General features: G+C 36.4%; 63 protein-coding genes and 2 pseudogenes (2 of these 65 cut by a window edge). 56 read left to right on the top strand and 9 right to left on the bottom strand.

The features are described from left to right. Positions 1-147 carry the final stretch of a stalk domain-containing protein gene (locus tag MKY13_RS10270; RefSeq protein WP_191701879.1) on the top strand. Its footprint begins 756 nt before the window's first position, so only the last 147 of its 903 coding nucleotides appear in the window; its start codon lies off the left edge, out of view; its stop codon occupies positions 145-147. 98 nt (positions 148-245) lie between these two features. Here MKY13_RS10270 and MKY13_RS10265 read toward each other — a convergent pair whose 3' ends face one another. Next, complete coding sequence (locus tag MKY13_RS10265; RefSeq protein ID WP_191701878.1) at positions 246-479, bottom strand: hypothetical protein; 234 nt, start codon at positions 477-479, stop codon at positions 246-248. An 89-nt stretch (positions 480-568) separates the two neighbouring features. Here MKY13_RS10265 and MKY13_RS10260 point away from each other — a divergent pair, with 89 nt between their 5' ends. Next, positions 569-1,018: an immunoglobulin-like domain-containing protein gene (locus tag MKY13_RS10260; protein WP_191701877.1), complete on the top strand. Its 450-nt coding sequence runs from the start codon at positions 569-571 to the stop codon at positions 1,016-1,018. A gap of 44 nt (positions 1,019-1,062) precedes the next feature. On the opposite strand, the gene MKY13_RS10255 is transcribed toward MKY13_RS10260, so the two are convergent. Continuing rightward, the gene (locus MKY13_RS10255; RefSeq protein ID WP_339212415.1) at positions 1,063-1,650 is read right to left on the bottom strand and encodes a DUF3885 domain-containing protein; all 588 of its coding nucleotides are present in this window, start codon (positions 1,648-1,650) and stop codon (positions 1,063-1,065) included. 329 nt (positions 1,651-1,979) lie between these two features. Here MKY13_RS10255 and MKY13_RS10250 point away from each other — a divergent pair, with 329 nt between their 5' ends. The 24 genes from MKY13_RS10250 (at position 1,980) to MKY13_RS10135 (ending at position 24,824) form a co-directional block, all read left to right on the top strand. Continuing rightward, positions 1,980-3,860 carry an N-acetylmuramoyl-L-alanine amidase gene (locus MKY13_RS10250; protein WP_191701875.1) on the top strand — a complete coding sequence of 627 codons (1,881 nt, stop codon included), beginning with the start codon at positions 1,980-1,982 and terminating at the stop codon, positions 3,858-3,860. 211 nt (positions 3,861-4,071) lie between these two features. After that, entirely contained in the window at positions 4,072-4,740 is a 669-nt protein-coding gene (locus tag MKY13_RS10245; protein ID WP_191701874.1) for a DNA-binding response regulator, read from the top strand. A gap of 860 nt (positions 4,741-5,600) precedes the next feature. Further along, positions 5,601-5,915 (top strand): PadR family transcriptional regulator, encoded by a 315-nt coding sequence (locus MKY13_RS10240; protein ID WP_339212411.1) that lies wholly within the window; start codon positions 5,601-5,603, stop codon positions 5,913-5,915. Beyond that, on the top strand, positions 5,915-6,451 hold the full coding sequence (locus MKY13_RS10235; RefSeq protein ID WP_339212408.1) for a DUF2812 domain-containing protein: 537 nt from the start codon (positions 5,915-5,917) through the stop codon (positions 6,449-6,451). The genes MKY13_RS10240 and MKY13_RS10235 overlap by 1 nt, the downstream gene beginning before the upstream one ends. A gap of 143 nt (positions 6,452-6,594) precedes the next feature. Then, on the top strand, positions 6,595-7,131 hold the full coding sequence (locus tag MKY13_RS10230) for a DUF2812 domain-containing protein (protein WP_339212407.1): 537 nt from the start codon (positions 6,595-6,597) through the stop codon (positions 7,129-7,131). A gap of 14 nt (positions 7,132-7,145) precedes the next feature. Next, positions 7,146-8,048, top strand: coding sequence for an ABC transporter ATP-binding protein (locus MKY13_RS10225; RefSeq protein WP_339212404.1), 903 nt, complete (start codon positions 7,146-7,148; stop codon positions 8,046-8,048). Then, positions 8,041-9,273, top strand: a complete 1,233-nt coding sequence (locus MKY13_RS10220; protein WP_339212401.1) for an ABC transporter permease — start codon at positions 8,041-8,043, stop codon at positions 9,271-9,273. The genes MKY13_RS10225 and MKY13_RS10220 overlap by 8 nt, the downstream gene beginning before the upstream one ends. Before the next feature lie 111 nt (positions 9,274-9,384). Continuing rightward, positions 9,385-10,581 carry a class I SAM-dependent rRNA methyltransferase gene (locus tag MKY13_RS10215; RefSeq protein WP_191701868.1) on the top strand — a complete coding sequence of 399 codons (1,197 nt, stop codon included), beginning with the start codon at positions 9,385-9,387 and terminating at the stop codon, positions 10,579-10,581. Positions 10,582-10,596: 15 nt separating this feature from the next. Then, complete coding sequence (locus MKY13_RS10210; protein ID WP_191701867.1) at positions 10,597-10,785, top strand: hypothetical protein; 189 nt, start codon at positions 10,597-10,599, stop codon at positions 10,783-10,785. A gap of 431 nt (positions 10,786-11,216) precedes the next feature. Next, a complete protein-coding gene (locus MKY13_RS10205; RefSeq protein ID WP_191698755.1) occupies positions 11,217-11,951 on the top strand; it encodes a glucose 1-dehydrogenase in 735 nt (244 codons plus the stop codon). A 258-nt stretch (positions 11,952-12,209) separates the two neighbouring features. Beyond that, positions 12,210-12,431, top strand: coding sequence for a hypothetical protein (locus MKY13_RS10200; RefSeq protein ID WP_339212397.1), 222 nt, complete (start codon positions 12,210-12,212; stop codon positions 12,429-12,431). A gap of 73 nt (positions 12,432-12,504) precedes the next feature. Continuing rightward, positions 12,505-12,939 carry a hypothetical protein gene (locus MKY13_RS10195; RefSeq protein ID WP_339212393.1) on the top strand — a complete coding sequence of 145 codons (435 nt, stop codon included), beginning with the start codon at positions 12,505-12,507 and terminating at the stop codon, positions 12,937-12,939. A 290-nt stretch (positions 12,940-13,229) separates the two neighbouring features. Next, on the top strand, positions 13,230-14,015 hold the full coding sequence (locus MKY13_RS10190) for a transporter substrate-binding domain-containing protein (protein WP_191699404.1): 786 nt from the start codon (positions 13,230-13,232) through the stop codon (positions 14,013-14,015). 34 nt (positions 14,016-14,049) lie between these two features. Next, positions 14,050-14,715, top strand: a complete 666-nt coding sequence (locus MKY13_RS10185; RefSeq protein WP_339212391.1) for an amino acid ABC transporter permease — start codon at positions 14,050-14,052, stop codon at positions 14,713-14,715. A 12-nt stretch (positions 14,716-14,727) separates the two neighbouring features. Next, positions 14,728-15,471 carry an amino acid ABC transporter ATP-binding protein gene (locus MKY13_RS10180; protein WP_339212389.1) on the top strand — a complete coding sequence of 248 codons (744 nt, stop codon included), beginning with the start codon at positions 14,728-14,730 and terminating at the stop codon, positions 15,469-15,471. A 238-nt stretch (positions 15,472-15,709) separates the two neighbouring features. Continuing rightward, positions 15,710-16,876 (top strand): ABC transporter ATP-binding protein, encoded by a 1,167-nt coding sequence (locus tag MKY13_RS10175; RefSeq protein ID WP_191698759.1) that lies wholly within the window; start codon positions 15,710-15,712, stop codon positions 16,874-16,876. Then, positions 16,873-17,508 (top strand): ABC transporter permease, encoded by a 636-nt coding sequence (locus tag MKY13_RS10170; RefSeq protein ID WP_191698760.1) that lies wholly within the window; start codon positions 16,873-16,875, stop codon positions 17,506-17,508. The genes MKY13_RS10175 and MKY13_RS10170 overlap by 4 nt, the downstream gene beginning before the upstream one ends. Further along, complete coding sequence (locus MKY13_RS10165; protein ID WP_339212386.1) at positions 17,505-18,449, top strand: osmoprotectant ABC transporter substrate-binding protein; 945 nt, start codon at positions 17,505-17,507, stop codon at positions 18,447-18,449. The genes MKY13_RS10170 and MKY13_RS10165 overlap by 4 nt, the downstream gene beginning before the upstream one ends. Next, entirely contained in the window at positions 18,449-19,156 is a 708-nt protein-coding gene (locus tag MKY13_RS10160) for an ABC transporter permease (protein ID WP_191698762.1), read from the top strand. Before MKY13_RS10165 ends, MKY13_RS10160 begins: the two co-directional genes overlap by 1 nt. A gap of 323 nt (positions 19,157-19,479) precedes the next feature. Beyond that, positions 19,480-20,931, top strand: coding sequence for an aldehyde dehydrogenase family protein (locus MKY13_RS10155; RefSeq protein WP_191698763.1), 1,452 nt, complete (start codon positions 19,480-19,482; stop codon positions 20,929-20,931). A gap of 500 nt (positions 20,932-21,431) precedes the next feature. Beyond that, positions 21,432-21,656: a hypothetical protein gene (locus tag MKY13_RS10150; protein ID WP_339212382.1), complete on the top strand. Its 225-nt coding sequence runs from the start codon at positions 21,432-21,434 to the stop codon at positions 21,654-21,656. Between the two features lie 23 nt (positions 21,657-21,679). Beyond that, on the top strand, positions 21,680-22,627 hold the full coding sequence (locus tag MKY13_RS10145) for an HD-GYP domain-containing protein (protein ID WP_339212380.1): 948 nt from the start codon (positions 21,680-21,682) through the stop codon (positions 22,625-22,627). A 114-nt stretch (positions 22,628-22,741) separates the two neighbouring features. After that, on the top strand, positions 22,742-23,917 hold the full coding sequence (locus MKY13_RS10140) for a PqqD family protein (protein WP_191698765.1): 1,176 nt from the start codon (positions 22,742-22,744) through the stop codon (positions 23,915-23,917). 127 nt (positions 23,918-24,044) lie between these two features. Continuing rightward, positions 24,045-24,824: a helix-turn-helix domain-containing protein gene (locus tag MKY13_RS10135; protein ID WP_191698766.1), complete on the top strand. Its 780-nt coding sequence runs from the start codon at positions 24,045-24,047 to the stop codon at positions 24,822-24,824. Between the two features lie 382 nt (positions 24,825-25,206). Here MKY13_RS10135 and MKY13_RS10130 read toward each other — a convergent pair whose 3' ends face one another. Both MKY13_RS10130 and MKY13_RS10125 read right to left on the bottom strand, forming a co-directional pair. Next, the gene (locus tag MKY13_RS10130) at positions 25,207-26,448 is read right to left on the bottom strand and encodes an erythromycin esterase family protein (protein ID WP_339212376.1); all 1,242 of its coding nucleotides are present in this window, start codon (positions 26,446-26,448) and stop codon (positions 25,207-25,209) included. A 137-nt stretch (positions 26,449-26,585) separates the two neighbouring features. Then, a complete protein-coding gene (locus MKY13_RS10125; RefSeq protein WP_339212373.1) occupies positions 26,586-27,155 on the bottom strand; it encodes a copper resistance protein CopC in 570 nt (189 codons plus the stop codon). Positions 27,156-27,649: 494 nt separating this feature from the next. On the opposite strand from MKY13_RS10125, the gene MKY13_RS10120 reads away from it, so the two are divergent. The 4 genes from MKY13_RS10120 to rarD all read left to right on the top strand — a co-directional run bounded on the left by MKY13_RS10120 (position 27,650) and on the right by rarD (position 34,324). Beyond that, the gene (locus MKY13_RS10120) at positions 27,650-29,332 is read left to right on the top strand and encodes a HAMP domain-containing methyl-accepting chemotaxis protein (protein ID WP_339212370.1); all 1,683 of its coding nucleotides are present in this window, start codon (positions 27,650-27,652) and stop codon (positions 29,330-29,332) included. Positions 29,333-29,513: 181 nt separating this feature from the next. Further along, a complete protein-coding gene (locus MKY13_RS10115; protein ID WP_191698769.1) occupies positions 29,514-31,277 on the top strand; it encodes an ABC transporter transmembrane domain-containing protein in 1,764 nt (587 codons plus the stop codon). Beyond that, positions 31,267-33,039, top strand: coding sequence for an ABC transporter ATP-binding protein (locus MKY13_RS10110; RefSeq protein WP_339212367.1), 1,773 nt, complete (start codon positions 31,267-31,269; stop codon positions 33,037-33,039). The genes MKY13_RS10115 and MKY13_RS10110 overlap by 11 nt, the downstream gene beginning before the upstream one ends. A 370-nt stretch (positions 33,040-33,409) precedes the next feature. Continuing rightward, positions 33,410-34,324, top strand: coding sequence for an EamA family transporter RarD (rarD, locus tag MKY13_RS10105; RefSeq protein WP_339212364.1), 915 nt, complete (start codon positions 33,410-33,412; stop codon positions 34,322-34,324). Positions 34,325-34,532: 208 nt separating this feature from the next. Here the strand turns inward: rarD and MKY13_RS10100 are convergent, their stop codons facing one another. Beyond that, complete coding sequence (locus MKY13_RS10100) at positions 34,533-35,327, bottom strand: M15 family metallopeptidase (RefSeq protein ID WP_339212361.1); 795 nt, start codon at positions 35,325-35,327, stop codon at positions 34,533-34,535. A 230-nt stretch (positions 35,328-35,557) separates the two neighbouring features. Here MKY13_RS10100 and arsR point away from each other — a divergent pair, with 230 nt between their 5' ends. From arsR to MKY13_RS10070, 6 genes are all read left to right on the top strand, one after another. Continuing rightward, a complete protein-coding gene (arsR, locus tag MKY13_RS10095) occupies positions 35,558-35,863 on the top strand; it encodes an arsenical resistance operon transcriptional regulator ArsR (protein WP_191698773.1) in 306 nt (101 codons plus the stop codon). A gap of 56 nt (positions 35,864-35,919) precedes the next feature. Next, positions 35,920-36,351 (top strand): ArsI/CadI family heavy metal resistance metalloenzyme, encoded by a 432-nt coding sequence (locus MKY13_RS10090; protein ID WP_191698774.1) that lies wholly within the window; start codon positions 35,920-35,922, stop codon positions 36,349-36,351. Between the two features lie 42 nt (positions 36,352-36,393). Next, positions 36,394-37,689 (top strand): arsenic transporter, encoded by a 1,296-nt coding sequence (locus MKY13_RS10085; RefSeq protein WP_339212354.1) that lies wholly within the window; start codon positions 36,394-36,396, stop codon positions 37,687-37,689. A 17-nt stretch (positions 37,690-37,706) separates the two neighbouring features. Continuing rightward, complete coding sequence (gene arsC, locus MKY13_RS10080) at positions 37,707-38,105, top strand: arsenate reductase (thioredoxin) (RefSeq protein ID WP_339212352.1); 399 nt, start codon at positions 37,707-37,709, stop codon at positions 38,103-38,105. 83 nt (positions 38,106-38,188) lie between these two features. Continuing rightward, positions 38,189-38,641 (top strand): GNAT family N-acetyltransferase, encoded by a 453-nt coding sequence (locus tag MKY13_RS10075; protein ID WP_339212349.1) that lies wholly within the window; start codon positions 38,189-38,191, stop codon positions 38,639-38,641. A gap of 66 nt (positions 38,642-38,707) precedes the next feature. After that, positions 38,708-38,935 carry a phosphoglycerate mutase gene (locus MKY13_RS10070; protein ID WP_191698778.1) on the top strand — a complete coding sequence of 76 codons (228 nt, stop codon included), beginning with the start codon at positions 38,708-38,710 and terminating at the stop codon, positions 38,933-38,935. 191 nt (positions 38,936-39,126) lie between these two features. Here MKY13_RS10070 and MKY13_RS10065 read toward each other — a convergent pair whose 3' ends face one another. Beyond that, positions 39,127-39,570: a hypothetical protein gene (locus MKY13_RS10065; RefSeq protein ID WP_339212346.1), complete on the bottom strand. Its 444-nt coding sequence runs from the start codon at positions 39,568-39,570 to the stop codon at positions 39,127-39,129. 245 nt (positions 39,571-39,815) lie between these two features. Between MKY13_RS10065 and MKY13_RS10060 the strand changes: the two genes are divergently transcribed. From MKY13_RS10060 to MKY13_RS09970, 19 genes and pseudogenes are all read left to right on the top strand, one after another. Beyond that, positions 39,816-40,343 carry a sigma-70 family RNA polymerase sigma factor gene (locus MKY13_RS10060; protein ID WP_339212344.1) on the top strand — a complete coding sequence of 176 codons (528 nt, stop codon included), beginning with the start codon at positions 39,816-39,818 and terminating at the stop codon, positions 40,341-40,343. Continuing rightward, positions 40,333-41,364 carry an LCP family protein gene (locus MKY13_RS10055; protein WP_339212342.1) on the top strand — a complete coding sequence of 344 codons (1,032 nt, stop codon included), beginning with the start codon at positions 40,333-40,335 and terminating at the stop codon, positions 41,362-41,364. The genes MKY13_RS10060 and MKY13_RS10055 overlap by 11 nt, the downstream gene beginning before the upstream one ends. A 159-nt stretch (positions 41,365-41,523) precedes the next feature. Continuing rightward, positions 41,524-42,366: a hypothetical protein gene (locus tag MKY13_RS10050; protein WP_339212339.1), complete on the top strand. Its 843-nt coding sequence runs from the start codon at positions 41,524-41,526 to the stop codon at positions 42,364-42,366. A gap of 206 nt (positions 42,367-42,572) precedes the next feature. Then, complete coding sequence (locus tag MKY13_RS10045) at positions 42,573-43,271, top strand: YoaK family protein (protein ID WP_339212337.1); 699 nt, start codon at positions 42,573-42,575, stop codon at positions 43,269-43,271. Positions 43,272-43,389: 118 nt separating this feature from the next. Continuing rightward, positions 43,390-43,584: a hypothetical protein gene (locus tag MKY13_RS10040; protein WP_339212335.1), complete on the top strand. Its 195-nt coding sequence runs from the start codon at positions 43,390-43,392 to the stop codon at positions 43,582-43,584. Positions 43,585-44,140: 556 nt separating this feature from the next. Then, the gene (locus MKY13_RS10035; protein WP_339216902.1) at positions 44,141-44,710 is read left to right on the top strand and encodes a GNAT family protein; all 570 of its coding nucleotides are present in this window, start codon (positions 44,141-44,143) and stop codon (positions 44,708-44,710) included. Between the two features lie 57 nt (positions 44,711-44,767). After that, positions 44,768-44,998 carry an ATP-dependent Lon protease gene (locus MKY13_RS10030; RefSeq protein ID WP_339212332.1) on the top strand — a complete coding sequence of 77 codons (231 nt, stop codon included), beginning with the start codon at positions 44,768-44,770 and terminating at the stop codon, positions 44,996-44,998. Between the two features lie 49 nt (positions 44,999-45,047). Beyond that, on the top strand, positions 45,048-45,608 hold the full coding sequence (locus MKY13_RS10025) for an AAA family ATPase (RefSeq protein WP_339212329.1): 561 nt from the start codon (positions 45,048-45,050) through the stop codon (positions 45,606-45,608). Between the two features lie 280 nt (positions 45,609-45,888). Next, positions 45,889-46,443, top strand: coding sequence for a sigma-70 family RNA polymerase sigma factor (locus MKY13_RS10020; RefSeq protein ID WP_339212328.1), 555 nt, complete (start codon positions 45,889-45,891; stop codon positions 46,441-46,443). Continuing rightward, positions 46,440-47,543, top strand: a complete 1,104-nt coding sequence (locus tag MKY13_RS10015) for a DUF4179 domain-containing protein (protein WP_339212326.1) — start codon at positions 46,440-46,442, stop codon at positions 47,541-47,543. Before MKY13_RS10020 ends, MKY13_RS10015 begins: the two co-directional genes overlap by 4 nt. A gap of 637 nt (positions 47,544-48,180) precedes the next feature. Beyond that, positions 48,181-48,420, top strand: a complete 240-nt coding sequence (locus MKY13_RS10010; RefSeq protein WP_191698793.1) for a hypothetical protein — start codon at positions 48,181-48,183, stop codon at positions 48,418-48,420. Between the two features lie 361 nt (positions 48,421-48,781). Then, the gene (locus tag MKY13_RS10005) at positions 48,782-49,066 is read left to right on the top strand and encodes a hypothetical protein (protein ID WP_225231149.1); all 285 of its coding nucleotides are present in this window, start codon (positions 48,782-48,784) and stop codon (positions 49,064-49,066) included. Positions 49,067-49,092: 26 nt separating this feature from the next. Beyond that, entirely contained in the window at positions 49,093-49,482 is a 390-nt protein-coding gene (locus MKY13_RS10000) for a hypothetical protein (RefSeq protein WP_339212320.1), read from the top strand. A gap of 237 nt (positions 49,483-49,719) precedes the next feature. Beyond that, the gene (locus MKY13_RS09995) at positions 49,720-50,298 is read left to right on the top strand and encodes a GNAT family N-acetyltransferase (RefSeq protein WP_339212318.1); all 579 of its coding nucleotides are present in this window, start codon (positions 49,720-49,722) and stop codon (positions 50,296-50,298) included. An 84-nt stretch (positions 50,299-50,382) separates the two neighbouring features. Continuing rightward, positions 50,383-50,546, top strand: a pseudogene (locus tag MKY13_RS09990) (cytidine deaminase); the annotation flags it as partial. Positions 50,547-50,596: 50 nt separating this feature from the next. Further along, positions 50,597-51,052, top strand: a pseudogene (locus MKY13_RS09985) (GNAT family N-acetyltransferase). A gap of 81 nt (positions 51,053-51,133) precedes the next feature. Next, a complete protein-coding gene (locus MKY13_RS09980) occupies positions 51,134-52,189 on the top strand; it encodes an ankyrin repeat domain-containing protein (RefSeq protein ID WP_339212317.1) in 1,056 nt (351 codons plus the stop codon). A 341-nt stretch (positions 52,190-52,530) separates the two neighbouring features. Further along, entirely contained in the window at positions 52,531-52,995 is a 465-nt protein-coding gene (locus MKY13_RS09975) for a GNAT family N-acetyltransferase (RefSeq protein WP_339212316.1), read from the top strand. 72 nt (positions 52,996-53,067) lie between these two features. Further along, positions 53,068-53,844 carry a class I SAM-dependent methyltransferase gene (locus MKY13_RS09970; RefSeq protein WP_339212314.1) on the top strand — a complete coding sequence of 259 codons (777 nt, stop codon included), beginning with the start codon at positions 53,068-53,070 and terminating at the stop codon, positions 53,842-53,844. 268 nt (positions 53,845-54,112) lie between these two features. Here the strand turns inward: MKY13_RS09970 and nadR are convergent, their stop codons facing one another. Then, positions 54,113-55,198 carry a multifunctional transcriptional regulator/nicotinamide-nucleotide adenylyltransferase/ribosylnicotinamide kinase NadR gene (gene nadR, locus MKY13_RS09965; RefSeq protein WP_339212313.1) on the bottom strand — a complete coding sequence of 362 codons (1,086 nt, stop codon included), beginning with the start codon at positions 55,196-55,198 and terminating at the stop codon, positions 54,113-54,115. Between the two features lie 2 nt (positions 55,199-55,200). Further along, positions 55,201-55,890, bottom strand: coding sequence for a nicotinamide riboside transporter PnuC (gene pnuC, locus MKY13_RS09960; RefSeq protein WP_339212311.1), 690 nt, complete (start codon positions 55,888-55,890; stop codon positions 55,201-55,203). Positions 55,891-56,212: 322 nt separating this feature from the next. On the opposite strand from pnuC, the gene MKY13_RS09955 reads away from it, so the two are divergent. Further along, positions 56,213-56,488: a YqhV family protein gene (locus MKY13_RS09955; protein WP_191703540.1), complete on the top strand. Its 276-nt coding sequence runs from the start codon at positions 56,213-56,215 to the stop codon at positions 56,486-56,488. Positions 56,489-56,534: 46 nt separating this feature from the next. Here the strand turns inward: MKY13_RS09955 and MKY13_RS09950 are convergent, their stop codons facing one another. Further along, positions 56,535-57,671, bottom strand: partial view of an MFS transporter gene (locus tag MKY13_RS09950; protein ID WP_339212308.1) — the 3' portion only. Its footprint extends 96 nt past the window's final position; only the last 1,137 of its 1,233 coding nucleotides appear in the window; its start codon lies beyond the right edge, outside the window — the gene reads right to left on this strand; it ends in the stop codon at positions 56,535-56,537.

Below are 57,671 nucleotides of genomic sequence, written 5' to 3'. Positions count from 1 at the left end.
AAAGGCGCACTTTCATACACAATAACGCGCGGTGAAAAAGCATATGGTCACAATCGTGCACTGCATTATTTTGAAGTCGCACCTGAGTTATTGGAAGAAAATAAAACTTATGTTGAACTTAGCTTTGCAGATGAATTGCTTCAATAGTTTATGTCAGGCTGAAATTCACTAATAAAGTGAATTTCAGCCTTTTTATTAGTAAAGCACATAAAAAAGTCCTCTACGAAAAGAGGAATTTGTAGCTTTTAGTTTAGGTTCTTTCTTTTAAATACCAAGAAGTTTGGAACTAACAATAGGGCAATACCAATTATCAAATACCATCCCTTGCCGTCGTAGGAAATCATCAATATCAATTCCCAAGCGTTTGATGGACCGGAATGAGGACCATTGCTGAAGGGATAAGAAAAAATGAAAGGTAATACACCTATAAACGTAAAAATGATTCCGAATAGCAGTGAGATAGTAGCAAAGATTTTCATTGAACAGCCTCCTTAATATCAATAATATTCTGATAACTGTTTTGATTCAATAAAAAGTTCTTACTATATATATGAGGAGGGCGAGGTATGTGAAAAAAATAGTTATAGGATTAACTATCGTGATTTGTCTACTAACAGCTTGCTCGCGAAATATAGAGAGTGAGCCTACACCTTTTGGGACTGTTAATAGTCCGGATAGTTTAACGATGAATACAAAACCTGGAACTGTTACACCTACTGGATTAACCGTAATAATTGAGAATCGTTCAAATGAGCGATTTGTGTATGGGCAATATTTTACTGTTGAAAAGAAAAGCGAAGGCAATTGGTATGAGGTTCCAATACTTGAGGAAGCTTACAGTTTTATTGATTTAGGACACAATGTAGCACCGTTACAATCAGTAGAATGGGTAGTGGACTGGGAAGGATATTACGGTGTTCTAGATAACGGTGAATATCGGATTTTAAAGGAATTTCGTAATTCGGAAGAGACGGATGATGAAATCTATCATTTGGCAGCTGAGTTTATCGTTCAATAAGGTAAAGCTGAAAGATTGGATGTGCCCATACTTTCAGCTTCTATCTATCCTTCAAGCATACGAGTGATGGCTTCTCTATCGTAATCTAAAATCCAATCATTATACTGCTCATATAATGGTCTAAGCTTTTCAACATTACTACCTAAAATATCACAACCCCGGTCATCATATACATGAAAAATGGTCTGTGTGCGTTTATTCAGTATGTATACACGATGAGGAATATTTGGTTTCATGCCTAAATCTGAATGAACAACCGCCCGCAATATTTTTGAAGCCGCAATCTCTTTAGCTCTGCAAGCTATTTCAAAGCGATAGATTACGATTTCCTCCATTTCATATGTGTTCATTGAGATACGAAAGTGTTGGCTTCGATCCAAAAACGGTGATAGATTTTTCCGTTTTAAATCTACTTCCAATATATCCATAACGATAATGCATTCGTCTTCGGGCATATGCAAATCGTTATATAACGCCGCGGCACGTTCATTACTTCCTGCTATGTATTTGTTGTTATCTGGTTCATTTGGATCTCCTAGCTCAAAGCGAATTGCAGGTTCCCATGAATAAAATAAGCCTGGCATTAGCTCCAAGTTTGAAAAATAACGCTCTAAAAATAACGAATGCTCCATTTGAATCAACCTTTCTTTTAACGAATGTTAGAAAATTGTTTCCATCTATACTATCACATAGATTTTATTACGAGATTTTGCTGGACTATTCAAAAAGTTGGGTTGACTTTCCAGAAGGGCTTAAAAACGGCGGAAATACCTAATTTTAGAGGACGTGAAATATACTATTTACCCGATTAATTTCCTCTATAAACAAAAATTTTATCGGATGTAATCATTTTGTAACTATAATGTAACAAGATTTTGATATTAAATATGGATTTACCTCTATTTATTTCCTTATTTCTACTATACAATGATGGAGACAGCTTATGAAAGGATAGGGAACAATGAATCAAAAATTGATTACATTGGTTGTTGCAATCTTCCTCGTTTGTACACTAGCTGTTACACCGACATCAGCTAAAGTAGTATTTGCAGATGTTGCGACAACCGATGCCACTTACGAAGAGATCCAATACTTAATTAGCTTAGGCGCAATTAAAGGATATCAGGAAAAGGGCAAAACATACTACAAACCAAACATGAGTGTGACTCGTGCACAAGCTGCGAAAATGGCAGTAATTGCTGCAGGTAAGAGTCCACTGAAAGTAAGTAAATCTTCTTACTCAGATGTTAAAGTCGGTACAGAACAATCCACTTATATTGAACGAGCTAAACAGCTTGGATTGTTTTCAGCAAAGTCTGGAAAATTTTCTCCTAATGCACCCCTGTCACGTGAAGAAATGAGCCATGTATTAGCAGTGGCTTTCAATTTAAATGTCAATGACTACAAGGACTTAGCGATTGTTTTCCCAGATGTAACGACATCGAATACATATGCTTCGTATATAAAAGCAATTTATTATAACGGGATTACAAAAGGAAATGATGGCAGATTTATGCCGAAAAGCTCGGTAACTCGAGCACAGTTTGCATCATTTATAGCGCGTGCTAAAAGTGATGAGTACCGTCTAGCATTACCAGAACAGCTTGATGCAGTCGATGTAACGCAAGTAATCGGTCTAGTTTCGGTAACGACTGATGGCTTAAATGTTCGCACAGGTCCGAATACGTCTAGCACAGTTATTGGAAGAGTTAATACTGGCGGTAAATTATCTGTCTATGCAGTAGAAGGGAACTGGTTAAAAGTATCTTATCAAGGTTATTACGGTTATATCAGTAAGTCATATGCCAAATTCCTTGAACAAGATGGTAATGCAATAGGTCCATCGATTAAGGCTGTCACAGCAAATGCAACATTGAACCTATATTACAAACCAACTTCTTCTTCAAAAAAAATAACGCAAATTTCAGCTGGAGCAGCATTGTCTGTTTATAAAGAAATGGGCGGCTATTATTTAACGACTGTTGATGGAGTACCTGGCTACATTGTAAAAGCGAGTACGACAGTTGTAGGCGGTTCTGTTGTGGAACCTCCAAAAGTAGATGACGAAAAACCTGTCGCAACGACAAATACAATTGGTAAAGTAACGGTTGCGAGCTTAAATATGCGTCAATCAGCATCAGGCTCATCTAAAACAATCAAAACATTATCAAAAGGCTCAGTTATTGCAGTTCATTCGATTAACGGCTTTTGGGCAAAAGTTACAGCAGGTAAAGATACAGGCTATGTTCATAAATCATATATTAAATTGATGAATGAAAAAGGCAGTGCTGTAAAAGACCGTATTATTATTCTAGACCCAGGACACGGTGGTAAAGATCCAGGTGCCGTTAACTCAGGTCATACGGAAAAAGCGATTGTATTAAAAGTTTCCAACCTTGTAAAACAAAAGCTTGAAGCTGATGGTGCGAAAGTGCAGATGACTCGTTCTGGCGATACGTATCCTTCATTACAGGAGCGTGTGAAATTTACGCAGGACAAGTTCGGCGAAATTTATGTGAGTATTCATGTAAACGCTGCAACATCTACAAGTGCTCAAGGAACAGAAACGTACTATAGTATCAGTTCAGGTGATCAGTTTGAAGAGGATAAAAAACTTGCCACTTATATTAATACGGAGATTGTTAATAATGCGAAAATGAAAAATCGCGGCGTTAAAGAAGCGCAATACTATGTAACGCGCAATATGATCATCCCTTCTGTATTAGTCGAGCTAGGATTTATTTCGAATGCTGAAGACCGTAAAAAGTTAGTTGACGATAAGTATGTAGAAATTTATGCACAATCTATTTATAACGGGATTGTGGATTACTATAAAAAATAGGTTTTATATGGCCGATTCCTTTATGGAGTCGGTTTTTTTGTGTACTTATTGACAAATTTTAGGGATTTATTAAACTAGAAATAGTTCTATCCTCGAATGCTTCTGCACACACCGCTAAATAGACGGAGGAATTCCGCTTATTCCCTTATCATTTTTCCCTATTCACCTATTATTTTTAATCCACATTTAAAATTATACAGGAGGGCCTTTTATGAGTTTTGAAGAAGAATATCATGTTTTTTTGAATTTGCACGTACAAGCAAGAACTGGGGAAAAGTTACGCCGATTAAAAGAAGGTCACAATACGGCGGAAATGCTGTTTTTGAAGCAAGTATGGTGGCCACTATTTTCCCATTTTGATTACCTTCATCCAGAATATGAAGTCGATGATTTTAAGGATGGTAAAAGGTATTTGGATTTTGCCTATATTCGTCCAGGTATCCGGATTTGCTTTGAAATTGACGGGTATGGTCCTCACCTGAAGAATATAAGCAGATGGCAGTTTGCTGATAATCTCGAACGGCAAAATCAGCTGGTGATTGACGGATGGACTGTAATCAGATTTTCTTATGACCAAGTGAAAGAAAGGCCCCGGCGCTGTCAGCAAATAGTTCAGCAAGTTTTCGGGCAACGGTTAGGGGATAAACTGGATTATACATCTTTAACCTATTATGAAAAAGAAGTTCTTCGACTGGCAGTTCGGAAAGGGGGAGCCATTTTCCCAAAAGATGTAGAGACATATTTGAAAGTAAGTGACAAAACCGCAAGAAAACTGTTAGCTCAACTAGTCGAGAAGAAAATGCTTATGCCCGCGTCTGGCACGAAGAGAGTCCGCTCGTATCAGCTAGGTAATCACATCAAACTTCCAATCGAAAAATAACGGAAGGAATTTCCGTTATTCACTAAATAAATTAAAAATGTTCTGAAATAAGGGAAGAAATTTCCGTTATTCGTTCAAAACCGGTTAAAAAGGACCCGTTTTACGCAAATAAAGGAAAATGGTTCCGTTATTTTCTACATAAAATGATTCAAGTCGTGAAATAGCGGAAAACGCTTCCCTTATTTAACTTTTATTCAGGAACTATTGTATTCTTACACGAAGAGAGTCCGTCGTATCGGTTGAATAGACTTCTCATCGAAAAATAAAGGAAGAGATTTCCCTTATTCACCAAATAAGTTAAAAATCTTCTAAAATAAGGGAACAAATTTCCGTTATTCGTTCAAAAACTTCAAAAAAGGACTCGCTTAACGCAAATAAAGGAAAATACTTCCCTTATTTTCACATAAAACGATTCGAATCTTGAAATAGCGGAAAACGCTTCCCTTATTTTACTTTTCCCTCATGCAATCTGGTACGAAAAGAATCCACTTGTACCGGTTGTGGAAATCACACTACATTTAAGAAAACTAAAATTTCCCCGGCTTAAATAACTAGTAACTACCTAAATAATGGTAAAATAACTATGAAGATCTTTCAAGGAATTATAATAGTCCCCATTAAATATTATGCTAAAAAGCGTTCAATTCTGAGCGCTTTTAATTGTTTTTATATGGCTATCTCACTGTTGCAATATATGCTATTTAACCTGTTATTTGCACTATTCTCCTCATCAACTTAATTTATTAACCATATTCCGTAGCCTTTTTTTATTTCCAAAATTTTGTTGACACAATATATCAGCCTCCGATATATTATATATCAAGAGCCGATATATCAGACGTCGATAGAACGGAGGGGTTTTGTTGCAGCAACCTTTAACAGAGGGGGTTTATTATATTTTGTTGGCACTATATGAACCGCGCCATGGATATGGAATTATGCAGATCGTCGAGGAATGGAGCGATGGGCGTGTAAAGTTAGGCGCGGGAACTACGTACGGTGCACTGAAAAATTTGCAGGAAAAAAAATTTATTGAAACTTTAGCGGGAGAAGGACGAAAAAAAGAGTATGTCATTACAGCGCTTGGCAAACAGATTGTTGAAGCTGAAGTTACCCGCATTAAAGAGCTCTATAACAACGGTAAAAAAATTATACAAGCGGAAGGGGATGTGTGATGCGTAAATTTAAAATTTTCCTGGATGATGCGAAAGAAGAAAAGTGGATTAACGATATGGCGTCTGAAGGTTGGTACTTCCAAAGCTTTCACTTTCCATTCTACACTTTTGCAAAAGGTGAACCAGGTGAATATGAATACCGTTCAGAAATGCTTGAAGGATTCGGTTACGGGAAAGCGGCAAATGAGTATTTGGATTTTGTTCAAAGTACAGGTGTAGAGGTCGTGCAAAAGCGTTTTAACTGGGTATATTTCCGTCAGCATAAAAGTAAGGGGAATTTTGAGCTATACAGTGATCCGGTTTCAAAGCTCTCTTATATAAACCGAATTTCTACCCTTTATGGTACCGCAGCCGTATTAAATTTAGTATTTGCCCTATTTAATGGGGTGATGTCAGTGTTTGAGAATAGTTTACATTTTAACAGCTTTATTACTGGACTGAACACCGGCGTTTTCATTGCACTTCTCTATCCACTGGCAAAAACAGTTTACCGTAAACAGAATTTGAAAAAAGAAATAGCGTTGTATGAAAATTAATGGTGAATTGAAAATTTTTACAATATATTGAAACTTTAACGAGGGAAGCACGTAAAAAAGAGTATGTCATCACATCTTGGCGAATTAGAAACTTCCCATATTAAAGTGCCTAATAAATCTTTACAAGCAAAAGGGGATATGTGATGCGTATATTTAAGCTTTTTAGTGATGATGCGAAAGAAGAGCAATGGATTAATGACATGGCAAATCAAGGCTGGCATCTTAAAAAAATACGATTTTCATTTTATTACTTTGAGCAGGGAGAGGAAGGTGAATACGAGTACCGTCTAGAAGTACTTGATCACTTTCTAAAAGGAAAAGAAGTGAAGGAATACTTGGACTTTACAGAAAGTGCTGGGATCGAGCTTATACAAAAACGTTTAAACTGGTTATATTTCCGCCAGCACAAAAGCAAAGGTCCGTTTGAATTATATAGTGATGCTTCTTCGAAATTAAAGTATTTCAATCGAATGCTGTCGATCTATTATCCATTACTATTTATTAATTTCCTGGCGGCCTGTACAAATGGTGCGTTTGCGTTAGGGGAACTTACGTATGATTGGAATTTCTTCATCAGTGTAATGAATCTGGTCGCTGTAATCTTACTAATCGTTCCGACAATCAATGTTATAAAGCGAAAACGTATTTTAAAAAAAGAAATGGCTATGTTTGAAAATTAAGGAGGGAAATGAGAATGGTGTTACAACTAAAAGATGTTACAAAGAGATACAGAGATTTCGTGGCAGTTGACCGGCTTAATTTTACAATTGAAAAAGGTGAAATTTTCGGGTTAATCGGTCAAAACGGAGCAGGAAAAACGACGACATTCCGCATGATTTTGGATTTGCAGGATACGACAGAAGGCTTAATTACGTGGGACGGGCAACCGATTAAATCAGTCGATCGTGATATTTTAGGCTATTTACCGGAAGAGCGCGGTATTTTCCCACAAATGAAAGTTGAAGAGCAGTTGTACTTCTTCGGTGAGCTTCACGGTATGGATAAGGTGGAAATTAAAAAGGATATCGATTTTTGGATTCAACGCTTTGATCTGGAAGAAAAGCGCAATGTAAAAGCAGAAACACTTTCAAAAGGTAATAAACAAAAGGTACAGCTTATTGCAAGCTTTATCCATAAGCCGAAGTTTTTAATTTTAGATGAGCCGTTTAGCGGACTGGATCCGGTCAATATGGAGCTGCTGAAAGATGCGATTCTTTATTTACGTGATCAAGGAATGACGATTTTATTTTCAAGTCACCAAATGGATAATGTCGAGGAGCTGTGTGACCATCTATGTTTATTAAAACGTGGTGAATCATTGTTCTCTGGCTCATTACTCGATTTGAAAAAGCAATACGGCAAAACGAAATTGACAGTACGAACAGATAAATCGTTTGAAGAGTTAAGCAAGTTCCCTGGTGTAGTTCAAGTGAAAATGGAGCGTGACTCACAGGCAGTACTGACTTTGGAAGACGAATCTTATGCACCAGCTATATTCGATTTGCTTTCCAATGGGGGCTATATAGAAAAGTTCAGTTTAGATTATTTATCATTGCATGAGATCTTCAAAGAGAAAGTAGGTGCTAGCCTTGTCTAAATTTATGGTGCTCGTCAAACAACTGTATAAACAAAAAGTAACAGCTAAGTCATTTATATTAACTACATTACTTTATTTAGTCGTCCTTGCGGGAATTATGTACTGGTCGGAAATTAGAGACCTAATTTTCTCAGGTGATGCTGACACGATTGCTGTTGTAAATGAAACAAATTTTGACGTAACGGAAGTACTGCAAAATACAGATGATTACGAATACGAATATGTAACAGCAGGTGAAGTCGCAGAAAAATTAAAAGACGGGGACTATTATGCGGCCTTTACATTAACGGATGCAGACGGAAAACTGGCAGCAAAAATTGAATCCTATGATCCATTACCGTTAAATGACCAATCAAACTTTCAAGGGATGATAAGTCAGGCAGGTCAACTTTATGCGATGAGCCAAATGGATCTGTCACCGGAGCAACAGCAACTTTTATTATCATCTGAACCGATTATTACATTAAATTCGATTAATGAAGCAGCAACAGATGGTAAGTCCGCTGATGAAAAAATGGCTGGTGTATTTATTTCGTATGCTATCGGAATTATTATTTATATTTTTGTCGCAACCTATTTATCAATTATTACGACAGACGTGGCTTCAGAAAAAGGGTCACGCGCACTGGAAATGTTACTTGTAAGTGTAAAGCCTGAAATCCACTTCCGTTCGAAAATCGTTGGTGTATTTTTAGTCGCACTTACACAGTTTGTCATCCTATTCGGTGGTTTACTGTTACTGCTCCGCTTCTCAGACGGAGGCAACAAATGGTCCATCGTAACGGATTTACTTGATTCGATGTCAATTGGCTATTTCCTGTATGTTATAGGATTCTTGTTCTTAACAGTCTTTATGTATTTAATCATCGGGGCACTATTCGGTTCACTTGTTTCAAAGGTAGAGGAAGCAGGTCAAGTGATGATGCCAGCTATGATGCTGACACTTGTAGGTTTTTATGTCATGCTTACAGGTATGGGTAACCCGGATACAATGCTAATTAAAGTATTCTCTTACATTCCATTTACTTCAGGAATGGTAATGCCGATGCGATTGGGTGCAACGGATATAAGTGCAATCGAACCAATTATTAGCTTCGCTGTATTATTAGGTACTGTATTAGTTTTATATTTCTTAAGCTTATCATTCTACAAACGAAGTGTTCTAACGTATTCTTCGGGTGGTATTATTGAAAAAATGAAAACAGTATTTAAAGTGACGACTTAATGGTGTTAGTAGCTATTGTCCGTCATTCGTAGTAAACTAAAGAAGTACGGAGAGATTTGTATACACAAATCTCTCTTTTTTTGAACGAAAAACAGTAGTAAGGATGAAAACATGAGAAAAAAAGTAGAATTACAAGTAGATGCAAAAGCGATTAAAGATTTAACGAATGGCTATCCGCTTATTTTAAAAGACGCGATTGTAACTAATGAAGTATCAATCGAAGAAGGCAGCCTACTGCATTTAGTCGATAAAAACGGTGGTTATATTGCAACTGGCTATTACGGTGCACAAAATAAAGGAATTGGTTGGGTTCTTTCTCGTAAAGAAAAAGAGCTGATTGATGTAAAGTTTTTTGCGAAAAAAATTCGTGAAGCTGCTGAAAAGCGTGCAGACTTTTTTGCATCCGAGCAAACGAGTGCATTTCGTATATTTAACGGGGAAGGCGATGGCATTGGCGGTTTGACAATTGATTTCTTTAACGGCTTTTACATGGTGAGCTGGTATAGTGAAGGCATTTATTCATTCCGCAAAGAAATCTATGAAGCATTAAAGGAAGCCGTCAATACACGCGGTGTGTATGAAAAACTGCGCTTCAATACGAACGGTCAATATATCGATCAGGATGATTATGTATCAGGTGAAAAAGGTGAGTTCCCGTTAATCGTGCAAGAAAATGGCATGAATTTTGCGGTTGATCTAAATGATGGGGCAATGACAGGTATTTTCCTTGATCAACGAAATGTACGTAAAGCTTTAAGAGACAGCTATTCTCTAGAGAAAACGGTACTGAATACATTTTCTTACACAGGGGCATTTTCTGTAGCAGCAGCACTTGGTGGCGCGGCAGGCACAACGAGCGTAGATTTGGCTAAACGAAGCTTACCAAAGACGATTGAGCAATTTAGTGTGAATGGGATTGACTTTGAATCACAAGATATTAAAGTAATGAATGTTTTTGACTACTTTAGTTATGCGGCTCGTAAAGGCTTGAAGTTTGATGTTGTAGTCCTTGATCCACCAAGCTTTGCCCGTACGAAAAAGATGACATTCAGCACGGCAAAGGATTATCCAAAGCTGTTGAAGGATGCATTAGCTATTACAAATGACAATGGGGTTATCATTGCTTCAACTAATAACGCTAGCTTTAATATGAAAAAGTTCAAAACGTTTATCGACAAAGCGTTTAAAGATGCCGGTACTCGCTATAAAATTCTAGAAGAGCACCAATTACCGGAAGACTTTACGGTGCCACACAACTTCCCTGAATTCAATTATTTAAAAGTTGTCATCATACAAGTGATCAACTAAATGGAGTGAATTTACATGAAATATAATAAAACAATTATGCTAAAACTTATAAATGAACATCGCGAGCTACATGATGAATTAAAGAAATTAAAATCAGAAATGGGTCTTGAGAAAAACTTTGCTGTTAAAGCATTGTATCATTCTGCAGTGGCAGAAGATGGCCCGTACATGAAAGATTATCAGGATTTAGAAAGACTGCGTTAATAACGAGCGAGGCTGGGACATAAGTAGAAATTTCTTTTTTTAAGGGAAATACTCTAATTAAGAAATTGATATTATATGAATTGATTGGAGTGAAGGGGCGACTCCTGGGGGAACAGCACGACGCCTGAGACTACAGGCTCAGGCCGTGCCCCCGGAAAGCGTCCCCGTAACGGAAATCAATTCTGGCAGAAGCAGAAAAACATCTATTTTTTCTTTGGAAAAATAGATGTTTTTCTTTTTGTCCTAGGCTCGTTTTTATATCCTTAAAATAAAATGCTAAAAAGCAAATTTATGGGGCATAATTTTGTATATAAGTGAACAAATTTAGGAGAAATGTTCATTAAAAGTTTGTTTGTTTTGCAGGAAAAATATAGGTATTGTATAGATGAGAAGTGGTAGTAACTATCGCTTATTCTAAGGAGGAAATTCATATGTCTCGTTTATCAGGTAAAGTAGCAATTATTACAGGGGCAGCACAAGGTATGGGTGCAGCACATGCAAAAGCATTTATCGAACAAGGTGCTAAAGTAGTTTTAACAGACTTAAATGAAGAAAAAGGTAAAGCATTTGCTGCTGAATTAGGCGAAAACGCTTTATTCATTAAGCAAAATGTTGTTTCTGAAGAAGAGTGGGCAACAGTTGTTGCGAAAGCAGAAGAAGCTTTCGGTCCAGTAAATGTATTAGTAAACAACGCAGGGATTTCATTAAATAAATTTATGCTCGAGTTATCTTTGGACGAGTACATGAAAATCGTAAACATTAACCAAGTATCTGTATTTTTAGGTATGAAGGCTGTTGCAGGTTCAATGGCGAAAGCTGGAGGCGGTTCAATCGTGAACATCTCATCTATCAACGGTTTAGTTGGTGGAGCAGTTGGTTACACAGATACAAAATTCGCAGTGCGCGGTATGACAAAAGCAGCAGCACTTAACTTAGCGCATATGGGTATTCGCGTGAACTCGGTACACCCTGGTGTAATTGCTACTCCAATGATCATGCAAGAAGATGCTAAAGAAGCTATCGAAGAGTTTGCAAAACATATTCCACTAAAACGCGTATCTCAACCAGAAGAAGTATCGCAATTAGTAGTATTCTTAGCTTCTGATGAGTCTAGCTACTCTACAGGCGCTGAATTCGTTGTAGATGGCGGGATTACAGCTCAATAAAAAATTCAAAAGTACTGCATGAGGTTGGGACAAATCCCATCTCAAAATCAAAAGCTGTTCAAACTTTACGCATCGTAAAAGTTTGAACAGCTTTATTTTATGTCTGCTTCGTTAAGAGGACTACTCACTTCTCTTATTCTGAATGGAGGTAACATATAAAATAGCATCTCTATGAAATGTTACCGATTTAGAAATATTTGGATATTGGCTTATGTTATAATTTATAAAATATTCTTAAAGGAAGGGGGAGGTTTAAATTTGATGGAAACATTAGTTCCTTTATCATTAATAGGTATTCCACTTTTTTCGATAGTGCTTTGTGTCAATATTATCAGCTTGCTAAAAATTATAATTCATCATCCAGAACAATCTGTAAAAAAACAAACTTTTATAATTAGTGTCAGCGTTGCTTACATACTATTTTCATTTGCTTGTCTATTCATTGCTATTGCCGACTCAATTTTATGGGCATCTAACTAAGTTTTGGAATTTTATAAAGGGTTAACAATATCATGTAGAGAAATATAATACTAAATGTTATTGGGGGTATATGATGAAATATGATAGAACTACGTCACGTAAACTTATTCTATCATTAGCGTTTCTAGGTCTTGCTGTAAGTATTCCGAGTTGGCATATTCCATCTGTAAAATGGATATGGTTAACGGTATTTGTCTTCAGTGTATGCAATGCTTTTATAACATATCATGTAGTAATAAACAAACATACAATTAGTTATACGATTAAACTGTTTGGCTTAAAGATTTATAACAAGAAAATAATTCATACCGATGTTATAAAAATTACGTTCAAAAGAATAGGTTGGAACGCAAAATTAGCTGTCATTAAAGTTAGAAAAGGTCTTTCGATTCGTGTTGGTGAATTTAAACCAAATGATGTCTATAAAGATTTAATCGTATTTTGCGAAGAAAATGAAATTCCCTATAAGAAAACCAAAGATTATAAGATAATTGAGAACATGGGATAATTACAGATCCGTCCAGTCATCATTGATTCAGATTTCCTCATAGACTGCTTTAAATTATAAAAAAATTATTTTATTTTATATAAATTGTTATGGATAGATTTTCTACCTATAGCAATAATATCTGCGAAACAAACCGTATTACATTGAATAATTATGCAAAAAGTGTCAGGTGCCATAAGAGGTGCCTGGCACTTTTTGTTTGAGTGGACAGCTAAAGGGGTATTCAATTTTATTAATAAGATACTTAGCAAAAAGATCTTAGAAATATATGAAAGGAATTGATAGGTAATATGGAGTTTAATAAAAGATTCATATTCATTTTCAGTTTAATCGCGGTTTGCTTCTTATCTGCTTGTGCCGAGAAAGAGAAGCTTGCCGACGGATCTGAACTGATACATAAAGATCAGTTTGTTTTTGCTGCTTCTGGCGAGTTTAAGCCATTTAGTTATGTAAATAATGAAGATCTTAGCATGTCCGGCTTTGATATTGAAGTAGGCGAAGCGATCGCAAAGGAACTCGGTCTTGAGCCGGTTCAAAAGCGGATTAAGTTTAAAGGAATTGTTGAAGGTGTCAAAACGGGCCGTGCCGATGTAGCTGTTGCCAGCCACACGATTAATCCACAGAGAAGCAAACATGTTTCCTTCAGTACCCCCTATTATTATTCTGGACCGCAAATTTTCACGAGACCAGACAGTGACATTGAAACTGTCGACGATTTAGCGGGAAAGGAAGTTGCTGTAGCAAAAGGTTCAACCTATTCTGATACAGCCTCCCAGTATACAGACAATATAAAAACCTATGACAGTGATATCACAGCTCTACAAGCGTTAAGCAGCGGCCGTCATGATGCGGTAATTACCGATTTCGTGACCGGAAAAAATGCTGCAAAAGAAGGCTTTAAAATTGAAGGTAGGGAGCTAATTGAGCGCAGTGAACAAGCGATTGTACTTCCACAGGATAACCCGAACTTATTAAAGCGAGTTAACGAGGCGCTGGAAAATCTCCGGGAAGATGGAACACTCACTGAAATCAGTATGAAATATTTTGGTGAGGACATTACAAAAAAACCGGAATAATTCAAGTTATTAAAGATGAAAGGAAGTATGTACAGTGCCAAGTTTTTCACATTTTTTCAATATATTAATGGATACTAGAGATGTTTTTTTTAAAGCAATGCTTTTAACGTTACAACTAACGGTTGTTTCTATTTTAATCGGAATTGTCATCGGACTTTTCTTTGCCTTAATGAAAATTTCTAAAATTAAAGTATTAGAACTTATATCAGATACCTATGTCTTTTTAGTCCGAGGAACCCCGTTAATTGTTCAAATCTTTATCCTCTACTTCGGTCTTAGCGGGCTTTTCTTGATTCCTGATTTTTGGGCTGCTTCACTTGCATTAGCGTTACATAATGGTGCCTATATTTCTGAAATCCTTCGTGGGACAATCCAAGGAGTTGATAAAGGTCAAATGGAGGCAGGGCGCTCTTTAGGGATGACTAAAGTGCTGACATTAAGAAGAATTATTCTTCCACAGGCATTCCGCCGTGCTCTTCCACCGCTTGGCAACCAGTTTATTATTGGATTGAAAGATTCGTCGTTAGCTGCATTTATTTCCATGAATGAACTCTTTAATGTAGCGACAACACTTGGGTCGAATAATTTTGATGAAATGACTTATTTACTCATTGTAGCAGTCTACTACTTAGTGCTGGTAGCATTGTTAACATTTATAGTAAACCGATTAGAAAAGAAATTAGCAATTAGCGATAGGTAGGAGGCAAGACCAATGGAAGCGAAGGAAATGATTAAAGTCACTCAATTGAATAAGTCATTTGGTGACTTGCATGTATTAAAAAATATTGACATGACTGTTTATGAAAGCGATGTTGTTTGTTTAATAGGATCAAGTGGTTCAGGGAAAAGTACTCTTCTTCGCTGTCTGAACTTTTTAGAAAGAAAAGATAGCGGCGGTATTATTATAGAAGGTAAAGAAGTCGATCCTAGCAACGATGATTTGAATAAGATTAGAGAAAAGGTCGGAATGGTGTTTCAGCACTTCAACCTATTCCCTCATAAAACCGTTTTGGAAAATATTATTGAAGCTCCGGTTATGGTAAAGGGCGTTGACAAAAAGGTCGCAACGTCTAAAGCAAAAGAATTACTAGAAAAAGTAGGCTTGGAAGATAAGGCCGATGTCTTCCCTAATAAATTATCAGGTGGGCAAAAGCAACGGGTTGCTATTGCAAGAGCACTTGCAATGGAACCAGACATCATGCTTTTTGATGAGCCGACTTCAGCCCTTGACCCAGAGCTTGTGGGTGAGGTTTTAACTACGATGAAAGAACTGGCTAATGAAGGAATGACGATGGTTGTTGTTACGCATGAAATGGGATTTGCTAGAGAAGTAGCCGATTGGATTGTGTATATGAACGATGGGGAAATTATCGAGCGCGGCGATCCTGAGCAGTTTTTCGAACATCCGAAAGAGGAACGAACGAAAGAGTTTTTAAAGACAACAATGTTGAAATGAACTAACGAGGATTCTGTCTATATATGTGGGCAGAATTCTCTTTTTTTCAATTTAGTGAAAAACAAGTTAACAGATGGATTCGTTTTACTATATAATAGAATACATAGCAACTTTGATTTTGTTTGAAGTTGTTACTTTTGAGGTTAACATTATTTTGCAAGAAATGTTTGTAATGGGTATTTAACATCAGGTTAATGAACTACAAAATTGTATTTTCTATAAGAAGGAGTGTTATTGTATGCTATCCATACAAAATTTGACGAAAACTTATCGTGGTAACAAAAAGGCGGTAGACAATTTAAGTATTGATATTGAGCAAGGCGAATTTATTGTGTTTATCGGTACAAGTGGCAGTGGTAAAACAACCGCTCTCCGTATGATTAATCGAATGATTGAGCCGACCAGTGGCAAAATCATGATGGATGGAACGGATTTATCGAAAATGAATGCCGTGCAGCTTCGCAGACAAATAGGCTACGTTATTCAGCAAATCGGCTTAATGCCACATATGACCATCAGAGATAATATCACCCTCGTACCAAAACTTCTAAAATGGGACAAACAAGAAAAGGATAAAGTAGCTGAACGATTAATCGGCCTAGTAAACTTACCTACCTCTTACTTGGATATGTATCCAGCCCAACTATCTGGCGGACAACAACAACGAATCGGCGTTATACGTGCCTTAGCAGCGAATCAGGATATCATTTTAATGGATGAACCATTTGGTGCACTGGACCCTATTACACGTGATACACTCCAGGATTTAATGAAGGATTTGCAAGTGCGCCTTGGCAAGACTGTTATTTTTGTAACGCATGATATGGATGAAGCAATCAAGCTGGCCGACCGAATTTGCATTATGCACGAAGGAAAGGTAGTTCAGTTTGATACACCAGACAATATTTTAGCAAACCCCGCAAATGATTTCGTACGTGATTTTATTGGCTCTCACCGCCTAATTCAAAATAAACCAAGCGTCAAAATAGTAGATGAAGTAATGATCCAGCCCGTTTCCATTACAATTGAAAAAAGTCTGGATGATGCACTACGTCTGATGGTATCGAAACGTGTAGATACGTTATACGTGACAGATGCAGACAAACGGTTGATCGGTTATTTAAATGTTGATAGTTTTACAGGTCCACAACGAACACAGCAAAGTATTAATGAAGTATTGCAGCGGGAGGTTATATACGTTAAAACCGGAACAAAGCTGCAGGACTCTGTTCGACGTATTTTAAAACGGAATCTTCAAAACATCCCGATTGTCGATAACGACCACAAACTAATCGGATTAATTACCCGTGCTAATATTGTTGATACAATTTACGAGACGATTTGGGGCGACGAGGAAGAAAATAAAAATGCTCTTCTTGTAACTCGGGAGGAGAATGTACTATGATTGCCTTTTTTACGGATAATAGCAGTGACATCCTATTAAAAACATGGGAACATTTTTATATTTCAATTATTGCATTACTTCTTGGTGTAATCTTCGCGATTCCTCTAGGTATATTTTTATCAAAAACAAAAACAATAGCAAAAATTGTTTTAGCCATTACAAGTGTTTTCCAAACATTACCCTCTTTAGCCATCTTAGCTATTATGATTCCATTTCTAGGTGTTGGGAAAGTACCGGCAATTGTTGCTTTGTTTATTTATACTTTACTTCCAATTCTAAACAATACTTATATAGGATTAAAATCTGTCAATGCAGATTTGCGTAAAACGGGCATTAGTATGGGGATGACGCCATTCCAGTCTATATGGATGGTGGAATTACCTCTAGCAATCCCGGTTATTATGGCAGGTGTAAGATTATCTGCTGTTTATGTCATTGCCTGGGCAACACTTGCGTCGTATATCGGGGCTGGTGGTTTAGGTGATTTTATTTTTAATGGTTTGAACCTTTATCAAACTGAATTAATTATTGGTGGTGCCTTACTTGTTACGGCATTGGCACTGCTCACTGATTTTATATTGTCTAAAGTAGAGATTTGGACAACACCAAAAGGACTAAAAGTAGAGAAATGAGGCCTAACAGGATGAAAAAAACGATTCTTTTATTCGGAAGTATGCTGCTGGCGTTAAGTTTTCTAGCTGGCTGTTCGATTGGCGGTGACCAGGCAAGCAATACAGACAAAATTAAGATTGCGAGTGCTGTTACAACCGAATCACAAATTATGGGCTATATGCTCAAACATATGATCGAGTATTACTCAGATGAACAAGTAGAACTAATCAATAATCTAGGTTCGAGTACTGTTGTTCACCAGGCGATGATCAATGGGGACGCAAATGTTTCCGCTACACGTTACACCGGCACAGAATTAACCGGAGCTTTAAATGCGGAACTCATAAAAGATCCGGACGAGGCATTGGCCTTTGTACAAAATGAGTTTCAGGAAAGATATAACCAAACATTCTTTGATAAGTACGGTTTTGAAAACACGTATGCCTTTATGGTAACACAGGAAACAGCACAGCAATACAACCTCAATAAAATCAGTGATTTAGCTGCAATAGCTTCAGATATTGAAGCGGGTGTTGATACATCATGGCTAAGTCGTGAAGGTGATGGCTTTAAGGCGTTTGTTCAGGAATACGGATTTCAGTTTAAACGTACATATCCAATGCAAATTGGCTTAGTGTATGATGCCGTACAGGCAGGTGAAATCGATATTGTCCTTGGGTATACTACAGACGGACGTATTGCGTCTTATGATTTAAAGGTACTTGAAGATGATTTGAAGTTTTTCCCGCCCTATGAAACGAGCTCACTCGCAACAAATGAAATTTTAGAAGCGAAACCTGAACTAAGGGGAATACTCCAACGTTTAGTTGGTAAAATCTCTACAGATAAAATGCAGGAACTGAACTATTTGGCGGACAATAACTTAATGGAACCCTCTGTCGTGGCAGAAAATTTCCTAATTGAAAACAATTATTTCAGTAATGAGGAGGGTGAGGAATAATGGAAGATTTATCGCAATTAAGTACGTTTGAACAGCTATTCTATTATTTTAAGGAAAACGGACTTTATGTACTTGAACTGTTCTTTACACATTTTTATATTTCAGTATATGGTGTATTGCTTGCTGCACTCATCGGAATTCCAATCGGTATTTTTATCGCCAAAAATATGAAGCTAGCTGGATTTATCATTACATTGGCAAATATTATTCAAACGATACCGGCATTAGCCTTAATGGCAATGATTATGCTGGTGCTCGGCTTAGGAAAATCAACAGTTATCGCAACGGTATTCCTTTATTCATTGCTTCCGATTATTAAAAATACGTATACGGGAATTACAACGATTAATAAAAGTTTAACGGATGCAGGGCGCGGTATGGGGATGACACGTAGACAAATCCTCTACATGATCGAACTGCCATTATCTTTATCGATTATTATAACAGGTATTCGAATAGCTTTAGTTATTGCCATCGGTATTACAGCAATCGGTGCTTTCATCGGTGCGGGCGGATTAGGGGATATTATTATCCGCGGTACAAATGCAACAGATGGAACTGCCATTATTTTGGCCGGCGCAATTCCGACAGCCTTAATGGCGGTAATTGTAGATATCGGGTTAGGTTGGCTGGAGCGCCGTTTCGATCCGGAAAAACGCCAACAACGTCTTAAAAAAGCCACTATTTCTAATGCAGGAGTGGAGTAATTAATCATTTTGCTTTAAATAAGTTATCAGTATAAAACAACTAAGAAGTGCTTAATTCCTAGATAAACATAGGATTAAGCGCTTTTTATTTTCAGAGAAATTTATCAAAGATTTTTAAATTTGGAAAAATGTAAGTCAAAATGTATGGTGTATTGATTATCACTAATACTAATGGGGAAGAAGTGTTGGAGTAAAGAGAAAGATAAGTGTATTTTGCTGAAGCACCTGTTTGATGAAAGCTTTGTTATAAATGAAATACTACTAAGTGGAGCATTGAACAAGACAATTTAAATCCAGCAAAAGACTATTGAAAGGATGATTTTATGTATAAAAAATGGAATAAGCAGTTTATAGGTGGCGAATGGAGAGAAGGGAACAGCGAAAGAGTATATGTAGATCAGAACCCTTACAGCGAGGAAACGATCGCGGAAATTCGGCTGGCGAATGAAAAGGATATAGATGAGGCTTATCAGGCGGCAAAAGAAGCACAAAAAGAATGGGAAAAGGTTAATCCATATCAAAGACAAGCTATTATCGAAAAGGCCGCTCAAATAGTAGAAAAACGAAGAGATGAAATTGTTCAAGTTTTAGTAGAGGAAAATGGGGCTTCCCATACGAAAGCTAACATTGAAGTTTCTGCCGCAATGGGCATTATGAAAGAGTCAGCTACATTCCCTCTTCGAATGCACGGAAAAATAATGCCATCTGTTATTCCGGGTAAGGAAAATCGAGTCTATCACAACCCTGCCGGAGTTGTAGGGATTATTAGTCCATTCAATTTCCCATTTCATTTAACGATGCGTTCCCTAGCACCTGCTATAGCAACTGGCAATGGGGTAGTGCTTAAACCGGATTTGCAGACGATGATTTCAGGCGGTCTTATTCTAGGTGAGATTTTTGAAGAGGCAGGCATTCCAAAAGGTTTATTGAATATTACGGTATGCAGCTCTTCTGAAATTAAAGACACTTTTATTGAACATCCAATCCCACAAATTATATCCTTTACTGGTTCTACACCGGTAGGACGTCATATTGGAGAACTTTGCGGAAGACATCTTAAGCGCGTTGCTTTAGAGCTTGGTGGAAACAATGTCATGCTTGTACTAAAAGACGCCGATGTACAACGAGCAGCAGCTTCTGCAGCCTTTGGGAAATTCTTAAACAGCGGTCAAATTTGTATGTCCCTAAATCGGATTGTTGTCGAGCGTCCGGCTTACGAAGCGTTTATGAAAGCCTTTGTGGATAAGGCATCCCAGATTAAATTTGGAGATCCGAAAAATGAGGATGTTGTGGTTGGTCCACTAATTAACAATAAACAAATTAAACGTATACAAAATTTAATCGACAAAAGTATAGCACTAGGAGCAGAATATGCGCTAAAAGGTGAAGTAGACGGAAACGTACTAGCCCCTACCATCTTGACGAATGTAACAAATGATATGCCGATAGCCCAGGAAGAAATCTTTGGACCTGCTGTAGGTGTCATCGTTGTAGATAGTGAAGAAGAAGCGATTCGCGTAGCAAATGACAGTGACTATGGACTAAGCGGTGCAGTACACGCCGGTACAACGGAACATGGAGTTGAAGTCGCGAAACAAATTATTACGGGTATGATTCATGTGAATGATCAAGGAGTTAATGACGAACCAATCGTTGCATTTGGCGGTGAAAAAGCTTCAGGATTAGGTCGATATGGTGGGGAATGGGCCATTCATGAATTTACAACAACGAAATGGATTTCTGTTCAGACAGATCCAAGGGAGTATCCGTTTTAACAGGTGGGTTATAAAGTGTGTCGTCCTAATCGGAATTTGCGATTAGGACTTTTTACATTTATCTAAAAAATATAATGAGACTTTAAAATTAGGTCGGGTAGTACACTTTACACCTCTAATTTAGACGTCATGATTATGAACATTTTATAACAACGTGATTTAAATATAGCAAAATTTACTGCTTTTAGGATTGAACTTACGATAAAAATACATTTGAGAGAGTATTCTATAAATTTTATTAAAATAGGGAATTGAGTTGTAAGGTGTAAAAGTGTATTGTAAAAGAAGGATTTATCAGTAGAATAGAAAAGAAGTATTAGAAAAGTTTATTGGTCCCTCAATGAATAGGTATTTATTGGATAATGATTATTTAATAGTATAAAAGAATAAAATATGGAAAAACGATCCGTAGACATATAGAACTAATTACCGATAACATGTTATAATTAGTATATTGAGCACAAAGTCTAATAATTGATAAAAAAATTGTGAGGTAAAAAATGAAGAAAACGTCACTGTTACAAGAAGAAAAACGTTCAACAATTCTATTTTTAGTATTATTTTATGTTGTATTTTATGTATATGATATATTTTATTATAGACTATTTCCAGCATTTCCATGGCTTGATGTAGGTACTGCCAGTACAATTTGGTATGATTTTATGTATGTTAGATATGTAGTACTTACTGCGCTTATCCCTTTATCCCTTTATCTATTTATTTAATTAAAAAGGATAAAACAACCTATGTGAAATATATTTTATTTTTAGGCTACTTCTCTACAAATCTTTTTTCCGATATTCTATATTTTAAAGATAGTTCGCTTGTATATACTAGTGGAAATCTAGTAGAAATTATAATTATTCTTTTTTCGCCTATATTCGTAACTAAAAAATTTACATATTTCGTTTCATTTGGTTTAATTATTAAATATGTATTGGTAGGGATTTTTATACAGGAGCCGGTAGTTGTATTTCCTATTATAATTACAATTGTAATTTCCATTATTGCCTTTGTTCTATTACATCGTATTTTAAATTATATTAAAGCATTAAAATACTCATATGACGAACAACTAGAAGGTATTGTAAAAGGGGTAATTGCAACTTTAGAATTAAAGGACCCATACACAAGAGGACATAGCGAGCGGGTTGCTGCCTACGCAATGAGTTTGGCAGAGGCAACAAAAAAATATAAAGCCTCTGAGTTAAATTACTTTTATTATGCTTGCCTTTTACACGATATAGGAAAAGTAAATATTCCAGATGCAATTTTAACCAAACCTGGAAGTTTAACTGATGAAGAATTTGATATAATAAAGAAGCACCCTGTTGTTGGAGCCGAAGCCATTCGGGATGTTGAAGGAATAGCAGATAATATTGGAGTAATCTACCATCACCATGAAAGATGGGACGGTAAAGGTTATCCAGATGGACTGGCTGGCGAAAATATTCCATTTTTAGCCAGAGTTACGGCTGTTGCAGATGCATTTGATGCGATGACATCATCCAGGTCTTATCGTCCTGCACTTCAATTTGATGTGGCGTATCAACGAATACTTGATGGACAAGGTAATCAATTCGATCCGCAACTGATAGAATTATTTAAACAAATCTACCCTGAATGGGTGCAAATTTCTAAGACATACCGTAAGGGTGTGGACCTGAGAGGAGGAGAAAAACATGAAAATTCGTAAACTTGAAAAAATCAAAGTTACTTGCTGGTGGTGTTTTATGATACCTCGAGGATAATACTTACTTAGGATGCTGAATATTAGCATCCTATTTTAATTTATAGAGGAGGCAATCCGTTGAAGATATCCTTACAATCCGAAATAACGTTATATCCGTTATCCATTCGAAAAGATAAAAAGAATTATATCGTGGAGGAGCCGATTTCTGGTGATTTCTTCGAATTGCCTGAAATAAGCGTTGATGCAATTAAACGTTTAGAAAAAGGTGAAGGTCTAGCTGCAATTGAAAAGACGCTAAAAGAATCTTATCCTGAAGAAGAAGTGGATATCATAGAATTTGTTGAGCAATTGGTGGAGTTAGGACTTGTTCAAGAAGTGGATGGGATTGAAATACATAAAGAAAAAGAGAAGCATGCTAAATCTCAGGGGGGCTTTAAATGGATTCCGCACTGGGTTGGACGTTTGTTTTTTAATGGCATAATGAACAAGGTCTACTTGCTACTGCTCATAACGAACATATTCATTCTAATTTTGAATCCAGAACTTTTCCCTCATTACAAAGATATATTCCTGTTCGATTCGATGGTATTGAATGTTCTTACATATTTATTGATTTCTTTAGTATTAATTGTCATTCATGAATTTGGGCATATTCTCGCCATCAGATCGCATGATTTGCCAGCTAATTTAAGTATCGGTAATCGGCTAATATTTATTGTATTTGAAACGGACCTGACTCAAGCGTGGAAGCTTGAACCTAAAAAGAGGAATATTTTATACTTAGCTGGCATGTCTTTTGAGCAAGTGATTCTTTTCCTTTCATTCGGTTTTATGCTTCTTTTTCCAGATGCCAGTTTTGTAGGTATTATTAGCATTATCGTATTGGATATTTTTATTAAATCCGTATACCAATGCTGTTTCTACATGAAAACAGATGTCTATTATGTCGTTGAAAATGTAACAGGGTGTTATAACCTGATGGAGAGCGGCAAAATTTATTTGAGTTCATTCTTTAAGAAATCAGGGCTAGACCATAAAAAGATGTTCGAGGATGAATGGAATTTGGTCCGTATTTATAGTGTGTTTTACATAGTTGGCGTTTTTTTGACGTTGCTTTTGACTTTTATGTATTTTATACCACAGCTCTATTATATGATCACAACCGTTTATTTAAATATTATGGGGGCAGGAGATCGTGCAGCATTTTGGGATGCGATGGCCTTTTTATTACAAACGATGTTGATGCTTATCCTGCTCGTATATTTGGCAAGGAAAAAAAGACGAGAAAACTAAATGAAACCGCTAAACTTCTAATCCAAGTGTAGCGGTTTTTTTGTGCTCAAAAATTTTTAAATTTTTCTTAAAAACTTGTCCCTTTTCGCCAATTTTTTTGACATATGTATGGTGAAGGGAGATGCAAATGATGGTATTCGAATATTTAAAAACGTATGAAACATTCAACACAGTAGCGGAAATGGATGAGGCAGTGGCACTGCATCTTGAAGCACATGATTTAACGGAAAGCGAGCGCAATGTTATTTTACGAATCGCGCAGTCGGCACTGGCTTACCCAGGTGCAGCTCATTTAAAGGCGAAGACAATTGCAGATAGTGTAGGAATCAGCACAAAAACGGTTTATCGTTCGGTGAAAAAAGCAGCCGAACTAGGCATATTACGAGTCGTTGCAAGTACGAAATTGAATGGGATTAAAGGGGCAAACATCTATCAAATATTACATGTCCCATCGGAAATGTCCGAGCGGGTCCCAGCTGAAGAAACGCATGAAATAAAGGAAGGCGGCAATTTTTCTGAGCAACAAACTATTTCTTTTAATCTTTTTAAAACAAGCTCTTTAAATGAAATATATAAATATATAGTTGGTCAAATGAGTGATTGGCAAAAGACATTATATGAATTCATGACGAGTTTGCCGATGAAAGACGAGTTAAAAGATGGATTACGAGCAGCCATTTTAGCGACACCGATCCAAAACAGACGGGAATTCACGATCGCAAAGGATGTCATGTGGAGAATTATTCAAGATATTCATGAGGGAAAATTAACAATCCGTACAACATTACGCGCAATTTATAAAGGAGCATATGATAAGGCCATTGCACGCCCGGTTATACGAGAAGTGAAAGAACAAAAGCTAAGTACGCGGCCAGTACCGTTTTATGATTGGCTGACAGAGCGATGATAGTCGCCGAAAATTGAAGGGCTGAATTTATTAGAACAATGAAGCCGGATATTAGAAGATCGAACCGAGATTTTAGCATAAATCGGGTCGATATTAGAACATCCGGGCAGTATATTTGAACAAAGGCAGCCTTTATTAGCAACTGGGAATTTATTAGAACAATGAAGCCGGATTTTAGAAAATCGAACCGAGATTTTAGCATAAATCGGGTCGATATTAGAACATCCGGGCAGTATATTTGAAGACTGGGTTTTATTAGAACATTGCAACCGGATTTTAGAAAATCGACCTGTGATATTAGCATAAATTGAGTCGATATTAGAACATCAAGGCAGTTAATTACAACAAAGGCAACGTTTAAAATTGATCAGAAACTTTCTTGTCAAAAAGGCCGCAAAGCACTTGTCTTATCAATAAAAATAAATGCATCGTACCTGCTGCCGACTCTGGAAGGGACGTAATTTCCGTATGCCTCGTATGCCGGATCGTATACAACGCCAATTGCGCGGTGACCAATCCAATCATTAAACAATTGTCTGTTTTCATCCGTAAATAAAAGTACTTTATCTTCGGGACTTGCTGCGTGGAGCTGGCTTTCCCATTTGTCTATATTTGCAGGTGGGACCTTGATAATTTCAAAAGGATCTCCCCAGCGGTCAGCAGCAATTACTGTACCTTCATATGTGCCAAAGCCAATTGCATAAGTATTTTCCTTACCGTATTGCTCTCGGATCACTTGACCGACATTGATCAGCTGCTCATCCTTCATCGATGTTTCGGAAGCATCACCGATATGGGTATTATGCTCCCAAACGATGATTTTTGTTTCCTCTCCGTAATACTTGCGCAGTTCATGAATCGCTTCTACCATATGATAATCACGTGTATTCCAAGATTTTTCATCTGACATCATTTCCCGGTAGTACGATTCTGCATTTTTTGCAACAAGTGCATTCATCATGACATTTAAATCTTCTTCCTGCTGACTAGAATATTTATCTTTATGGTTACGTAATGAGCTTAACAAGCCCGTCACTTCCCGAATACATGCTTCAGAAAATTGAACGGCGGAAATGGCGTAGTGCTCATGGCTCCGATTGTACGGTTCAAAGCAGGAAAATGCTCTTTTGGCATGCTCTAAATCAACTTTATGTTCGGGGTGCTCCGATAAAAAGTTCAATACTTCATCGATTGATTCGAATAGGCTGTACATATCGATACCATAAAAGCCTACTTTTTGTTCGCGACCTGTATTAATCTCTTTTAACCATTCCGTAAAGGCAGCGACCTCTTCATTTGCCCACATCCACGTTGGCCAACGATGGAAAGCTTTCTTTAAAACCTCTTTTGCGTTCGTAATTTCTTCACTATAGCCCTTTACATACCGGTTTACCGCTTGTGCGGATGGCCAGTCTCCTTCTACTGCAATGAGTTGAAAGCCTTTTTGTTCGATTAATTTTTTTGAGAGCTCGGCACGCACGGTATAAAATTCCGACGTTCCATGGGAAGCCTCACCAATCATCACGATTTTGGCATCTCCAATAGCCTCTACCATTTTATTTAAACTCGAATCATTAAGTGGCAAGGAATGTTCTGAAATAGTCTGGATTAAATTCTTTGTCATAAGAAGAAACTCCTTTTTAAAAATGAATGTTTTATTATTATTAACCGTGAATGAATAGTTGTGAAACAAAACTGGGATGAAAAAAAGAGGAATGCCTAAAGCGAAAATAGGCATTCCTAATATAGAAAGTGATAATTTTACTTATTACCTTTGCGTTTAACTAACCATCTTTTATAGCTATACATTGTAATTCCAACTAAAACAAGAACAATGATACTTACGACGATGATCAGTGTCCAAATGGAATTATCGTCCTCCGAATCGGTTTCATCTTTTAGCGTATCGACAATTGAGTCCACATTTGAGTCCAACTTATTCACTGTATCAGCTGCAGTCTCTTGATTATCCGGATCCTTTGCGATATTTATTGTAAAGGAAAATGAACCTGTTAAAGGATGTCCGTCCTCGCTGATACTATTCCATTCCACTATATAAGTGTCGTTAGGAAGAGGTGAAGCTAATGTGCCTGTTAAGACACCATCATTTAAAGTGATTGAAGATATGGGCATTTCAGAGCCGTCACTAGACAGTACTTTAAAAACACTGCCTTCTTCAATTTTACCTGAATATGTTAATTCAATTGTTTGTAATGGCTCTGTAACCGTTGCACCTTTATCCGGATTTGTTGAATCCAAATATGTGTGAGCATATGCATCAGGTACAAATAGTAAAAATGCAACTACAAGCGCAAATAAAAGTTGTTTCATCAATAATTTACTTCCCTTCATAATCATTTTAATCCGTTCCCAATTACAGCGATTTACACATTTGGATTGAAATTTGCTGAGAATGGAGTGATAAATTTAGTATGGACAAAAAGAGGTGGAAATATCGGAAAGTTAATTAGATTTATGGGACAACATAAAGAGAAAAGCAGTAACTTTTGTCTGTAGCAAAAGCGTATTTTAGGGAGTTAATGATAAAGGGGATTTTTGTATACATAAAAAAGACATAAATTCAAGAATATTCAGAATAAAAAGCAGTATGTTCACGTTAATGTTAACTTGTACGGTCAAAAAATTATGGGCAATATAATATTTTATTTATATTATTGATGGAAGTTTGATAGATTTCCTTTCATATTTATTAGTATTTTTTAGCTCTATAGCAATATCGTATTATTTTCAGTTTATTACTTAAAAATAACTATATTAAATGTCGAATACTGTATAAAATTGTAGATAAGAAGGAGGGATGTAATATGTCAATTAGAAATAAATTACTAGTAGGTTTTACTATCTCTATTTTCGTTACGGTTTTAGCCTGTATGACAATCTTTAATCAGTTAATGGCAGTCGAAGGTAAATACAGCAGTACATTGGAAAAGAATTTACCACAGACTTATGATGCGGCGGAATTAAGCCGTCTCGCGCTTGTTCAGGCATCATTGGTTCAGAATTATATTATGGGTAAAGACACATCACAAGCCATTCAGACAAGCAGAACAGAAACAATGGATTTAATTGGAAAATTTGAACAATCATTAAATATAAATAAAGAGGCCGAGATGTACATGGCCGGAATTCACGAAAAAGTAGGGGTGATGAATAGTTCATTCGATGAAACCATTCGACTCACTGATACGAGAGGACAGGATGCAGCATCTACCTATTATATAGATGTTGCAGAAACTAATGTAACTGCCTTCAAAGAAGATGTAGAGGGGATATCCGAAGAAATTGCCCATGCCTTTGTAGTTGCGGAAAATGTCATCGAAAAAGAAATGAAAGAAGCTATGATTATGACAGCACTTTCCATCATAGTAGCGATTTTAGCCGGTATGATTACGGCATTAGCACTAACGAAACGCATTTCTAAGCCTATGCTGCATTTAGAGCGGCATGTTCAGGAAATTATAAAAGGCAATTTGGCGGTTGAACCGTTGGCGATTCGTTCTAAGGATGAGATCGGAACGTTATCAAAAGCGATGAATGAAATGAAGACTACAATATCGGACTTATTAAATAATCTTTCAGAAAATGCTGGTCACTTAAGTGCAACTTCGGAACAATTAATGGCATCGGTGGAAGAAGTAAATATTTCGGCCGGTATTATGCTAACAGGTGCAAAAGGTGGCGCAGAAGCAGCTACGTCCATGTCAATATCAGCGTCGGAAAGTGCAACTGCGATGGAAGAAACGGCAACAGCGGTACAAAAAATTGCAGAATCAACGCAAGAATTACATCACTTTGCTGGAGAGACAGAAATGATGGCAAATGCAGGGAAACAAAATATTTATACTGCAAGTGATCAGATGAGTTCCATTTATAATTCGACAAAAATAACGACAGAGTTAATTCAAAAACTAAGCCATCAATCAAGAGAAATCGAAAAAATTACACAAGTCATTACAGGTATCGCCGATCAAACAAATTTACTTGCTTTGAATGCATCGATTGAAGCTGCACGTGCAGGTGAACACGGAAAAGGATTTGCAGTAGTGGCAGCAGAAGTAAGAAAACTGGCGGAAGAATCAAATCGTTCGGCCAATCAAATTGTTACATTGACGAATGAAATTCAGCAAGATACGAAAAACGCTGAACGAGCAATTGAAGATAGCTTGGACAATGTGGAAAAGGGTGTGGAAATTATCGGCTTTGCAGGTCAATCATTTGAGAAAATTGTAGGGGCTATCGGCGAAATGAAAATTCAGATTGAAGATGTCTCTGCCGTTACGGAACAGATATCTGCTACAGCAGAAGAAGTCGCTGCATCCGTACTTGAAATTTCCCGTTCAGCTGAAATGACGCGATTAAATGCACAACATGCGTATGAGTCATCGGAACAACAAATGTCAACACTTCAGGAAATCGGTGAAGTAGCCAATGATTTAGGTAGCCGTGCACAGCAGTTGCAGCAAGTTACTGCCAATTATAGTGTATAGTGAAAAAAGAAAATAAAATTACAGGCATAGGAAATCAAGACATTTCCTGTGCTTTTTTGTGCTTATTCGGTTTGCACTAAAAAATAATTCGGAATCCGAAAAAATATTTCTTTTTGATATATCCGAAAATTATAAAATTTGTTAAAATAGTGGAACTTGAGTAAAAAAAGAAGGTGAAAAAATGAAGGTGTTTTTGAAATTAGGCTGGTTTTTTAAAGAGCGGAAGTTTCAGTATACAGTCGGTTTGCTGATGCTTATACTTGTAGCGATTCTACAGCTCGTACCACCGAAAATTATTGGCTATACTATCGATGAAATTGGGGATCAGACATTAACGAAATCAGGGCTATTCAAATGGCTTGCCATCATTGCAGTTGTAGCAATCGCAATGTATGTGCTGCGCTATTACTGGCGTCAAATGATTTTCGGTTCGTCCAACTTATTGGCACGTACATTGCGTGAAAAGCTACATCGTCATTTTACGCAAATGTCCCCGTCATTTTATCAAAAAAATCGTGTCGGTGATTTAATGGCCCATGCGACAAATGATATTAGTGCCGTACAGCAAACAGCTGGTGGTGGGGTTTTAACATTATTTGACTCGATTACAACAGGCGGGTTTGTTATTTTAGCAATGGCGATTACCATTGACTGGCGTTTGACGTTAATTGCGTTAATTCCGATGCCATTAGTTGCGTTATCGACGAGCTATTACGGCAAACTATTGCATGAACGTTTCCGCCATGCCCAGGCTGCGTTTTCAGATTTAAATGACAAAACTCAGGAAAGTATAAGCGGCATGAAAGTATTAAAAACGTTCGGTCAGCAATCTCAAGATGTAGCTGATTTTACTAAGCTATCGGATGAAGTAGTAGAGAAAAATATGCGTGTGGCGAAGGTCGATTCTTTATTCGATCCGACAATCAGCTTTGTCGTAGGCTTAAGCTTTATGTTAAGTCTCGGCTTCGGAACAAAATTCATTCTAGAAGAGGCAATGACTGTCGGGGATTTAGTTACATTCACTACGTATTTAAGCATTCTTATTTGGCCGATGCTGGCGATTGGAATGCTGTTTAATATTGTCGAGCGGGGTAGTGTTTCCTATGACCGTATTGAAAGAATATTAAATACACCGTTTGATATTGACGACAAACCTAATGCTATTATGGAAAATCCTTCAGGGGATCTTGTTTTTAACGTTCAATCGTTTACATTCCCAGGAGATGCGTCACCAACAATACGGGATATGCACTTCGAATTGAAGCGTGGAGAAACGCTAGGTATTGTAGGAAAAACAGGTGCAGGGAAAACGTCGATCTTAAAACTGTTGCTTCGTGAATTTGAAGGATATGAAGGAACGATTCAATTTGGTGACCACAATATAAACGATTACAAGAAAGAATATTTACGACAGTCAATTGGCTATGTCCCTCAGGATCATTTCTTATTTTCTGCCACACTATACTCCAATATTGCATTTGCCAATCCGAATGCTAGTTTGGAAGAGGTACGTGCTGCTGCGAGACTGGCAAATATAGATGAAGATATTTTGAGCTTCACAGATGGCTATAACACCCTTGTTGGGGAGCGTGGTGTCTCACTTTCCGGTGGGCAGAAGCAACGAATTTCGATTGCACGGGCTCTATTAATGAAACCAGAGCTTCTCATTTTAGATGATTCTCTTTCGGCAGTGGATGCACGGACAGAGGAAGCAATTTTACATGCTTTGAAGGAAGAGCGTAAAGATGCGACAACGATTATTACATCTCACCGTCTAAGTGCAATTCAACAAGCGCATGTGATTATCGTTGTAGAAGATGGCACGATTATTGAAAAAGGGACGCATGAACAGTTAATGGCTTTAGAAGGAAGCTATTATGAGATGTATCAGCTTCAGCAACTAGAGCAGTTAGTCGAGCAAGGGGGCGATCTTCATGGCGAATGATACAAATACAATTTCAAGTAAAGAACAACGGATTGTATTAAAACGGCTATTTACATATTTAAAGCCTCATAAAAAGTTATTGGCGATTGCGCTGTTCCTGCTTGTGCTCACTGTAATCGGGGATATAATCGGTCCGTATTTAATTAAAGTATATATTGATGACCATTTAATAATCGGTAATTTTGATATGACGCCGATTTTAATTTTGGGGATCAGTTATTTCATGATCCAGTTATTAAACGTCTTCATTACGTATTATCAAAATATTAAATTTCAGCAGCTTGCGTTAAAGGTCATCCAGCAGCTACGCATTGATGTATTTACGAAAATCCATAAGCTTGGAATGCGTTATTTCGATAAAGTACCGGCCGGCTCTATTGTATCAAGAGCGACAAATGATACCGAAGCGATTAAGGATATGTTCGTATCGGTATTGATTAGCTTTGTGCAGGCAGCATTTTTAATTGTCGGTGTCTATTTTGCAATGTTTTTCCTAAACGCGAAGCTTGCACTTTATATGCTGCTACTATTGCCGGTCATTATTTATATTATTTGGCTGTACCGGAAAATGAGCTCGGTCGTGTATATGCGTATGCGCGAAAAACTAAGTGAGCTTAATGCGAAACTATCAGAAACGCTGTCAGGCATGAGTATTGTGCAGGCTTTCCGTCAAGAGAAGCGCTTTAATGATGAATTTGACCGTGTTAATGAAGAGCATTTCCAATCGATGATGGCGAATACTAAGATGAACAGTCTACTACTTCGACCGATTATCGATTTAGTGTACTTTACGGCTATTATTATTTTACTGTTCAACTTTGGGTGGACATCGTTTGAAACAGCGGTAGAAGTAGGGGTTGTGTATGCGTTTATTACGTATATGAACCGCTTCTTTGATCCGATCAATCAAGTAATGGAACGGCTTGCACTGTTCCAACAGGCAATTGTTGCCGCTTCACGTGTATTTGAGCTACTTGATAATGAAGAACTGGAGCCGGCACAGCAAAATAAGGCTGTTACCGTGTCACAAGGTCATATTGAGTTTAAAAATGTGTCGTTCAGCTATGATGGGAAACAGGATGTACTGAAAAATATATCGTTTACGGTCAATCCTGGTGAAACCGTCGCACTCGTCGGTCATACGGGTAGTGGGAAAAGTTCAATAATTAATTTATTGATGCGCTTTTATGAATTTAAGCGCGGCGATATATTAATAGACGGCCAATCGATTAAAGATTTTGAACAACAGGAACTTCGTGACAAAATGGGCCTAGTGCTGCAAGATCCGTTTTTATTCTACGGGACGATCGATTCGAATATCCGTTTGTACAATGAAAAGCTGACTTTACAAAAGGTGAAGGAAGCTGCTGAATTTGTGCAGGCAAACGACTTTATCGAAGCTTTGCCGGATGGTTATGAAAGCTTTGTTACGGAGCGTGGATCTACGTTTTCAAGCGGGCAGCGTCAATTAGTTGCCTTTGCACGAACGATTGCAACGAATCCGAAAATTTTAGTGTTGGATGAAGCGACTGCAGCGATCGATACAGAAACTGAAGTCGGCATTCAGCAATCATTGGAGAAAATGCGAAAAGGCCGTACAACTATCGCCATCGCACACCGACTCTCGACAATTCAAGATGCAGAGCAGATTTTAGTGCTGCATAAAGGAGAAATTGTGGAGCGCGGTACCCACCAGCAACTCATTGCACAAAAAGGGCTATATCAAAAAATGTACTTGCTGCAAAATGGGATAGTCGAGTAGCTAGTTGAATTGAAAAGTCATATTCATTCCTAACATGTGTAGGGGTGGATATGACTTTATTGCATTAGTGGAGCGGTGTTCGAGCTGGGTAGGCGAAAGTGTAGTTTTAGGAGGCGAATATCGGGGGTGAACTGACGAATAAGTCAGCTGAAGTGGCGAATAAAAATGCAAGTGGCGAATATAGGGTGCTAAGAGACGAATATCGATGTTGAATTGACGATTAAGTTGGAGTATTTGAAGAATATGTGGGATGAACTGGCGATTATCGCAAACTAAGTGGCGAATAAAAACACCTGTTCCACACATCAACATTTACTTCCTTCATAGCGACAACTATAATTGAAATATAAAAATACTAGAAGGTGCAATAATGTCAGAACAAAAAAAGGGTATCCTCTTTGCGATGGGTGCCTATTTCATGTGGGGGATTGTCCCACTCTTTTGGAAACAAATAGATCATGTTGGCAGCATGGAAATTTTGGTAGGGCGTGTTATATGGTCATTCGTTTTTACAGCGCTCTTTATATTAATCATTCGCCAATATAAAGAAACGATTGCCGATATTAAAATACTTTGGAAAAATAAGAAGAATTTTATTTTACTATTTATCGCCGCTGTCGTTGTTTCCATCAACTGGGGAATTTTCATTTGGGCAGTAAATAACGAACACCTATTACAGGCGAGCTTAGGTTATTATATTAATCCGCTCATTTCAGTATTGTTTGGGTTGATTTTCTTCAAGGAAAAAATTTCGAAAGCTACTACTGTTGCCGTACTGATTGCTGCAGTTGGGGTTGGCTACCAGGCATTTTTAGGTGGTACAATTCCATGGGTTTCATTAGCACTTGCTTTATCTTTTGCCTCTTACGGTGTTATCAAAAAGAAGATTCCGCTGGATGCAACGCGCGGTTTAGCAATCGAAACATTATTTATATTACCGATCGCAATCATTAGCTATATTTACTTAATGCAAACGACGGAAATTGCTTTTATGCACGTTGATTGGAAAACGAATTTATTTTTAATCGGCAGTGGTATTGTAACAGCGATTCCGCTCATCTTTTTTGCGAAAGGTGCACAAAAAATTCCGCTTTACTTAATGGGCTTTATCCAGTTTTTATCACCGACAATCAGTTTACTGCTGGGGATTTTTCTTTACAAAGAACCCTTTACTACAACAGAATTTGTAACGTTCCTATGCATTTGGCTCGCTGTATTTATCTTTTCAGCGGCAAAGGTTCAGGAAGCAAGAAAACAGCACGTCGCATATGCGAAAAGTGTGTAACTAAAAAGAATCGGCCACATTGCTTTAATGCAAATGGCCGATTTTTGATTCCAAAAAATAGACGGAGAAATTCCGGTTATTACTTAAAAAAAACTCCAAATGAGGTGATTTTTTCATACATAAGCGGAAAAACTCCCTTTATTTCCTCGTAAAACTACCGTCAAGTACCAAATAACAGGAAATCTTCCGCTTACTTTCCTTCCACGAATTATTCTACAATTGATGTAATGATATATCCTTTTTCATTATCACCAGACACGATATAGTTTTCAGAATCCGGGATATTAACAGTAGTCTTATTATCCGTATACTGCACGAAGTAGGAGGTACCATTTATTTCTGTTGTATAAAACTGCTCCTTTTTAAGGAAAGTAATATATTCCTCAAGCACGAGATTATTTTTTTTCATGATCATACTATGGGGCAAGCCTATGTAACGGAAATGCCATGGTTCGTAGTTGATACCAGTCACATCCACCTTGTCTTCTGGGTAACGTAAGATGAAGCCAAAATCCGCTGCATATTCTTCCAACCATTTACCTTCATCGACATTCTCCATTTTGCCGGCAGTCGAACCAATATCAAGTGATAAGCCCGTCTGATGTTCACTATGGCCGGATGGCAGCGCATAGTCAGCGCCATGCTCTTCATAAAGCTGCTGCTGTAGTTTACCGCTGCGATACGCACTGTTAATGATAAAATGTTCAATTCCATCCTTCGCTGCTGCATCAAATAGTTGCTTGAGCGGCTTTATTGCCTGATTCTCGAAAAGAAATTCTGAATTCACAATAACATTTTCCGCGATATCAGTTGGGATTGGCGCTAAATTGGTCGGGTCCTGTTTTAGCTGAATGTCTCGATTGACGAGTACAAGATTTCCGCTCGAAATTGCATAAGATTCTAGGGATAACTGCTGTGGTAAATCAGGAGCAGTTGCTTGTTTGCCCATAAAAAATTGATAGCCTATAACGGCAACTATAAGTGCAAAAATTAGTTTTTTCATATAATAATTCTCCTTTAATCCAAGCATAGCGCATAAAACTTAATAAAAATTGATAAGAATTCTTAAGAATATATTAAGAAATATAAACTTACCACATAAACTTAACCAAATTAAAGGTTTTTTAAGTTGCTATTCATTCATCAAAAAAATTTGATTTAATGATTGCGATACAAAATTGCTTTGGTTATAATTAATACATCAAAAAAAATTGATGAAGGAGGATAACTTTATTGGAAATTCAGTTTGAGCAATACGAAAAGAAATTTAAGGCACTGGCAGATCAAAAGCGACTGGAAATCTTGTATGAGCTATGCCAACGTGGCCAAAGTTGCGTTTGTGATTTAACCGAAGCATTTGACATGTCCCAATCAAAATTATCGTATCATCTTAAAATCCTTTTGGATGCAAATTTGATTACGAAAGAAACGAAAGGAACATGGAGCTATTATGATTTAAATGATAAAGAAGTAAACAATTTATTATCAGAAGAGCTGTGCTGCATATTTAGAAATACTGGAAAAGGCAGCTGCTGTTAAATTTTTTGTTTCTTAAATCAAAATTTTTTGATTAATAATACATTGGAGGTAAGTATATGAAATATGTACATGTAGGGATAAACGTTACGGATCTTGAAAAATCAATTGAGTTTTATGAAAAGGTTTTTGGAGCTTCACCAGTTAAGGTGAAAGTAGATTATGCTAAATTCTTGCTTGATACTCCGGGACTGAATTTTACACTGAATGTTCGCGATGAAGTAAAAGGAAATCAAGTTAATCATTTTGGATTTCAAGTAGAGACGAGCGAGGAAATTACGGCTCATAAGGAAAGACTAGAAAAAGAAGGCTTTTTTGCACGTGATGAAATGGATACTACATGCTGTTATGCTGTGCAGGATAAATTCTGGGTGACAGATCCAGACGGAAATGAGTGGGAATTTTTCTATACAAAAGCTGATAGTGATGTTCATAAAATAGAATCTACTACTTGTTGTGTGGAAGTGGATACAAGCAATTCCTGTTGCTAGTAAGTAAGAAGTTTGTACAGTGAGTGATGGAGGTTATATTTAGTGATTACAGCAATTCTAGCAACAGCGATTTTTTTATTAACACTTATTCTCGTCATCTGGCAGCCAAAAGGATTAAATATTGGTTGGTCAGCTTGTGGTGGGGCAATATTGGCCTTATTGGTCGGGGTAGTGGATTTTAATGATGTAAACGAAGTAATAGGCATTACGTGGAATGCCACTTTATCTTTTGTAGCAATTATAATTATTTCGTTAATACTCGATGAGATTGGCTTATTTGAATGGGCAGCATTACATATGGCGCGGGCAGCAAAGGGTAATGGCATCAAAATGTTCGTTTATGTAAGTATTTTAGGGGCTATTGTCGCGGCATTATTTGCGAATGATGGGGCTGCGCTAATCTTGACGCCTATCGTGTTAGCGATGGTTCGTCATTTGCAATTTAGCGAAAAAATGATCTTCCCGTTCATTATGGCGAGTGGATTTATCGCGGATACAACATCTCTTCCGTTCGTAGTCAGTAACTTAGTTAACATTGTATCGGCGGATTTCTTCAACATCGGATTTGTGGAGTATGCATCAAGAATGATTATTCCTAACCTTTTTTCATTGATCGCAACGATTACAGTCCTATTATTATACTTTAGAAAAAGTATTCCTAGTACGTATGAATTATCTAAATTAAGAACGCCTCAAGAAGCGATCAAAGACATAAAAATGTTCCGACTTTCGTGGTATGTGCTAGGGGTATTGCTAATCGGGTACTTTTCAAGTGAATTCACGCAAATCCCCGTATCCATTATTGCGGGGGGCATCGCTATTTTCTTTTTATTGATGGCGGGAAGAAGCAGTGCAGTACAGACGAAATCAGTTGTTAAAGGTGCTCCATGGAATGTGGTGTTTTTCTCGATCGGGATGTACGTAGTTGTCTATGGTTTAGGAAATGCATGGTTGACGCATTCTTTGTCGAGTGTTATTCAGGCAACAGCTGATCAGGGATTATTTGTTGCAACGATTGGAATGGGCTTTATTGCCGCGTTTCTTTCTTCCATTATGAATAACATGCCAACCGTTATGATCGATGCATTAGCGATTGCTGAAACGAATACTTCTGGTGTTATCCGGGAAGCGTTAATCTACGCGAATGTTATTGGATCTGATTTAGGACCGAAAATCACACCAATCGGTTCTCTTGCAACATTAGTATGGCTCCATGTTCTTTCTCAAAAGGGCGTCAAAATTTCATGGGGAACGTATTTTAAAACAGGAATTATTTTAACTATCCCAATTCTATTTATTACTTTACTTGGGTTATATATCACATTATTAATTTTCTAAAGGGAGTAGGATTCAGGTTGAAACAAACAATTTATTTCTTATGTACAGGTAATTCCTGCAGAAGCCAAATGGCGGAAGGCTGGGCAAAGAAATATCTCGGAAAGCAGTGGGATGTTAAAAGTGCAGGAATTGAAGCACACGGACTAAATCCGAATGCAGTGAAGGCCATGAAAGAAGCCGGTATAGATATTTCCAGTCAAACATCTGATATCATTGACCCGGAAATTTTACATCATGCTGATTTGGTCGTTACTTTATGCGGGGATGCTGCTGATAAGTGTCCTGTGACACCACCACATGTTAAAAGAGAACATTGGGGATTTGATGATCCAGCCGGCAAAAAGTGGTCTGAATTTCAACGCGTCCGTGACGAAATTGGCGAGCGGATTAAGCGATTTAGTGAAACTGGAAAATAAGAAGATAAAACATTAGGCGCAATTCTATAGCAGGGATTTGCGCTTTTTTCTATAAAAAATATAGGTAGAAGGGGGAAACAACATTGATTATAAGAAAACTGGAGGAACGAGATAATATTCCTATGGACTTGCTGTTATTGGCAGATCCTTCAAAAAGTATAGTGGAAGAATATATTACAAAGGGCGAATGTTTTATAGCCGAAAGTGAAAAACAAGTTGTTGGAGTATATGTATTATTACCAACAAGACCTAAAACAATAGAAATAGTGAATGTCGCAGTAGCCGAAAAACACCATGGCAAAGGTATAGGAAAGTTATTAATTACGGATGCAATTCGTGTTGCTAAAACTAAAGATTATAAAACAATCGAAATTGGAACGGGGAATTCAAGTATAGGTCAACTCGCTTTATACCAAAAATGCGGTTTCCGAATAATCGGTATTGATTATGACTTTTTCATTAAGCATTACGAGGAAGAGATTTTTGAGAATGGAATACGATGCAGAGATATGATTCGCTTATCAAAAGATTTATAAATTCTAGCATTCATTTTACAATCCTCCTATATAATGGTATATAATTTGTGGTAGGGAGTGGTATAAATGGATGGATTAGACACAAGTAAGGAAGCAATCAAAATGGACTTGGCCCTGATTAAATCATGTTTGAGGCTAATTAATCAAACGATGATTTTAAATATACAAAGAGGTGAAAACTTTACCGCTTCAGAAAATGAAGAGATACATATGCTTATTTCCAAAATAGAAAAGGATCTAAACAAAATTAAAAAAAATATCGATTATGATCCTAATTGTATTGCGAAACGTTAAGCACATGCAGTATTTCAAAAAAGTATTAGCAATTATTCTTTTATCTTTAGCTATGTACCTGTCATGTTCACAGTTTTTAGGGAGGGAACAAACTGTATCCAAAATTTTTGCGCTAGTATTTTTTGTGTTTACATTATGTATAGCATTTGAAATGATTAAAAACCTTTCTAAGTCTAAGTAAACTGAAATCTCTACTTTGCCCGATTGGAATGATTACTGAAAATGCTTAATGCCAATGTCAGTCCGGCAACTATGCCTACTACGTTTGGGGAAGTCATAGCTACTTTAAACACCCAAGCTGCAATAAAACTAAACGCAAAGCTTTCCGGTATAAGTTCATATACTGCCAACGTTGTTAGCGTTGGATAGATTAATAGAAGTACTAAACAAGGGGTCGCTACACACCATAGTAAAGCATGATTTATTTTTACTGACCATTTATTCACTAGCAGTATAGAAATATAGCCTCCCAGTAATAGTGCACTGATCACATCAAACCAAAGAACAGGTACAATATTGTACTCCATTTGGGCGGTTTTTTGCAGCTGGACTTTTAAATCATAGCTGAATTTTGCTAGTAATATTAATCCAATAACCCAAACTATTTTCTTAATATAGGTAGAACCGTTACTCATTTTGACACCCCTTATATTCATTATATTAATTTTAACAGATAATACCAATAAAGTAATGGGAATAAATATATATTTAACAAAAATGTGATTTAACCCTATCTAAGTTTGAAAAAATCATCTTCCCTCTATCGCTTTCATAGAGGGGGATGATTTTTTTATATTAATTTTTAAAAATTGAACCTAATATGAATTGACAATCGTCTAATAGCAGAATTTGAAGTAGGTTGAAAGGGAGGGGGAGTCAATTGGACAGGGAGGAAAAAGACTTTCTATTGGAAAAAATAATGATTGAATATGGCAATGAGCTGGTAAGGCTAGCATTTTCTTATGTAAAGGATGTAGAAACTGCGAAGGATCTTGTACAAAATACGTTTATCAAATGCTATAAAAACATTGATTCATTTCGATTCGACGCACAAATCAAAACATGGCTCTATCGTATAACGATTAACGAATGTAAAGATTATTTGAAAAGCTGGAATTACAAAATGGTGCAGGTAAAAAGCTTTATCAATGAAACAGCGAAGTCTATATTACCATCCACTGAGAAAAAGGTAATCGATAAATACAATAATGAAGAAATAAAAGATACGATTTATTCTCTTCCAAAGGTGTATCGGGAAGTAGTTTATCTTTATTATTATGATTCTTTATCGACAGAGGAAATTGCCAATGTATTGGATATTTCGGTTAATACCGTAAAGACCAGGTTAAGAAGAGCGAAGCAACGATTAGAATCAATGTTAAAGGAGGCCGAACTTCATGGAAGATAAACGATTACGAGAAAAAATTCATAATTCGTCTAATCAACACCTGACATTTACGAAGGAAGATCGTAATGCAGTATTTGAAGAAATCCGTAAACAGGATGAGAATCATCATACCCAAAAGAATGTTTCTTTTAAGAAATTCGTTCCCATAACAGTATCTTTATTAGTAGTAGGTTTATGTATGATTCTGTTTCTTCCATCGATGCTTTCCGGGGGTTTAATTGAAAGATCTAACAGTAGCAATTTGAGTCAAGAATCGAACAAAGGTGTTGCAACAAATGCCTTGGAAGCTGAGTTTTCTACTTCGTTGATTACGGTAAAGTCTGAAGTTATGGATAATCGAATATACCTTAATCTTTTACTTACTTATAATAAAGATAAAAAGTTGATGAAAGTTGTATCGCTTCCTAATGATACTTATGCCCCGATATCGGAGAATGAGGATGGAACATTTTTTTATGATAAATTGTTGTTTGCCAATTCTTTTGGCGATGCTGAAAATGTAAAAAAGACGGTCTCAAAGTTTTTAGATATACCAATTGATTATTATGCAGTGCTTGATTTAAAAACTGTTTCAGAGTTAATTGAATCGATGAATGGGATTGAGTATGAAATACAAAAAGATATTCGATTAAGAGGAGTAACACAGGCGGCTTTTGATTTCGAAAAGGGTACGCATTATTTTAACGGGGAACAGGTTATATCATTAATGATGGCTGCGACAGATGGGTTCTATCTAGATCATGAAAACCTAATAAATCTAATGAACGTTGTAATGAATAAGGCAGAAGACGAAATTCCAAAAGCAAAACTAAAAGAGTTATTTTCTCAAATAGAGACCAATACCCCTCTGGATCACTTAGTAGATAATCCTAGAGAGGTAAATTCTATAAACTCATTACCTTTAAATGAAGGAATGATTTCGGACGTCATACCATTAGGGAAGACAGTAGGTAAACACATTTATAGATTTGAGGAAGACTTTTTGCAAGCTGTTAAACAAGAGTTAACTACATTTAACTGAATAGGGATTGCATGAGGATAAGCCAGAAGTAGTTGGCTTATCCTTTTATAGCGGTTTAAAATCATTAAGGCACTGGATACTTTTCTAGGTAAAGTTATGGAAAAGGAGTTTTAGGAGTTATATAGAAATAATTAGTAATATAGCTAGGGAGGTCTTTTTGTGAAAATCTATGATATTGTAAACCCATTTTTAAGTTCATATGAACCTACCGAGGATTATTACGAAAATTATTTCAGTGAAAATTTAGATATTTACAGTTATTATTTTGAACATCATTGTATTAATAAAGAGATGAAACTTGAAAAAGCTTTAGTTCAGCATCCGGCAATGATTCAAGAGATGAAATGGATTGCCCAGAAAATTGCATCCTTAACTCCGGAAGTTACGATAAAATATGAAGACTTATATCCAATAAAATTTACAAAAGATGTTTATATTTTTGTCGGTTTAGGTGGGTCAAATGCCTATACGTATCGTTCGATGGACCCTCAAGTTGCTTTTTGTATGGAAAAATTGGAAGCTGATGAAGATGCGCTTAAAGTGATTATTGCTCATGAATTTGGACATGCAACACACCATTTATTTTCTACCTATAATGGGATTGATGCTACGACTATTTCTTGGTCCAGTCCTTTAACATGGCTCTTGCAAGAAGGTGTTGCCACTTATTTATCAACGGAGGTTGTAAAAGTTCAACAGGATATTTACTTTGCTTATAAAAGAGATGTAGAATGGCTATCATTCTGTGAAGAAAATAAAACAAAGATTATAGGAGTTTTTCAAAAAGACCTAATGCAAAAATCTTCAAAAGAAATATTTAAGGAATGGTTTTCAATTAATGGCGGTCAGACATTTGGTTATACTCGCCTTGGTTATTATATCGGTTATGTGTTAGTTCATCATTTAGCTGCAGAGGAAGGTATCGAAAATGCCATGCTGTTTTGGGGCCATGTTGATTTTGAAGAGCGAATGAATAAGTTACTGCAAACGATTGGCTCTTAATATACGGGAAATATAGAGTTTAAGTTAATAAGATAAGGGATTTTTCATGTAAAGGCTTGGAATAGCGAGGATCCAAGCTTTTTTGTGTTCTGAAAATATAGTTAGCCAACAGGATTATCGGAAGAACGTCGAATAATTAGAGCTTCATTGTGGAATAATGCCAATGCCCAATATCATTTGAGATTTTGAGTAAGGAGATAAAACAGATGAAGGATAAAACGAAAAAATGGTACTCATTAGCCCCGAATTCTTTAATTATGGGTATGTTATTAGCCTTGGTTGGTGGATATTTGGATGCGTATACGTATATCACGAGAGACGGCGTGTTTGCAACAGCACAAACCGGGAACACAGTATTATTTGCGGTGAGAGCTGCCAGCCCGGAACATAATGGAGCACTTCAGAATATCCCGCCATTTGTAGCCTTTATAGCGGGTGTATTAGTTGCCGAACATATGAAAGATCGACTGGATATGCACCGAAGATCTGTCCTAGCCTTGGAATGTATTATTTTATTTATAGTCGGGTGGTTACCGGGAAGTGTTCCTAATATGATTATTACAATTAGTGTTGCATTTGTGTCCTCGTTACAAATTGCGACGTTTAATAAGTTGGGGAAGTGGAGCTATAACTCAACTATTACGACAGGGAATTTACGTACAGCCTCTTCAGCCTCCTATGAAGCATTTGCAAATCATGATAAGGAAGCCATGAAAAAATTTATAGGTTTTTCTGCCATCATTCTTTCCTTTATCGGAGGAGCTTTAATTGGAACCTACTTTAGTATCTCCTTAGAATATAAAGCAATATGGATTGCATCGGCAATTATACTTGTCACAGCTATCCTTTATCACAAAAAAAGAGAAGAGGAAGGTACAAATGAACCTATTGAGGTGAAAGAGTAGTACACATATCTCCTATCGAGGAAATGAAGTAAAGCAAATAAAAAAGCTCACTTAATCATTAGGTGAGCTTTTATTATGCTACAATTGTAAAATATTACATAGCAATTTGGAGGTCACGATGTTTTTTATTTACATGGCTGTATATGGTACTCCAGTTTTAGCGATTATTTTTTGCTTAAACTTGGCCCTAATTATCGATAAATCTCGTAACGATAAGGATTTTCACGTAAATGTTTACTTAATGACGGGAGCATTTACAATAATGATGTCCTGTATAACAATTGCACTGTTAACTGTTTTAGATGGTGTTTGATCAAAAAGATGCTTAGGACAACATAATATCTAAAATAAGGGAAGATTTTACCGTTATTTGATTGATGTAGCTCATTTTAGGATAAATAAGGGAACGTTTTACCGTTATTGTAAATAAAATCATGAAATTTCATGTTTTTTAGGTCAATAACGGAATTTCCTTCCCTTATTTTTACTGTTTTTTATGTTTTTTTTTAAATAACGGAAATTCATTCCTCTATTTATCTCATTACGAAATTCAATTGTCTTCCCCCAACACTAACACTAACCACTTCAATTCAAAGTAATCCAATACTTTAAAATCTATAATTACTTTCACAGTAAAAACATCCCATCAAACCGCTTGTGCTATCTCGAGACGGCAGAGAGCGGAACTAATATATTTTATATCTTCATTTCCAAAGCAGAGCAAACTTCATTCATTAGATTTTTCAAATTTGTCATTCCCAGTATTGGACCAAGAAAGGAAAATAAATGGTATAATGTGGAATGTAGTGGAACTTCTCTTCAATTCATAAATGGAAGAACAAATTTATAAGAAAAAGAGGAAATTTAACTTGTATAAAGATCAAAACTTAATGATTCGACCGATAGAAGAAATGGATTTACCTCGTATTTGGGAATTGTTATACAAAGAAGAAAAGCCAGAATGGAAAAAATGGAATGCTCCTTATTATCCGCATGAAACAAAATCATTCGATGAATTTTTACCCATCGGTAGAAGTTGGATAAATCAATCGAACGTTTGGGTAATTGAGGTTGATGGTATATTGTGTGGAACTGTTTCTTATTACTGGGAACATGAACCATCAAAATGGTTAGAGATGGGGATTCTTTTTTACGAAGGTGGCGACTGGGGAAAAGGGCTTGGTACCCGTACTTTAAAACTGTGGATTGATCATTTATTTAATTCGATGCCTTTAGTTCGCGTTGGCTTCACTACATGGTCTGGAAATGAACGGATGATTCGTGTAGGTGAAAAATTAGGAATGCAATTAGAAGCCCGTATTCGTAAAGTTCGTTATTATGAAGGGGAATACTATGATTCGATTAGAATGGGTATTTTGCGAGAAGAATGGGAAGCACAGAAACTTAATCATGAAAATAAAATAACATCCTCAAATTAAACATTCTTAATTGAGCAATTACATAGAGAGCAGCCCACTACGTTAAGGGGGAATTTAATGAAGTTATTGTTATCCATCTTATTAGCTAGTCTTTTAGGTATTTTAGTATTTTTTGGTCCACTAGGAATCTTTATGCTATGTGCAATTATCATTGGAGTTATTTTTAGATCATTCATTTTAATTTATGAGATTCATAAACAAATAGTTCCACCCAATAGCAATGATAAAGTAAAAGAGGCGGTTGAAAGATACATAAAAGAAAGAGATGAAAAGGAAGCAGAAAATTAATAAATAAATAATCCTTTAACAGATTATTTATATAATTAGGAGGAAGTTTATGAAACTTGTTCACATATTTGGACCACAGGCAGTTGGTAAAATGACAGTTGGGCAGGAGCTAGCTAAAATTACAGATTTGAAGCTGTTTCATAACCATATGACGATTGATTTAGTTACTCATTTTTTTGATTATAGTACAAAAGAAGGGAAAAGATTAGTAAATTTATTTCGTCAGGAGATTTTTGAAGAGTTTTCAAAAAGTGATCTATATGGAATGATTTTTACTTACGTCTGGTTGTTTGATCAGGAGTCGGATTGGGAGTATGTAAAGCGGCTTTCCCAGCTTTTCGAGTCTAGAGGAGGCACTGTTTACTATGTAGAATTGGAAGCTGACATAGACAAGAGACTTGAGCGGAATAAAACCCCAAATAGGCTGGAGCACAAACCTAAAAAAAGAGATATTGAATGGTCTGAGAATGATTTAAAAAGCACAATGGAGAAACATAGACTAAACTCTCTAGAAGGTGAAATTCCATTCCAAAATTATATCAAGGTTAACAATACAAACTTAAGTGCAGAAGAAGTTGCCAAGATAGTTAAATTAAAATTCGATTTATAGGAGAAGGACAGTCTCGGACGAATTCCGTTGAGTCTTATTACATACGATCCTTTTAATACATGCATTGATATTTGGTGAGGCGATTTAACTGGAACGTTTGAATGGCATGTCGCACACTGAATCTAATGGTATATAATCATGCACTTTCCTTGAAATAAGGAAAGTGTTTTTCATTAACTCGATATCTCTCTTCTTAAATAAATTAGAATAATGAGAATTATTTTAGTTTTATACGATGTATTAAGTGTAGGGCCCTTACAAAGACAAAGGAGTTAATTGTATGAAGATTACGAGTGAGAACTTTATCAAGTATTTTAAGAAGGGGAGAGAAGATGCACTTGAATTTGTAATTGACCAATATATCGGGATTGTGAAAGCGATTATATATAATGCGTTAATATCCTTCCAGGACTCGCAGCTTATTGAGGAATGCATAAGCGATACGTTTCTAGGAGCATTTGAAAATGCAAAGCAGTTTAAAGGTGACCAAGAGGACTTTAGTAAGTGGATTTGTACGATTGCTAAGTTTAAAGCGATTGATATACAAAGGAAATCATTAAATTCACCAAAGGTTGTTGAATTAACCGTGAATGGTTCGGAAGTGAAATCGGCAGAGGATGAATTTTTCTCTAAGTACATGATGGATGAATTATTAATACTCATGGAAAAATTGGATCAGGTAGATCATGACATTTTCATTATGAAATATTTTTTAAATATGAAAAATGAAGAAATTGCTCATCAGCTTGGCTTAACAAAGGCAGCCGTGGATAATCGCTTATATCGAGGTAAAAAAAGACTTCAACAATTACGTTTAGGAGGCGTTTTCTCTTGAAAAAAATTTATCGTAAATTAAACGATTTAAAAATCGAAATGGACATTGAACCTATGGATGTAGATGAATCGGAAAAGGCTAGAATTAAAAGAAATGTTTTGAAACGCAAAAAGAAAAATTACTTATTCAGAAATATAGCCGTTGCTGCATCCCTTTTGTTAGCATCTAGTTTCACTTTGAGTATTGCATTTCCAACCTATGCTGCTAAGTTACCAATTATCGGTAGTGTTTTTGAATTGTTTAATGAAGATAATCGTTATGTTTTTGAAGAGTATAGCAATTATTCGACTGATATAGGTATATCAAAAGAAAGTAATGGTATAAATATTACCTTAACAGATGCAGTTTATGACGGTGAAAATGTTGCAATAGCATATACAATTGAAAGTGAAAAGGATCTAGGAGAAAGACCAATTTTAGAAGGAGATTTCATAGTAGAAGAATTTAACGGGGCGTATGAACATAATGGATACTCTGAAAACTATTTAACTAAAAAAATTGGTGAGAATGAGTATGCCGTTCTTTATGTATATGAATTAATCAAAGGTCCTAAGCCAAGTAAAATAAATGTTTCTTGGGAAGGGAACACAGTTAGAAATTTGAATAATGGGAAACAACTATATTCTGGAAAATGGTCTTATCAATTCGCTTTACAAGCCTTAGAAAGCGAATCGGAAAATTTAATCGGAGCCGGTTACAACACTGAAGACACTGGGGTGGCAATTACACTTCTAAAAATGACTGAAACTCCTATCTCAAGTACATTTTATTTATCGGAATTGGTAGACGAACGTCTAGTTTCGAAGGAAGATGATGAATTCCGAGGTGTACTTATTGAATATAATGTAACAGATGATTTAGGAAATAAACAAAACTTCATTCACTATCGAGATTCTGGTCATAGTACTGATTTTCCCGGTAATGTAAGCTTTCCTAGATTAACTCTGGGTGATTTTGATAATAGAGCAACATCCATCACCATTACACCAACCGTTCATGTTTTAACAGTTGGAAAGTCAGACAGCGATGGAAATAGACCATTGGTACCTGTAATGGACCCATACGAAATTGATCCAATTGTATTTCCCCTAAATAAGTAGCTTTTGCCTGAATTTAAAGGTTTCAGAAGCTATGATAATTCTTATTCAATATGCGGGTGCGATTCTGTAACAAGGAATCGCGCTCGTTTTTATTAATGGTCGAACAAAGGAATAAAAGAAGGAATTATTCGTAAGTGAATCGAAACAACTAAAGATTATTGATTAATAATTTGGAGGATTACAATGAAAAAAGGAATAATAAGAGCACTGGAAAGGAAGATGACGAGAACATCTTCAAAATTATGCGATTGCCTATAAATAGGTTTCAAAACGGTGAACTACGACTTGTTCCTGAAGGTCTTTTAGATTTAATTAAAGAACAACTAAATTGTTAAGCCCCCTATTGGGTTGATACTTGAAGAGGATTTACGTATTTTTATAGCAATAGGCCTAGATCAGCTATTCATAAGGGGTTGCCTATTTTCAGTAAAAAATGGGTATGGATATAGAGGCTGTTTATAATTGCTCGATAAAATAAACAATGCAATAGCATCAAATTTTGAAAGGTATTGCAAAGCTATTAAATGCATATGATATTCCGCAACGTAATCCTTTATTAGGAATCTGTTTTCGCTGATAAACGATTTGCGAATACATCTAGATTGTGGAAATTGAACAAGGAATGGGGGAACTGGGCATGTTGGTACTAAATATGTTGCAAGTGAATGATTTTGTAGATGGTCGACTGTTGAATAAGGTAGGGTATCACTTAGATATTTATAAAAATGCCTATATTAGTAAGTGTGGTTCTACATTCGTATATCTGTATCGAAAACCGTATTTCGGAGAAGTGGTAATAGCGAAAGAAGGAAATGTAGAAAAGCACCAAGAGAATTTAAATGCCCTATACGCGGCTGGTTATTTGGTCGAAGGGTGAATTTGAAAACAAGGACACATAAAAGCTGTTACGCGTTCTCTTTAGAGGTGCAAAATTAAAATAATTATTAAAATACCTTGTGAAATCTAGTAGTTTTTGCAGGGTATTTTAGCTACTTTGAAGAATAAGGCATAGTTCTCCGACTATATTTATGCGCTTTCCTTTTTTAAGGAAGGTGCTTTTTTTATTTAAGAGAGAAAGGCATTTATATAAGTGTTATTGAAAAATAACTCATAAAGTGTATAATTACACTAAAAGTATAAAAGGTTTTGTGGGAGGTTACTTGCTACAAAAGTTTTATAGGAATCGTAGGTGTATTTTATTGAAAATAAGTGTGAATAAACAAATATTGTATACGTTCATGTCATTAGTATGTGCGATTGGGGTATTCTATCTCAGCATTAAATTTCAGCAGATGGCTTATTGGGGGAATGGATTAACTTGGTTTTGGGTGGGTGTTACATTTACATATTTAATTGGATTATTAGGGATTGTGTTCTTTGCGCTTTCTTTTAAAAAAAGTGAAGGTGAGCAAAAATACTTTTCTTCTTTACTTATTTCACTTAGAACATCATCGATTTTGGCGTTAGGAATTGGGTTTTTATGGACTACTTTTATAATTATAGCCGGAATGTCAGGTATGTAATTAAAATGATTTACAAGAGGGCATTTATGCAGAAAAAAACAAAGCGAATTTTTATTCTATTATTCATTAGCGTAATATTAAATTTATTTTTGGGAATTACTAGTTTTATCAAAAGTACATATACAGCGAACTTGGATGACCAAGTGATCTTAGGGGAAATGACTAGAATGGTGCTTCAAACTGAGCAGTATCAGGAAATTGCATCTAGGGAAACTGTTTATGCAATTAAACAAGGAGTAAACCGATTTAATGTTTCTGACCCATCTTCTATTTATCTTTATGAAATATCTGTCCAAACTGAACAGAAATCTTATATTTTTACCTGTACGGATAAGTTATGTACGGAAGTTTCAAATGATGGTTGGTCTTACTCAAGATATAGTGAGGATGAGCCAGTTTTGCCGTTGGATAGTTAAGCGGATAAATTTTTGCATTTAGTTAAATAATGCTTAAAAAAATAAACGATCTGGCAAAACCTCCCAATATTATTAGTGTATATTTTGGAAATATCTGATAAAATTTGAATAATTGTTAGGAAAGGGAGGCGGTATATTATGAAAATCATGAACAAATTTAACGGGGTTAATCTATTTTAAGGGATGGGCGTATAATTCCCCTATAAACTACGTGGTTCCTAAAATCCGGAGGTCAAAGTGATTATTAGAGACTATAGAGTTAACGATGAAACTGGTTGGGTGAGATGCCGAACACTTGCATTTTTACAGACAGCCTATTTTGATAATGTTCTAAACAAGAAAGAATACTATAAAAACCCTGCCATTGAGCTAGTCGCAGAGTTAGATGGTCAAATCGTTGGACTTATCGATGTAGAGTATGAAAAAGAAGAACGAACAGTTTGCTCAAGAGGAGAAGGGTTAGGTGGAATGATTTGGCACATTGCTGTTCATCCGGATTACTCTCGACAAGGAATAGGGCAACAACTACTTCATGCTGCTGAAACTATAGCTAAAAGAATGAATTTAAATCGTTTTGAAGCATGGACAAGAGATGATCTTTGGGTTCAAAACTGGTATGAAAAAATGGAATTTAAAATCGTGGATTCCTATTACCACGTTTACTTTGAAGGAGATGAAATGGATCATAAAATTCAAAGTAACACGCCAAATCTATATTTAGTTAATGCTTTTACCCATTATGTTGGGAAAGATATTGAACAATTTAAAAATAATAAACGTATTCACCAATGTGTTTGTTTTGAAAAGTCATTTTAATAAATAACTAAGTTTATCAATATACTATTCCACAATCGGACGCATTTCTGAAGAAAGAAATGCGTCTTCATATTGTATCGTGTGATTTGTTTAGCATGAGAAGATGAACATTCACAATTAAACGTTCTTTCACCTTGCGGAAAGAACGTTTATTTTACTGGGGTCCTCAAGTACAATGTGCCATTTCAAACAATACACAAGTAATTATTTTTCATTGGACAGAAACATATTACGATGAAATGACTTAACATTGGCAAAAGTTTTAGAATAATAACTATTTAATCAAAGGAGAGATCGAATGTATCAATATTTTAATGGCTTAGTAATTAGGGAAGGTACTGAAGGAGTTCCTGCTGACGATGTTGAATCATTGTTTAAAGATGCTGGATGGGCAAAAAATATTCCTTCATGGCAAAAAGAAAAATACTCGCTAATCTTTAAAAATTCAACTTGGGCATTTACTGTATGAGATAATGATCGGATGATTGGAATGGTTAGAGTAATATCCGATCAAATAATGGCAGCTAATATTATGGATTTAGTCGTTTTGTCAGAATACCGTAGGAAAGGAATTGGCAAAAAGTTTGTTGAATTATGTATTCAAAAACTTCCTCACGGGGATTGGTTTGCACACACTTCAGCAAATAATTTCAAATTTTATGAAACATGTGGATTGCAAGTGAAGGATTTATCGACGCATGGCACTTGCGTATATAATGGTTATATACAAGCAAGGAAAGATGGACACCGTTAAGTTATAAGGGCAGTGCATTTTATAAATAATGAGCCGCTTATAGTAATTTTAAAAAATCTGACCTATAGGAGAGTAGCCAGAATGGGAAAGAAGAAAAAAACTTTACCGAAAAATTTTGATGAACTAATTAAAATGGGCGATATATCAGCATTAAAAGAAGTATTTGTGCATTGCGAATTAGATGCCCGTGGCGGTTACAGTAAATCAACTGCTTTGAGCTTTTTCAATATACCGGATGAATTGGTTCGCTGGCTTTTAGAACAGGGTGCGGATATAAATGCTAGTGACAGTTACGGTAGAACGGCCCTACATAACCATGGAAAAAGCTGGCGCGGTAATACAGAATTGCTTCTAGAGTTAGGTGCCCATATAGAAGCGATGGATTATCAAAACGAAACACCTTTATTTGCCGCAGCTAGTTCATTTAATCCAAATGCAGTTTCCACATTAGTTGCCAAAGGTGCAAATATCAGTGCAGAAAATAAGATGAGACAGACACCTTTAGAAAAAGCTTTGTCGGTATGTAGAAACATAGATATCGTTAATATGGCGAAAGTTGCTGACATCTTGCTTAAAGCTGGAGCAACTAAAACGCAGAAAATGAAAGACTCAATTAAGCGAATTGGAAATGAGTTTGAATTTTACAGAGAAGGCTTTAATCCGGAATTTTTGAATCAAACAGAAGAGGCACTTTTACATTTATATGAACTATTTGATGTTCTTCCAGTAGAGAAACGGACAGTTCACGATGGCTCCTCTCCAATAACCGTTACAGCAAAAGGATGGCAGGCGCAGCATAATGAACTCTGGAATTTATTAATTCCTTCAAAAGGGCATGCGAAAACTGTACAGGGTGAGGTAATCCGTATTACCGGTAAAGTATCCTATGAAATATTGGATAATGGCGGGGGCAACTGGGATAATCAATTTCGTAAAATGGTTAACAGTTTAGATCAATACTTTAGCTTAGGCACGCCATTACCCCCGGCTAAACTTTTGGAGGCTAAAGCGTTAGTAAAAGACCTTTCTAAAGGAAATGGGAGTAATGAAGTTGAAAGACTATGCGAACTGGCGGTGCAATGGGTACTCAGTAATCCGAATCCTATTAAGTTGGAACAGCCCGACTACAAGCGTTAACCATAGTTTCATCGTCAACTAATGGAAAATTTAATTATTCATAACGAAAGGAGAAGGAACTTGGAAGATTTATTTCTTTTAGTACCTATTGTATTTTGGTATTATGGTTTGTTAACTTAGTTCAGCTCTTGGAAAAATTAAAGGCCGGGAGAAATATACATAATCAAAAGGTTTTAGGGTGTGTATGGAGCGCGGCATTTACACTTTCTTTAATTATGATTTAATTTTAATATCTGGAATTCAATAAGTACGAATACTCTTTAGTGCGTTGGTCCGAGAAGGATTCAGCGCTTTTTTTGTGGAAGTATTATACGTACAGAAGATTAATAAGGGGGATTTCAATGGAAACTGAATTAAAGTTTAGAATGGCTACTGAAAAGGATTTAGAAAGAATCGTGGGCTTGCTTGCGGATGATTTATTAGGCAGTAAACGAGAGCGCTATGAAGATCCACTTCCTCTTAGTTACAGAAAAGCATTTGATGCGATTTCAATAGATCCGAATAATGAATTAGTTGTGGCTTGTGATGGCGATGAGGTGATTGGCGTCCTACAAATTACTTTTACTCCGTATATAACTCATCAAGGCGGATGGAGAGCGACAATTGAAGGAGTCAGAACAGCAGCTTCTGTACGAGGGCAAGGTGTTGGGTCTAAGCTAATTAATTGGGCAATCCAACGTGCAGAACAACGAGAATGTCACTTGGTCCAGCTGACGACAGATAAAAGAAGACCGGATGCGTTAAGGTTTTATGAACAGTTAGGCTTTAATGCAACACATGAAGGATTAAAATTACGTCTGAAGTAAAACAACGGAGGAAAGTAAATTTATTGAAAAAGTGACTTTCATTCATATTGGCGTTATGAAGGGGGGATTATAGTGGGAATTGATTTTCATAATGAAAAAAATAAATATTCTTATTCAACTCGAAAGGCAGATAGTTCATGGATTCATGCTATGGAGGAGTTAGTAAATTTTAATAATATTCCTAAAGCATTGGATATAGGCTGCGGTGGGGGGATTTACTCGAAAGCGTTATCTGACATGGGCGTAATGTCTGTTACAGGGGTCGACTATTCAGAGGAAATACTGAAAGCTGCGAGAGAAAATTGTGCCGAGTATCCAAACATTTCATTCAGACTAGGGAATGCACTACAAACTGATTTAGAAAGTAACGAATACAATTTAATTTTGGAAAGAGCGTTAATCCATCATATACAGGATTTGCAAATGTGCTTCAAAGAGGCCTATAGACTGTTGCTAGAAAAAGGAATTTATATCGTTCAGGACCGGACACCGGAAGATTGTTTATTAAAGGGAGATCCGAGTCATATAAGGGGATATTTTTTTGAACGGTTTCCGCAATTAATTGAGAGCGAGACAAAACGGAGATACAGCAGTGAATTTGTCATAAAAACACTTACGGATGTTGGATTTACAGACATTCAGGAAATTAAGGTATGGGAAATCAGAAAAGAATATAGAAATAAAGAACAATTACTAAAAGATTTAAGTGAAAGAACAGGAAGAAGTATATTACATGAATTAACGGATGAAGAATTAAATTTATTAATGGATTATATAGATGAGGCCACTTCTTCGGAACATACAATCGTTGAAAAGGATAGATGGACCATTTGGAAAGCAGTTAAATAATGTGGATATGAAATGAACCATCCGACCTGAAAAATAAGCGGAGAAATTCCGCTTATTCCGAAAATAAAATAAAAAACAGCCCAAATAAAGGTAGAAATTCCGCTTATCCATTCAAAAAAACTGAAAATGATAGCTTTTTATTCAAATAACCGGAAAATCTCCCCTTATTTCACGTCAAAAACATCTTCAGCCTATAAATAACAGTAATATCGCCGCTTATTTTTTGTCCTTTTAACAAAATTAAATGCTGAAGAGGAAGCAACCGCTGTTAGAAGGTTTGCCCCGCTATACTGCTTCTTACAATTTTCCTACATTGATTAAACCGTTTATTTCGATCTACTTCATCGACAATTTTCAGTTTAATGCCGTACATTTCATAAATCGATTTCAGTAGATTATTCCGCTTCTGTCGCTCTACATCCGTAACCGGTCTGCGTGTGCCGTCCAGCTCATGGTAGTTGTGTGGTTCAATAAAGATATATTCATCGATTTTCTCTACTTTCAATTTCAGCATCGTATCAACCAATTCGTGATACTCACCGGTCTCCATGAAATGGAAAAATTGTGTATAAACTAAATCGGTATCCACCATCAACACCTTATTTGACTTTTTGCTGGCCTCATTCATCAGATGGACATGACCTGCTGCAATGTCTGCATAGTCCGATGACTCCGATATATCGGCGTACCCATTGATTTCGTCATAATATAAACGACCATACTCTTCCAAATGATTAGTTTCGAAGTGCTTTGCCAACATTTTAGTAAGATGCGACTTACCGACCGATTCAATGCCGCAAATAGCAATACGTTTTACATAATGTTCACGAACAGCGGGAGGTAAGAAATTCCAAGAATTAAAAATACCGTTTTTTCTAATTTCCGTTGCAGAAATGTTAAATGCTGATCTTGCGGTATCAATAATGTGATGCCTTGCTTGAGGTAAGTATTTTGCAAAATACTCCTCGTATTCGTGCTCACTGCTGAACACTACATCCACTTTGCCGCCAATTTTAGATAGCAGCTCTTTGTGCGAATCAAAAATGGAATCATCATTCATGTAATCATCCGAGCGCTTTTCATATTGCGAAAGCACACGTATATTCTTAAAATTTTTCAATTCTTTCGTAATCCAGCGTTCACGGACACGACTCGATACCCATTCAAAGCCTGTGTTCTCACATAAGCTTTTATCATAAACATCATCATAACCAACGACAACGAACAAAATATCTACGAGAGACTGCGCTTCAAAAATACAGTTTAAATGTCCTTTGTGGAATGGTAGAAACTTACCGCCATATAATCCGATTTTTTTATTTTTATATTCGCTGATTGGTACACCGAAGTTCAATTTTATACAGCTCCTTGCGCCTTGCTAATTTTAATCCAGTTAATATACCCGTAAATTGAGTTAACTAAAAATGCACACCACATGACAAATACTGTCCAATCATTACCGCCCTGTTGTACTAAAATAATCGCCCACAAAGCAATCGTAATGACATTGACGACAATCCATAAAATCCATTGTTCCGCGTAGCGCATAATCATTAAAATTTGAGCTACTACCGATAAGACAACTGCCAAACCATCAAGACCCGCCAAGTTTGCGCCTATTCTTGATAAAAATAGCGAGTATGAAATATAGGCAACTAGTATTCCGGCACCCGTATATAGCCATTGTTTCGTTGTTAATCGTTTCGCATAAATTTCTTCCCCGTATGCAGCTTCATCAGGGGATTTCTTATTTTTAAACCATAAGTAAAATCCGATAAATTGAATAGGTAAATAGAATAACAGATTCAGCATGGATTCTCCATATAATCCATAGCCGTAAGCAATGTAACCGTATGTCGAACATTGAACAACACCGACTACATATGTTCCAATTTTCCCTTTCGCTGCTAATACAACACAAATAATGCCGGCTATAGATGAAATCGTTCCTAGAAGCGTATCATCCCATAAAATACTAAGAATGAGGATGATGACTGTTGAAACGACTAACCAAGCCTTTTCGAATAACGTCCAATTTTTGAACATAACTCTGTACCTTCTTTCTCCATTTTGAATGGATAAAACGAATATCATGGTTATTAAGAGGGAATATTCGCTTTACCCGCTAATATTTTAACATTTTATGGAATAAATTAAAGCGATTATTCTATCGTATCAAAAAGAAATTTTTAGTCTAATAGAGAATTATATATGCAATGAATAGTGAATATGTGTAATTGTGTGGAGTGGGTGTGTTTCCTGTCTGCGGTATCATCGGGGGAAGAAGATGCTGATAAAAGGGAATACTCGACGTTAAAATAAATTCGGGCTTGTCTGCATATGTTATGAATGAATAATAGCAGGGGATGTGGTTCCATTTATTGAAAAGGCGCTTCTTATTATCATTATTTTAAGACTTATTTCAGGAAGTATTGAATTGACGGCTGCTGCTTTAATGTTTAAATTCAATGATTTGGAAAAGGCCTTTTATATCAATACAATGTTAGCCTTAGTAGGTCCGGTTGTTCTAATCGTTACGACTGGACTAGCTCTACTAGGTCTGGCAGAGAAAATTTCAATGACTAGAATAATTTGCCTTTTTGCCGGCATTTCCCTTATTCTGTTCAGTTTGAAAGCTCAATAATTTTAAGGACCGTTCCAGCCGCAAAAGCTGTCAGGTCCTTATTTTTTTATGTTGCTTTTTTGGATTTCTCGATTTCCTCGACATTGATGCATTTGAAGACAACAAATAACAGTATGAATCCTAATACACCTGCCACAATATAGCTGACATTGAGATAGTCTTTCATGACGAGTGACATAATAGGGGGGCCGGCTGCAACACCGATAAATCTCGCTGAGCTATAGAAAGAAGAAACTGTGCCTCTTAATTCTTTGTTGATGTTATCTGTAATAATTGTGTCAAGTGCAGGCAAGAGGGCACCAATGGCGATTCCGACTATACTTGTTACTACGAGCAAAAGAATGAGTTTTTTGCTAGTATAACCTACGAAAACAATGCTTGTAGACATGGCAATTAACGAAATAACAATTATTTTTTTCATTCTTTTCAAGTCGCCTTTAATTTTACGACCAGAAACATAAGAAGAAATACACAATAGTAAAAGTGGGATAGCTAGTACAAAACCTTTCTTAACACCTTTTATATCATGAACTTTTTCGAGGTTGTCGGATAAGAAAAATAACATACTGAATAATATCAGCATAACGAGTACACCATTTAAAAATATGGTATACAACCATTTGCCTTTCTCTTTGAAAACTTCTTTTGTATTACTTAAAAATTTCTTGAACTCTAAAGGTTCATCTTTTTCTTTAGGGACTTTAACAAAGAAAAAAATAAGGACAATTGCGATTAAACTAAGTGCTGAAATAGAGAAGAAGGGCAGAAACCATAAAACAGCTGCAAATATTGAACCTAAAATGGGGCTCAACACTTTACCGAATGTATTAGACGTTTCAATTATTCCTAACGTCGAACTTATTTTTTCATCATCATCCTGGTATAGGTCACCTACAAGGGGCATAACGATCGGCATTGCTCCTGCCGCACCTATTCCTTGAATAACCCTACCAATAATGATCATCATGTATGGGTCATCCATTTTCCAGGAAGCAAACCCGGCAATAAGACCACCGATTAAAGCGAGGATTAAACTAGGTAATATTACCATTTTCCTTCCAAACCGGTCCGATAAATAACCTGCTACAGGTATAAGGAAAATTGCCGCAATAGAATAGCTTGTAATAATCATGCTTGACTGAAATGATGTGATCCCAACCTTATCTTCAAGTATCGGAAGCAC

This window comes from Solibacillus sp. FSL W8-0372 (assembly GCF_037969735.1).
Taxonomy (GTDB): Bacteria; Bacillota; Bacilli; order Bacillales_A; family Planococcaceae; genus Solibacillus; species Solibacillus faecavium.
The sequence above is the reverse complement of the archived record's forward strand: the minus strand, read 5'-3'. Positions and strand labels throughout refer to the sequence as shown.

What these genes read in the sequence shown, in the direction of transcription:
- MKY13_RS10265 (WP_191701878.1), bottom strand. Translation starts at nt 479, where the DNA reads ATGAAAATCTTTGCTACTATCTCACTGCTATTCGGAATCATTTTTACG.
- MKY13_RS10255 (WP_339212415.1), bottom strand. Translation starts at nt 1,650, where the DNA reads ATGGAGCATTCGTTATTTTTAGAGCGTTATTTTTCAAACTTGGAGCTA.
- MKY13_RS10250 (WP_191701875.1), top strand. Translation starts at nt 1,980, where the DNA reads ATGAATCAAAAATTGATTACATTGGTTGTTGCAATCTTCCTCGTTTGT.
- MKY13_RS10245 (WP_191701874.1), top strand. Translation starts at nt 4,072, where the DNA reads ATGAGTTTTGAAGAAGAATATCATGTTTTTTTGAATTTGCACGTACAA.
- MKY13_RS10235 (WP_339212408.1), top strand. Translation starts at nt 5,915, where the DNA reads ATGCGTAAATTTAAAATTTTCCTGGATGATGCGAAAGAAGAAAAGTGG.
- MKY13_RS10230 (WP_339212407.1), top strand. Translation starts at nt 6,595, where the DNA reads ATGCGTATATTTAAGCTTTTTAGTGATGATGCGAAAGAAGAGCAATGG.
- MKY13_RS10225 (WP_339212404.1), top strand. Translation starts at nt 7,146, where the DNA reads ATGGTGTTACAACTAAAAGATGTTACAAAGAGATACAGAGATTTCGTG.
- MKY13_RS10215 (WP_191701868.1), top strand. Translation starts at nt 9,385, where the DNA reads ATGAGAAAAAAAGTAGAATTACAAGTAGATGCAAAAGCGATTAAAGAT.
- MKY13_RS10210 (WP_191701867.1), top strand. Translation starts at nt 10,597, where the DNA reads ATGAAATATAATAAAACAATTATGCTAAAACTTATAAATGAACATCGC.
- MKY13_RS10205 (WP_191698755.1), top strand. Translation starts at nt 11,217, where the DNA reads ATGTCTCGTTTATCAGGTAAAGTAGCAATTATTACAGGGGCAGCACAA.
- MKY13_RS10195 (WP_339212393.1), top strand. Translation starts at nt 12,505, where the DNA reads ATGAAATATGATAGAACTACGTCACGTAAACTTATTCTATCATTAGCG.
- MKY13_RS10190 (WP_191699404.1), top strand. Translation starts at nt 13,230, where the DNA reads ATGGAGTTTAATAAAAGATTCATATTCATTTTCAGTTTAATCGCGGTT.
- MKY13_RS10180 (WP_339212389.1), top strand. Translation starts at nt 14,728, where the DNA reads ATGGAAGCGAAGGAAATGATTAAAGTCACTCAATTGAATAAGTCATTT.
- MKY13_RS10175 (WP_191698759.1), top strand. Translation starts at nt 15,710, where the DNA reads ATGCTATCCATACAAAATTTGACGAAAACTTATCGTGGTAACAAAAAG.
- MKY13_RS10170 (WP_191698760.1), top strand. Translation starts at nt 16,873, where the DNA reads ATGATTGCCTTTTTTACGGATAATAGCAGTGACATCCTATTAAAAACA.
- MKY13_RS10165 (WP_339212386.1), top strand. Translation starts at nt 17,505, where the DNA reads ATGAGGCCTAACAGGATGAAAAAAACGATTCTTTTATTCGGAAGTATG.
- MKY13_RS10160 (WP_191698762.1), top strand. Translation starts at nt 18,449, where the DNA reads ATGGAAGATTTATCGCAATTAAGTACGTTTGAACAGCTATTCTATTAT.
- MKY13_RS10155 (WP_191698763.1), top strand. Translation starts at nt 19,480, where the DNA reads ATGTATAAAAAATGGAATAAGCAGTTTATAGGTGGCGAATGGAGAGAA.
- MKY13_RS10150 (WP_339212382.1), top strand. Translation starts at nt 21,432, where the DNA reads ATGAAGAAAACGTCACTGTTACAAGAAGAAAAACGTTCAACAATTCTA.
- MKY13_RS10135 (WP_191698766.1), top strand. Translation starts at nt 24,045, where the DNA reads ATGATGGTATTCGAATATTTAAAAACGTATGAAACATTCAACACAGTA.
- MKY13_RS10130 (WP_339212376.1), bottom strand. Translation starts at nt 26,448, where the DNA reads ATGACAAAGAATTTAATCCAGACTATTTCAGAACATTCCTTGCCACTT.
- MKY13_RS10125 (WP_339212373.1), bottom strand. Translation starts at nt 27,155, where the DNA reads ATGAAACAACTTTTATTTGCGCTTGTAGTTGCATTTTTACTATTTGTA.
- MKY13_RS10120 (WP_339212370.1), top strand. Translation starts at nt 27,650, where the DNA reads ATGTCAATTAGAAATAAATTACTAGTAGGTTTTACTATCTCTATTTTC.
- MKY13_RS10115 (WP_191698769.1), top strand. Translation starts at nt 29,514, where the DNA reads ATGAAGGTGTTTTTGAAATTAGGCTGGTTTTTTAAAGAGCGGAAGTTT.
- MKY13_RS10110 (WP_339212367.1), top strand. Translation starts at nt 31,267, where the DNA reads ATGGCGAATGATACAAATACAATTTCAAGTAAAGAACAACGGATTGTA.
- rarD (WP_339212364.1), top strand. Translation starts at nt 33,410, where the DNA reads ATGTCAGAACAAAAAAAGGGTATCCTCTTTGCGATGGGTGCCTATTTC.
- MKY13_RS10100 (WP_339212361.1), bottom strand. Translation starts at nt 35,327, where the DNA reads ATGAAAAAACTAATTTTTGCACTTATAGTTGCCGTTATAGGCTATCAA.
- MKY13_RS10090 (WP_191698774.1), top strand. Translation starts at nt 35,920, where the DNA reads ATGAAATATGTACATGTAGGGATAAACGTTACGGATCTTGAAAAATCA.
- MKY13_RS10070 (WP_191698778.1), top strand. Translation starts at nt 38,708, where the DNA reads ATGGATGGATTAGACACAAGTAAGGAAGCAATCAAAATGGACTTGGCC.
- MKY13_RS10065 (WP_339212346.1), bottom strand. Translation starts at nt 39,570, where the DNA reads ATGAGTAACGGTTCTACCTATATTAAGAAAATAGTTTGGGTTATTGGA.
- MKY13_RS10055 (WP_339212342.1), top strand. Translation starts at nt 40,333, where the DNA reads ATGGAAGATAAACGATTACGAGAAAAAATTCATAATTCGTCTAATCAA.
- MKY13_RS10045 (WP_339212337.1), top strand. Translation starts at nt 42,573, where the DNA reads ATGAAGGATAAAACGAAAAAATGGTACTCATTAGCCCCGAATTCTTTA.
- MKY13_RS10040 (WP_339212335.1), top strand. Translation starts at nt 43,390, where the DNA reads ATGTTTTTTATTTACATGGCTGTATATGGTACTCCAGTTTTAGCGATT.
- MKY13_RS10030 (WP_339212332.1), top strand. Translation starts at nt 44,768, where the DNA reads ATGAAGTTATTGTTATCCATCTTATTAGCTAGTCTTTTAGGTATTTTA.
- MKY13_RS10025 (WP_339212329.1), top strand. Translation starts at nt 45,048, where the DNA reads ATGAAACTTGTTCACATATTTGGACCACAGGCAGTTGGTAAAATGACA.
- MKY13_RS10020 (WP_339212328.1), top strand. Translation starts at nt 45,889, where the DNA reads ATGAAGATTACGAGTGAGAACTTTATCAAGTATTTTAAGAAGGGGAGA.
- MKY13_RS10010 (WP_191698793.1), top strand. Translation starts at nt 48,181, where the DNA reads ATGTTGGTACTAAATATGTTGCAAGTGAATGATTTTGTAGATGGTCGA.
- MKY13_RS10005 (WP_225231149.1), top strand. Translation starts at nt 48,782, where the DNA reads ATGTCATTAGTATGTGCGATTGGGGTATTCTATCTCAGCATTAAATTT.
- MKY13_RS10000 (WP_339212320.1), top strand. Translation starts at nt 49,093, where the DNA reads ATGCAGAAAAAAACAAAGCGAATTTTTATTCTATTATTCATTAGCGTA.
- MKY13_RS09980 (WP_339212317.1), top strand. Translation starts at nt 51,134, where the DNA reads ATGGGAAAGAAGAAAAAAACTTTACCGAAAAATTTTGATGAACTAATT.
- MKY13_RS09975 (WP_339212316.1), top strand. Translation starts at nt 52,531, where the DNA reads ATGGAAACTGAATTAAAGTTTAGAATGGCTACTGAAAAGGATTTAGAA.
- pnuC (WP_339212311.1), bottom strand. Translation starts at nt 55,890, where the DNA reads ATGTTCAAAAATTGGACGTTATTCGAAAAGGCTTGGTTAGTCGTTTCA.